Here is a 57,671-nt window from a genome sequence, read left to right as displayed (position 1 = left end):
TATCTGAAGCCGTATCAGGCGGCGACGCTGCGGCTTGGTCAGCAGCGTATAGAGTTCGTGCATTTGCTTCAGCATAGCGATTCACCGATAGGCATAGAGGTAGCTTCCGTAATGGCCGTAGCGGTTCTTGGTGGGCTTCTCGACCCCGTTCAAGATAGCGCCCTTGAGCCTGACCCCTGCACTTTCCAGGCGCCGCTTGGCTGCCTTGATCTCGGCTGGCGGGTTAGTGCCGAATCGCACCACCAGCAGGCTGGTACCGGCCAGCTTACCCACCACGGCGGCATCGGTGACGGCCAGCACCGGTGGGGTATCCAGCACCACCAAGTCGTAACGGGCGCTCATCGATTCCAGGAACACGTGAAAGCTACGCTGCATCAGCAGCTCCGAGGGGTTGGGAGGCACCGTACCGCGGGAAACATAGTGAAGCCCCTCCAAGTCGGTGTGACGAATCGCCTCGTCCGGTTCAATGCGCTGTGCCAGAAGCTCCGACAGCCCACCTTCGCTCTGTCCGCCAAACGCATGATGCAAGTGGCCGCGACGCATATCGGCATCGACCAGCAGGACCCTCTGGCCTGCCTGTGCACACACCCCGGCCAAGTTGGCAGCCACGAAACTCTTGCCCACCGCAGGACTCGCCCCGGTAATCATCAGTCGATTGTCCCCGGCTTCCAGCATGGCGAAGTAGAGGCTGGTACGCAGGCCGCGCAAGGATTCCACGGCAATTTCGGAGGGGTTCTCCATGGCCAGAAGACGACGAAAGATGTCCTGGGGTTTCTTTGCATGGCGGGGTCGGATACGCCGGGTCAGCTTGGCCTGCTCAGCAGACTCCGGTAGCGCGGCGTAGACTGGTAGCCCCAGCTCCTCGAGTTGATCCGGACTCTTGATGGCCCGGGTCATTAGCATCCGGATTACCAGGACCATCGACACCAGCAAGGCACCGACCAGCCCGCTGATTGCGGTTGTCAGGCTGACACGTGGCGAGACCAGCCCCGGCTGCAGCATGGCAGCGTCAAGGATTCGCACATTACCTACCGTCCCAGCCTTGACCAGGCGCATTTCCTGGCGCTGGTTGAGCAACTGGACATAGACCTGCTGGTTGACCTGGGTATCGCGGGTCAGACGCAGCACCTCCTGCTGCGTCTCGGGTAGGTCGCCGATCTGCGCATCCAGACGCTCCCGCTCGGCCTGCAACTGCGAGCGCTTCCTCAGCAAGGCCTGATAGTTGGGGTGAGTCGGTCGATAGCGTTCAGCCAGATCGGATTCGGCCAGCGCGAGTTCGGTGAGCTGGTTATCCACTGCCACCAGGCTGTTAAGCAGGTTCTGGGTCTCGAAGGTAAGATCCACTGAATCCCGCTGAGCTCGGTACTCGTTGAGCTGATTCTCCGCGTCGGTCAACTGCTCATTGACCTGGGGGATCTGTTCATTGAGAAAGGCGATCTGCTTCTCGGCCTCTTCCGACTGCCGCTGAACGTTCTGGGTCAAGAAGACCCCGGTCAAGGTATCCAACGACTCCTGGATCTGCTCCCTGTCCGTGCCGCTGAGCCTCAACTGGTAGACGCCGGAATCTTGCCCCCTTGGCTCGATGAGGAATCGATTCTGTAACTGCCTGATGGCAGCGAGTCGCGAGACTCGATGCAGGTAGAACTCCGCTCCTGGGTGCGCCTCGAGCTGGCTGACGAAGAGTCGATAGCCATGGACCTCGTCCTGCGCGGTCTCACCCGCAAGACCTGTCAGCACCAACTGACCATCATGTAACAGTTCGTACCCTCCCTGCTGGGTTACCCTCAATATGTGGCCTCGGCCCTCTCGCCCCGGGGGCACGTCGAAGCGGGATACCCTCAGCGACTCCTGAGACCAGACATAGGGGCTACCCAACTCATCCGATGACTCCAGCCAGCGCGTTCGCAGGAAGTCCGGCGCTAGCCCCTCATATTTCTCATGGGTGACGCCGTGGTTGATCAGGAAGTCACCGATGACAGGCAGTCGACGCGGCTCGATACGAATCGCCAGGTCGAGCCGGTCAGCGGTTTCGCCGAGGACCATCCTTGACTGCAGGATCTGCAGCTCTGCCGCCGTGGGGTTCCCGGTTTGCTCACCCACCGCCAGGGATTCCAGCAGGCCCAGCATCGCGCCACGGTTCTCGATCTGGATCAAGGCATCGGCCTGATAGATGCGAGGCTGAGAGCTGGAGTGAAAATACCCGATCAAGATCGCAACCAGAGTGACAAGTATAATCAGCCACTTATGGTCGACCAGCGTTCCCAACAGCTTTCTCAGGCTGATATCGCTATTCTCTTGAGGTGCCGGAGAAGAAGCCGGGGGGGCGGGAAAGATCGTCATTGCCATAGCCTCATCGCTCGTAAAGTGTCAGGAACCCCGGCTCTCAAATATCACCTAGGCGATCAAACGATCTGGCTGTGTCACCCGGAAGATTGACCGAAGGCAGCAGCAGGCTGATGACGTTGTTCCAGCGAGACAGCGGTGCTGCCGTCACGTAAACCACATCCTGCGGATCCAGCGGGAAGCGTGTGCCGAGCATCAACCGAGTGGCATCACTGATATCCAGTTGATAGACGGTCGCCAACGTCTCGCTGTCCGGGGCGTTCCCACGTACCACGAAGATGCCGGAAGGCTGTGCTCGATTCTCGTTGACGCCGCCGGCCCGGGCCAGGGCATCGGTCAGGGAAAGCCGCTCATTACCCACCGCAATGGCTCCGGGGCGCAGGACATGCCCCAGCACCACAATGTTCTGATTCTCAGAGGTGGGTACATGCAACAGGTCGCCATCCCGAAGCATGCGGTTCTGGGACATATCACCCTGCCGCAGCATGGCGTAGAGCGATATACGCTCTTCACGCCCTTCGCGCGAGAGAATGATGTTGTGCCAATCCGCATTGTCACCAGCCCCGCCTGCCTCGCTGATGGCATCCAATATCGTTATCGGCACGATGGTAAGTGGCTGAGTACCTGGGTTAGCCACCGCGCCACTGACGTAGACCTTCTGGGAACGGAAGGCGGCGATACCCACCTCGACCTGGGGCTCGGTGATCACATTCGAAAGGCGCTGGCCAATCAATGCTCGAATCTCGTCTAAGGTCATACCCGCCACACGGACCCGTCCCACATAGGGATAGAACATCGTGCCGTCGGGCCTTACCCGGTTGCCGGTTTCGGCGGCGGCACGCTCACTGCCTGCCGGAATGGTCAACTCCGGATGGTCATAGACGATGATGCTCAGGACGTCTCCCGGGCCGACACGATACTCGTATTCCTGCATGGCGCGCTGAAGCGTCGGGGGGACGGGCCGAGAGGCGGACTCAACGGCCTGCATATCCCTCACCAGCTCTGGCGTTATCGGCTTGATATCCACACGCGAATCGAGCGACTCATCGAGCCGGTTCTCGTTGATGTGCCCCCCGGGGGCAAAGGCACAACCGGCGGTAATCAGCAATGCAGCTACCAACACCAGGGTGGTAGTAAACCGCATTATTCTCGAGGCTGATCTGTTCCTTGCTCCCCCTTTACTGGAGACTTCCAACGAAGTTGAAGTGTCTACTATCGATATCATTTTTTTTCTCCCGTGAATTCCCTTGGCACGCTACCGCCCCGGATTTCACTGGCAGCCATCCGAAGCCCGATCGTCCATTATCTGGTTGACCCGCTCTGCCGCTCGCATAGTGCAGCAGGGCGGGTATACCTTCCGTTACATACAAAGCAGCGGAAGATACGTACAGGTTACGTTGGACTGACAAGCTCACCGGCTGATTTTTAGTTAAATGACATGCTGAAAATTGGTTGTCACAATTGACCAAACGAAGTTTGGTCAAGCCTTGCGTGTGGGATGAGGCAACTCAGCCGCAGGCACGACAAACCGACCCGCCCAATGTAAGGAACAAGGCTCCTTATGGGCGGAAAAAGAAGGGGGATTTGCTTTGATATGCGCCGAAACAGGCGCGCGGTCTCGAGGGTTATAAACGACCGACCCACTCGCGGGTGGCGCGGGCAATAAGACGATGCACCAGGAGGAAAACAGCATCGGAGCGGCGATAGGGGTCGGGAATATCCTGGCCATTGCCCTGCTCCAGCCAATGGCCCAGGCGCATGGTCTTGCCCAGTACTGATGGCCAGCGTGATGCAATCTCACGACGCTGGTCATCGCTCATGACAAGTACCAGGTCGGCTTCGGCAAGCAGGTCGGCTTCCAACTGCCGGGCGCGATGCTTGCCAACCTCGAAGCCATCGGCTTCGGCAAGCTGCCGAGCCTTAGGCTCGACTTCCTCACCGACCAGGGCTGTGATGCCAGCCGACGATACTCGGCAATGTGGAAGCTGCTGACGAAGCATCGCCTCGGCCACGGGACTGCGGCAGATGTTGCCTCGGCAGACAACCAGGATGGACTTGAACATCGATATTCGTACTCCCAATGTCGAGGTACGCCATGTCTCACCGTAACAGAGTGGAAGGGCTCGGCAACTACCACACTGTTGGAGCAGCTTCAGCTCGCGACTGGAGGCCGGAGGCCTCCGTCAGGCGCCTGCTGAGCCTTATGCGAAATCAGGTAAGTTTCAGCCGCACTTGGACCAGCCACAACCCGCATAACAGGTCGGACAGCCATCCATCATGATCAGCTCGCCGCGGCACTCGGGGCAGTGACCCACCACCGTGGGGCCGTCACCCTTCTCCTTGTCCTGAGCAAGAGCCTCGGCCTTGGCCTGCTGTTCGGCACGGGCCTCCTCCTCGAGGGTGGGCGGCTGCCAGGGGTGGCCGTGGGTCAGGCGATGGGCGTAGCGGCTGACCAGCTCCTCCACCGGCACCTGGTTGCCGTCCTGGTCAAGGAAACCGCGACGATAGAGGATCTGCTGGATCGACCAGGCAATGGCCGCCACTTCGGAGTCATGGAACATCGGCTTGCCCCAGCGGTTCATGCCGCAGCGCACCAGGCCCTTGTCCCAGGCCACCTTGCGTAGGTCGGCCACCGCCTGGGTGACGTAGCCGCCGCGGGCGGCCAGCGATAGGCTGCGCATGGTGGCGGTGATCCACTGGTGTTCGCTAGAAAGCTGGCCGGAGGGGAAGAAGAACTCAACCGGACGCTCGATGACCACCCGCCTGCCGTCGAGTACGCCTTCCACCGGCATGAAGGAGACCAGCAGGTAGACCTTCTTGCGTCCTTCGGCGCCGACGTAGGAGATTTTCTCGGATACCGCCTCCAGGGTGCCCTCGGGACGAGACGGAATGCGCACCGTGAGCGGATTCTCATCTGCCAGGGGGGCTTCCTCCACGGCTTTCTTGACGCTGTAGGAAACGATCTTTGACTTGATTTCGACGGCCATCAGCAGGCTCCTGCGGAAAAGGATTCAAAGGCGCGCAGCTTTACTCGCTCGGGGCTGCTCCGGCGACACGTCCCGGAGCGCCGGACCGACGAGGAGGCGCTGTGAATACATCCCTGTACGCTACCTACACCATCCCTGGTGCAGGACCTCCTCTTCGACGTGTCCCCGGCGCCCCTCGCTACCGGCAGCTGGAAGTACACGGGCTTACCACTTACCATAGGTGCCTTCCTTCAGCGCATCATAGAGGTTCGCCGCGTTGTGCTCTTCGCCGTCGTAGACAACCTTCTCGTCGCCTGAAAGCTCTACCGTCTCACCGTTTTCCAGCTCGAAAACATAGGTGGTGTTCTTGAGATCGTCCTCGCGCACCAGCACGCCCTGGAAGGCTTCCGGATTGAAGCGGAAGGTGGTGCAACCCTTGAGCTTGCTCCCGTAGGCGTCCAGATAAAGATCCTGGAAGTGCTCGAAGGGGAAGTCGGTGGGCACGTTGACGGTCTTGGAGATCGCCGAGTCGACCCAGGCCTGGGCCGCAGCCTGCACTGCCACGTGCTGCTTCGGTGTCACCGCGTCGGCGGTGATGAAGTAATCGGGAAGGTCGCTCTCCACCGCGTCGGCGGCGATGAAGTGACGGTAGGCGGCCAGCTCGAAGGAGCACACTTCCACCTGCTCCTTGGTTTTCTTGCCCGACTGGATGACGTTGCGGAAGTAGCGGTGCGAGAACGACGGCTCGATGCCGTTGGAGGCATTGTTGCCCAGCGACAGCGAGATGGTGCCGGTCGGCGCGATGGACGAATGGTGAGTAAAGCGCGCGCCATGCTCGGATAGCGCTGCCACCAGTTCCGGCTCCAGCTCGGCGATCTTCTGCATGTAGCGGCTATAGCGCGCGTGCAGGATGCGGCCGGGCACCTTGTCGCCCACTTCGTAACCGTCCTTGGCCAGTTCCGGGCGCTCGCGCAGCATCTTCGGCGTGATCTCGAAGTCCTCAGCGAGTATCGGTGCCATGCCCTTCTCGCGAGAGAGCTCCAGCGCCTGTTTCCAGCCCTCGAGGGCCAGGTTGCGGCTCACCTCCTCGGTGAAGGCCAGCGACTCCGCCGAACCGTAGGGAATCTTGAGCATGGTCAGGGTCGAGCCCAGGCCGAGGAAGCCCATACCGTGACGGCGCTTGGCCTCGATCTCCTTGCGCTGGCCTTCAAGCGGCAGGCCGCTGATCTCCACCACGTTGTCGAGCATGCGCGTGAAGATCGCCACCACTTTGCGGTAGCGGTCCCAGTCGAAGCGCGCCTTCTTGCCGAAGGGGTCGATGACGAAGCGGGTCAGGTTGACCGAGCCGAGCAGGCAGGCGCCCTCCGGCGGCAGGGGCTGCTCCCCGCACGGGTTGGTGGCCCGGATCTCCTCGCAGAACCAGTTGTTGTTCATGCGGTTGACCTGGTCGATCAGGATGAAGCCCGGCTCGGCGAAGTCGTAGGTCGACTTCATGATGGTGTCCCACAGCTCGCGGGCCTTGATCACCTCGACGATGCGACAGGCCACGCGGCCTTCGTCGTCGGTGGTGTAGGCGTCTTCGACCACCGGCCAGTCTCGATAGATCAGGTCCTCGGGCTTCACGTCATCCTTCTCGCCGGCGTGCAGCGGGAAGGCCAGCGGCCAGTCGGCGTCCTGCTTCACCGCCTCGATGAACTCGTCGGTGATCAGCAGTGAGAGGTTAAACTGACGCAGCCGGCCGGCCTCGCGCTTGGCCTCGATGAAGCTGCGCACATCGGGATGGCCGACATCGAAGGTGCCCATCTGGGCGCCGCGGCGGCCGCCGGCCGAGGCCACCGTGAAGCACATCTTGTCGTAGATATCCATGAACGCCAGCGGGCCGTTGGTGCCAGCACCGGCGCCGAAGACGAAAGCGCCCTTGTGGCGCAGGGTCGAGAATTCGTAGCCGATGCCGCAGCCCGCCTTGAGGGTCATGCCGGCATCCACCACGCTGCCGAGGATGTCGTGCATGGAGTCGCGAATGGTGCGCGACACGGTGCAATTGATCAGGCTCACCGCCGGCTTGTAGTTTTCGGCGCCGGCGTTGGACATGATACGTCCTGCAGGGATGGCGCCGTTTTCAAGCGCCCAGCGAAACTTCGGCAGCCAAGCGTCGGCCAGGTCCCCTTCCACCACCGCCAGGGCGCGAGCCACGCGATCCCAGGTTTCAGTCACGTCCTTGTCGACCGCCCGGCCATGGCGATCCTTAAGGCGGTACTTGGCATCCCAGATATCACGGGAGGGTACCTGTAGCGGAACCTCATTGGATGTCTTGACGGCCTTGGTGGAAGTGCTCATGTCGGCTTATCTCCGCCTATGTTGGCTGTATTCGTTAACAAGAAGAAACTCAATCGTCGCGGCGTGCCACTCGTTCCAGGCGCGCCAGCCAGTCGCCCAGGCGTCCCTGGGCCAGCCCCTCTTCGCGGCTGTCCAGTAGGTTCTTCACCATCAACCCCAACTCGGTGTCGCCCTCGATCAACAGCCGCCGCTGAAAGAACAGGGCATCGGGGTCCTCGCGGCGCGTGGCCAGGCACAGGAACTCGCGCCAGCCGCCACGAATGGTCGCTTCCCCGACCTCGCGGCTCAGCACCAGCCGCTGGTTCTCGAGGGTCAGGGTCAACAGGACACCCAGGTCTTCCACGTGCAGCGTGATGCGACGCCCCTCCAGGGCATCGAACTCACCCTCTTCCAGGGGTTCGGCAAAGGTGCGGTTGAGCACTGGCTCGATCACGTGGCGTTTGAGTGTCAGAGGCACCCGGGGGTCGATGGCTCGTATCAGGCGAGTCAGGGCGGGCGGACGCGGCAAAAACGACAGGGGCAACGGAAGCATTGCTACTCTCCAGTGGAATCGAGCCTTGGGAATCGGCTGTGGCCATGGCGGCCGACGAACCGTCCATCCTAGGCACGATGCCGCACATCTGCACTGATATGTGTCAAGCTCATGCCACTCCCCCGACCGGGGGCTTGAGTACCATATATAGCTCACACGATCCGATCAAGCACCAGATGTAGCGTATATTTTCAACGCTACCTCTTGCATTGTGCTAACTATTTGATCCCTAAACGGCGCGCGCTCAACACCGGTCTCAATGCATTTCGCCAAGGCCTGATGCAGCACATCCACCTGGAGAACAACCTGCTGTTCGAGCGCACCGCCTGAGGCTCTACTCGCTCATGAAAAACGGCGCTCCGTGGGGCGCCGTTTGCGTGGGTCCTGGCCTGGGAGGCTAGACCGTACGTGAGAAACGCCCTTCATTGGGCTTGAGGTAAGCATCGAAGGCCATGGCCACGTTGCGCATCATCAATCGGCCGGTCGGCAGTACGTCGATGTACGACTCACCGATGGCGATCAGCTCGTCCTGCTGCATTTCGGCAAGCTCGGCCAGGGCATCGGCGAAGTAGTCGCGAAAGACGATATCGTGCTTCGCCTCGATATCGGCGAAGTCAATCCGGCCATGGCACATCAAGGCATTGATCACATCACGGCGCAGCCGGTCGTCGTCATTGAGACGATAGCCGCGCATCACCGGCAGCCGGCCCTCCTCTAGACGATGCTGGTACTGGGCGATCTCCTTGACGTTCTGGCTGTAGCTGTCGCTGACCTTGCCGATGGAAGTAATGCCCAGGCCGATCATGTCGCAGTCGGCATGGGTGGAATAGCCCTGGAAGTTGCGCTGCAGGGTGCCGTTCTCTCTGGCCAGGGAGAGCTCGTCCTCGGGCAGGGCAAAGTGATCCATGCCGATATACACGTAGCCGGCCCCGGTCAGGCGGCGAATGGTCAGTTCCAGCAGCTCCATCTTGCGCTCGGGCGGCGGCATGTCCTCGGGGCGGATCAGTCGCTGGGCCTTGAACAGCTCAGGCAGATGCGCGTAGCTGTAGGCGGCGATGCGATCCGGGCGTAGCGCGATAATCTTGTCCAGAGTGGTATCGAAGCTTGCCACGGTCTGCAGCGGCAGGCCGTAGATCAGGTCGACGCTGATCGATTCGAAGCCGGCATCGCGGGCGGCCTTGACCAGCGACACCACCTGCTCCTCGCTCTGCACACGGTTGACGGCTTGCTGGACATCCGCATCGAAGTCCTGAACGCCGAAGCTCAGGCGATTGAAGCCCAGGTCATGAAGTTCATGAATCTGTTCCGGGCTCACCGTGCGCGGGTCCACCTCCAGGGAGAACTCGCGCGCTTCAACGGGTGCGAAGTGAAACGACTCGTCCAGCGTCGTCATCAGATCACCCAGTTGAGCATTGCTCAGATAGGTTGGCGTGCCGCCCCCCAAGTGCAACTGGGTCATGCGACGCGACTCGTCGAACAGCGCCCCCTGCGTCTGCACCTCTCGCTTCAGCCAGTCCAGGTATTCCGCTGCCCGGTCTGTATTGTGGGTAATGATCTTGTTGCAGGCACAGTAATAACAGAGGCTCTTGCAGAACGGGATATGCACGTAGACCGAAAGCGGTTTGGGGGAAGCGACCCGGTTGCTGCGCTCGGCTGCGGCACGATAGTCATCCTCGGCGAATGCCGCGTGGAACTGGGGCGCCGTGGGATAGGAGGTATAGCGCGGCCCGGGGCGGTCGTACTTCTCCACCAGGGGGCGATTGAACAGTAGATCGTCTTGCATGATCGAAAGCAGCCTCTTGATAAGGGGGCATGTACATGCCATTGGCTATGCCGCCAGTATGACATCGGCACTACGCGTCGTCTTCGTATGCTCGCTCGACTATTGTCCGTGATCAATTACCGGGGCGAGTCGGCACCGGTCGGCCGGCCGGCATCTGCGCCAGCCAGTAGCACAGCCGCCAAGCCACCAGCAGCCAGGCCAGGCTCCAGAGCAGGGCCGAACACCACAGAACCACTAGCCAGCCACTGCCCGCGTCGAGCGCCCACAACCTCAGAATGGCGGCAGTGGCAAACAGTCCGGCCAGCGGAACCAGGGCCCGCTCGCTCTCAGGGCGCTGCCTGGCGCGCAGTATTACGTGGCGCAGCATGATGGTGCTGGACAGCGTGCCCAGGGCACCGATGGTGAAGACGTGGAGCGCCGAACTGGCATGCGACGGCACCCACCAGGTACGCGCCAGCAGCAGCAGTCCAATACCGAGCCAGGTATACCCCAGCATCAGTACCAGCAGGTCGGGGCGCTCGCGACATAGGCCGGGCTCCCAGCGCACTATCCGCCACAGCACCAGCAGCCCGGCAGCCAGCACCAGGCCTGCCGCCAGCGGCCGCAGGGCGCCCCACAGCATGAGGAAGGGAGCCAGGCCCAGCAGGCCGATCAGCGCCGACTCTACCCGTGGCTGCACGCCGGCCCCAACCATGCGATAGCGGCTCAGCAGATAGCCATTGACGGCCGGTGAGATGATACGCCCCCCCATGAAGGTCATCAGCAATACCAGCCACAGCACGCTCTGGTGCATCAGTGGTGCCGTCGTCGGCATGTCATCCAGGTAGCGCCAGGTCAGCGTGACCACCGCCAGCAGGCAGATCAGCGCCAGTAACGGGGAGAGCACCCGGTTGCGCCACTTTTTCGCGGCAAGGAACCGAGGTACCAGCAGGCCGGCCAGCCACAGGGCAAAGAGGGCATCGGCTAAGGTCGCCAGCATACTACCCGGCCACTCGAGGATGCCCAGCCGCCCCACCAACCACAGCCCCACCAGGCCCGCCTGCTGACGTTGCGACAGCGGACCGAGCAGATAGCCGGCGATGACCGCCAGGGCGAAGCCGAACAGCAGCTCTCGAGCGTGGGCCGCGGGAGAGGCCAGCTGCGACAAGATGCCCCACCCGTGGTAAAGGGCAAACAGCGACAGCGGCACCATCAGCGCCGCGTGCAGCGCCGCCAGCGGAAAGAACCAGCGCCAGGCCGGTCTTCGGGATGGCCTTGGGTGCGGGGCCGACACTTTTTCTGCGCCGATGCCCTGGGCAAACGGCTTTACAATGAGCCTAAACATTCATATAAAATACTCGTTAAAGCAAACACTGCCAATCCAAGAGGCCGCCATGACCTCCATGCTCTCGCGATTCGCCTGGCGCGCTCTGGCCTATGGCTGTATCGGCCTGGGGACTGCCGGTCTGGTGATGCCGCTGCTGCCCACCACCCCCTTCCTGCTGGTGGCAGCCTGGGCGGCTCCCAAGGGCTCGCCGCGCCTGGCACGCTGGCTGTGGCAGCACCCGCGGATCGGCCCCACCCTGCATGCCTGGCAGGAGCAGAGAGCCGTTCCGCGTCGCACCAAGCGGCTGGCAGTGGTGCTGCTGATATTCAGCTGGCCAGTGCTGTGGTTGGGTGGTGCGCCGCCCGGGGTTCTGGCACTGACCGCGGTGATCTTCAGCGGCGTGGCCTCCTTCGTGCTGACGCGACCCGATGCCGCACCCCTCCACCAAACCCGCTTGCCGGAAGTGAATACTAGGATAAGATGAATTTAATGCACTCTACTTGACTCTTATCAAGCATCGATCAGACGGGATATTCCATGCACCTGACTCGCTATACCGATTTCGCACTGCGTGTCCTCATCTACCTCGCCGTCAAGGGCGAGGAGCGCGCCACCATCCATGAGATAGCCGTTAGTTTCGGCGTGTCGCGCAATCACCTGATGAAGGTCGTCCAGGACCTCAGTCACCGCGGCTATATCGTTACCATCCGTGGCAAGAACGGGGGCATGCTATTGAATCGCCCCCCCGAGTCCATATCGCTGGGCGGCCTGGTGCGCGATACCGAGCACGAACTCGGCCTGGTCGAGTGTTTCCGCGATGCGAACGAGTGCGTGATCACACCAGCCTGTCGCCTCACGCTGATTCTCAACGAGGCAATGGCAGCTTTCATGACCGTGCTCGATGGCTACACCCTTGCCGACATGCTTGGCCAACGCCAGCCACAGCTGGCCCAATTGATGCAGATACCAGCAAAATCGCAATAGATTTGCCTATGCTCGCTTTGGGCATAATATCGAAGTCAGTCAGGAGCTGGGCCTCGCCCCGTCTGCCTTCACCGTGATCAGTACCATTTGGAGAAAACCATGAAAAACATGACTACCGCCCTGTTGGCCGGCGCTGCCGCCTTCGCCTTCGCTGCCACAGCCCAGGCGGAGCCCGACGGTGAAGCCATCTACAACCAGGCCTGCATGGCCTGCCATATGACCGGTGCCGCCGGCGCTCCGATCAAGGGTGATGAGGCGGCCTGGGCGACGCGCCTGGAGAAGGGGGTCGAGGCACTTTACGAAAACTCCATCAATGGCATCAACGCCATGCCGCCCAGAGGTGGCTTCGCAAGCCTGAGCGACGAGGAGGTCAAGGCCGCCACTGACTTCCTACTCGAGCCGGTGCTGTAACAGCCTTCTTAAGCAGGCCGGTGTGCTCAACCCACCCGAGGAAAGGGCGCAAGACCACTCGTGGCGTTGCGCCCTGTTCCGTTTCAAGCGCTCCCTACTATTTACTTCCTCCCCTCCTTGTTTCTCTCTGCATTCTCCCTGGCGCCCTTCATGCCGCACTGCGACATTGACCACCCAATACCCCTTTAAGGGTACTCCCTCAAGACGGTTAGACGTCCGCCACAGACATGATCCACGTCAATTCGGTGCCGGCGGTCTGCTGGCATGATGACAACAAGCTATAAAGATTCATTCCAGATACCTGTTCATTGCCTTCGTCCGTCACGCGTCTAGCAACAGGTTCGCAAGAAGGATCGCAACATGCCCACCCGGCGTAGCACCCTCTCCTCCCTGGTTCTCACCTGCCTGTTCTGCATACTGATGCTGATCGGCCTGTCCGCTCAGGCCTTCGAGCTATCGCAGATGAAAGCGGGATTCCCAGATGCCACGCGCATGGCAGAGGTTGAAGGTGAGCATGCCGCCAAGGCGGTCTATGCCGGTGAGAAGTTGCTGGGCTACGCCTTCGAGACCGACGATATCGCACCAATCCCCGCCTATTCCGGCAAACCCATCAACATGCTGGTGGGGATCGACCTGGAAGCCCGCATCACGCAGACCACCATTCTCGGGCATGAGGAGCCGATCATGCTGGTCGGCATTCCCGAGCAGCGATTGGTCGACTATGCCGATGCCCACGTGCCCCATCACGTCAACGAGCGTCTGCGTGTCGGCGAAAACCTGGACGCCATCTCCGGCGCCACGGTGACCGTAATCGTCCTCACCGAGACGGTGATGCGCTCTGCCCGGCGGGTAGCGGCCGAGCAGGGCCTGATCGACGATCCGCTGGCCACCCCCCCGGCCGAAGTGCGCTACGACGTGTTCGAGCCGGCCGACTGGGAAACCCTGGTGGGCGACGGCAGCATTCGCCGCATGCATTTGACCCACGGCGAAATCGACGAAGCATTCATGGGCACGCCTGCCGAGGACTATGCCAGCGGTCAGGCGGCTGACAGCACCTTCATCGATCTTTACGTCACCTACCTCAACGCTCCCACCGCCGGCCGCAATATCCTCGGTGATATCGTTTACGAACAGCTGATGGAGCGTATGGATGAGGGCGAGCACGCCATCGGCGTGATGGCTGGCGGCGACTACTCGTTCAAGGGTTCGGGCTACGTTCGCGGCGGCATCTTCGATCGGATCGAAGCGTCCCAGGGCAATACCAACATCGCCTTCCAGGACAGTGACCACCGCCGCATCGTACGCCTGGGCATCGACGGCGCCCCTATGCTCACCGAGCGTGACATCTTCATCATTCGCGATGATGTCGAGTTCGATCCCGGCGAGCCTTGGGAACTCGGCCTGCTGGTGCGCCGCGCTACCGGCCCGCTGGATACCGAATTCGTGCGCTTCAACGCCCACTACAGCATTCCCGAAGCCTACATCGAACGCCCCGAACCCATGGTGGAAGAGGCGCTGTGGGTCCAGGTATGGCGCGACCGTACCTTCCAGATCGTGGTTCTCGGCCTGGGCCTGACCGTGCTGACCGCCATCATGCTGTTCCAGGACGTGCTGGTGCGCTATCCGCGTGTATTCGCCCCACTGCGTGTCGGTTTCCTGGTCTACACCGTGGTATTCATCGGCTGGTACTCCCTGGCCCAGATCTCGGTGGTCAACATTCTGACCTTCGTCCACTCATTGATGGGCGGCTTCAGCTGGGGGTCGTTCCTCATCGATCCGATGATGTTCATCCTCTGGTCGTTCGTGGCAGTAACGCTGCTGCTGTGGGGCCGCGGCGTGTTCTGCGGCTGGCTGTGCCCATTCGGCGCCATGCAGGAGCTGATCAACAAGGCGGCCCGCAAGCTCAAGGTGCCCCAGTTTGAAGTGCCCTTCGCCGTACATGAGCGGCTGTGGGCGATCAAGTACATCATCCTGCTGGGACTGTTCGCCGTGTCGCTGCACTCGCTGGGGCAGGCCGAACGCTACGCCGAGGTAGAGCCGTTCAAGACCGCCGTGACCATGCGATTCCAGCGCGAATGGGCCTTCCTGGCTTACGCCCTGGGTCTGCTCGCCATCTCGGCGTTCACCCACAAGGCCTACTGTCGCTACATCTGCCCGCTGGGCGCGGGACTTGCGATTCCCGCCCGCCTGCGCCTGTTCGACTGGCTCAAGCGCCATCGCGGCAGCTGCGGCACCCCCTGTCAGATCTGCGCCAAGGAGTGCGAGGTGGCCGCCATTCATCCCGACGGCCGCATCAATGCCAACGAGTGCCACTACTGCCTGGATTGCCAGGTGACCTACCACGATGACCAGCGGTGTCCACCAGTGGTCAAGCGCCGCAAGCGTTACGAGAAGGCCGTCAGGGCCTCATCGAAGAACGGCGGTGTCGACACGTTCCCGGCCGATGCTGCACAAGGCAGCCAGGCCAAACTGCAGCGCATTCCCACTCTTCAGGAGGAGTGAATCATGAGTGACAATGAGAACATCAAAGACCTCAGCCGCCGCAAGTTCCTGCGCAACAGCGCAGTAACCGGCGTCGCCGGGGCCGGCATCGCCGGCGGATTCGGTGCCGGTGCCATGATGGGCAGCCGTCCCGCCGAAGCGGCGACGAACAATGAGCATCATGTAGAGCCGGGCGAGCTGGACGAGTACTACGGCTTCTGGAGCGGCGGCCACTCCGGCGAGGTGCGCATCCTTGGCGTGCCCTCAATGCGTGAGCTGCTACGCATCCCGGTCTTCAACGTCGACAGCGCCACCGGCTGGGGACTCACCAATGAGTCCAAGCGCGTGCTGGGCGAGAACGCCCCGCTCAACGGCGACACCCACCACCCCAAGGTGAGCTACACCGACGCCCGCTATGACGGCCGCTACTGCTTCATCAACGACAAGCTGAACACTCGCGTGGCGCGCATCCGCCTGGATATCATGCGCGCCGACAAGATCGTCACCATCCCCAATGTCCAGGCCATCCACGGCCTGACCCTGCAGCGGGTGCCGAAGACCGTGGACGTCTTCGCAGTGGGCGAGATGATCGTGCCGTTGAACAACAATGGCCAGAACATGGACGACACGTCCGATTACTGGACCATGATGACCTGCCTCGACGCCGACACCATGGAGATCAAGTGGCAGGCGATCGTCGACGGCAACCTGGACAACTGCGACACCGACTATACCGGCCGCTTCGTCGCCGCTTCCTGCTACAACTCGGCCCGCGGCATGACCCTGCCGGAAATGATGGGACCGGAGCGTGACTGGACGGTCTTCTTCGACGTGCCGGCCATCGAGGCGGCCGTTGCCGCCGGTAACTACACCACCCTGGATGATTCCCAAGTGCCGGTGGTCGATGCTCGCGAGCAGGCCCATGAGGGCCGCAACCCCTTCGCCCTCTACGTGCCGACCCCGCGCAGCCCGCACGGCGTCAACACCATGCCCCCGGAAGGCAAGTACTGTGTGGTCAGCGGCAAGCTCTCCCCGACCTGTACCGTGATCGAGTGGTCTCGCGTCGGCGAGTGGTTCGACGGTGGCCTCGACGACCCGCGCGACACCGTGGTGGCCGAGCCAGAAGTGGGCCTGGGGCCGCTGCATACCACCTACGACAACCGCGGCAACGCCTACACCTCGCTGTTCCTGGACAGCCAGGTGGTGAAATGGAACGTGGAGGATGCCATTCGCTCCTACAATGGCGAGGAGGTAAACTACATTCGCGACCGTATCGACGTGCACTACAACATCGGTCACATCAAGGCATCACTCGCCTGTAGCCGCGACGTCGACGGCAAGTACCTCACCGCGCTGTGCAAGTTCTCCAAGGACCGCTTCCTGCCGGTAGGCCCGATGCACGCCGAGAACGATCAGTTGATCGATATCTCCGGCGAGCAGATGACGCTGATTCACGACGGCCCGACCTACGCCGAGCCCCACGATGCGCTGATGATCCGCGCCGACCAGCTCAACCCGTCGCAGATCTACACCAGGGACGACCCCTACTTCGCCGAAACCGTGGCCATGGCCCAGGCCGATGGCGTCACGCTGGAGACGGACAACAAGGTCATCCGTGACGGCAACAAGGTGCGAGTCTACATGACCTCCGTGGCGCCGAACTTCGGTACCACCGAGTTCCGCGTGAAGAAGGGCGACGAGGTCACCATCGTGGTCACCAACATGGATACCATCGAGGATGTCAGCCACGGTTTCGCCCTGGTCAACCACGGCATCAACTTCGAGATCCATCCGCAGCAGACCTCTTCGGTGACCTTCGTGGCCAACAAACCCGGCGTCCACTGGTACTACTGCAGCTGGTTCTGCCATGCCCTGCACATGGAGATGTCAGGCAGGATGCTGGTGGAAGCGTGATGTAACCCGGCCGGCCCTGCGGGGCCGGCCCAAGGCTCTGCCTGAAAAGTCGACGAGCGATGGTCAGGGCTAGGCCCGTTCCATACGGGCCAACGCACTTCCCACATCCCTGTGGGTCGCAAGGCAAAAATCGATGACAAATCGGCAGGAAAGCCGATTTGGGCAGCTCCGCTGCTCGAAGAGCGAGCGATAGGGATGTCGTGAGTCCAAAGACAAAGTTTACGAGCTGTAAATGAGTACTTTGAGCCGATTTTTAACGCCGTATGGCCGAGCGCAGGCACTTTTCGGACAAAGCCCAGCAATTCACGAGGTGACCGTGGTGCGACATACTCTTTTCTCTTTTCTGGGCGGCTGCGCCCTGCTGCTGACGGCGAACTTCGCCTTCGGCGAGCTGCGCATCGAACCCGGCGACGGTCCACTCCAGTCTCATATCGATGCTGCTGCGCCCGGCAGCGAGCTGACGCTCGCCGAGGGAATCCATACTGGCAGCATCCAGATCGACAAGCCCTTGACCCTGCGCGGCGAACCCGGCGCCATCCTCGACGGCGAAGGCCACGGCGACGTGATTCGCGTCACGGCCCCGGATGTACGCATCGAAGGCCTGGCCCTGCGCAACTCAGGTTTCAACCTGACCGACATGAACGCCGGCATTCACGGCGAAAGAGGCGCCCATCGCCTGCATGTCGAAGACACCACCATGGATAATGTGGCCTTCGGAATCTGGCTGTGGCATGCGGAGGCACCGGTTCTGGTCGGCAACCGCATCACTGGCAATACTGAGATTCGCTCTCAGGATCGTGGCGACGCCATCCGGCTTTACAACATCGATGGCGGCCTGATCGCCGATAACGTCGTTAGTGGCTCCCGAGACGCCATCTACGTCGATACCAGCCGCGACCTGGAATTCCGCGGCAACCGGCTGAGCGACTCCCGTTTCGGCATCCACTACATGTTCACCCACGGCAGCCGCATCATCGACAACCATACCAGCGGTACCCGGGCGGGCTATGCGCTGATGATGTCCCGGGACCTCAAGGTGCTGAACAACCGCTCCGAGAACGACAACAATTACGGCATCCTGATGAATTACGTCAACTACAGCACCATCGCCGGCAACCACCTCAGCGGCATCACCGCCTGGCAGGGTACTGGCGGCAATGAACATGGCGTGACATTGGGGGCCGAAGGCAAGGCGCTGTTCATCTACAACTCCCAGGCCAACGAGATCCACAACAATCGCGTGGCCGACAGCGAACTGGGTATTCATCTCACAGCCGGCTCCGAGAACAATCGCCTCTACCACAATGCCTTCATCAATAACCGCCAGCAGGTGATGTACGTCTCCACCCGCACCCAGGAGTGGTCGGTGGACGGCAAGGGCAACTACTGGAGCGACTACCTGGGGTGGGACCTCGCCGGTGATGGTATCGGTGACACCGCCTACGAACCCAACGACGCCGTGGACCGCCTGCTGTGGCGCTACCCCAGCGCACGACTGCTGATGCACAGCCCCGCAGTGGTGGCGCTGCGCTGGGTGCAACGGCAGTTCCCGATCTTCCGAGCCCAGGGCGTACGCGACAGTGCCCCCCTGATGCGCGAACCCCAAATAGGAGGCATCCGCCCATGAATCCGGTGATCGAATGCCACGGACTCACCCTGAAAAATGGCGACCTGACTCGCCTCGATGCCCTGAACCTGACCGTCAAGGAGGGCGAGGTGCTGGCCCTGCTCGGCCATAACGGCGCCGGCAAGACCACCACCATGAAGCTGATCCTGGGGCTGCTCTCGCCCAGCGCCGGTTCGCTCTCGGTGCTCGGCGGCGCCCCCGATGGCCCCCACGCCGAGACGCTGCGTCGTCGACTGGGCTACCTGCCCGAGAACGTCAGCTTCTATGAGCAGCTCAGCGGCCGCGAGGTACTGACCTACTTCGCCCGCCTCAAGCGAGTCGACAGGCGTCAGGTGGATACGCTGCTCGAACGTGTCGGCCTCATCGAGGCCGCCGGACGGCGCGTCAAGACCTACTCCAAGGGCATGCGCCAGCGCCTCGGCCTGGCCCAGGCCCTGCTCGGCGACCCTCGGTTGCTGCTGCTCGACGAGCCGACCACCGGGCTCGATCCCGCCGCTACCCGCGACTTCTACGAGACGGTAAGGGAGCTGCGCGAGCGAGGCTGCACGGTACTGCTCTCATCCCACGTGCTGCCCGGGGTGGAACCCTATATCGATCGCGCCCTGATCCTCGGCGCCGGTCGCCAGCTGGCACTGGGAAGCCTTGAGGAGCTGCGTGCCGAAGCCGCACTGCCGCTGACGGTTCGTGCCCGCGGCAGCTGGCCCGGTACCGACTGGTCGAACGGCTGGGACGAGACCCAGGTGACGGCTCGCCATCTCAATGGCCACGCCCTGGAGTTCGACGTTCATCCGTCGGCCAAGATGGCGGTTCTTAGGCGCCTGGCAGACGCGCCGGGGGTCGAAGATATCGACGTCATGCCACCGACCCTGGAACATCTCTACGCGCATTTTTCGGCGCCAGCAGTGTCATCATCATCGATCCATGCATCACGAGGTGCGTCATGAACACGGCCCTGATCGTCGCACGTAAAGAGTTCCAGGATGGCCTGCGCAACCGCTGGGTGCTGGCCATTGCCTTGATCCTTGCCGCCCTGGCGGTGGGCATCGCCTGGTTCGGCGCCGCCGCCAGCGGTGGCATGGGCTTCACCTCGCTTGCCACCACCGTGGTCAGCCTGTCGACCCTGGCGGTGTTCCTGATTCCGCTGATCGCCCTGCTGCTGGCCTATGACGCGGTAGTAGGCGAGCAGGAAGCAGGCACCCTGCTGCTGCTGCTCACCTACCCGCTGAGTCGCACGTCGCTACTGATTGGCAAGTTCCTCGGCCACGGCCTGATCCTGGGTGCCGCCACGGCGCTCGGCTTCGGCATTGCCGGGGTGGTGATCGCCTTGGGCGCCGAGGGCGTAGATATCGCCGAGCTCACCGCCAGCATGGGGCTGCTGATTCTCAGCAGCGTGCTGCTGGGCTGGGTCTTCATCGCCTTCGCCTACCTGATCAGCGTCTGGGTGACCGAGAAGGCACGCGCCGCCGGTCTGGCACTGGGCGTCTGGTTCCTGTTCGTGCTGGTGTTCGACCTGGGGCTGCTGGCGCTGCTGGTCAGCGTGCAGGGCGGCGGCGACTGGCTGCCCTGGCTGCTGCTGCTCAACCCCACCGACGGGTTCCGCCTGATCAACATGGTCGGCTTCGACACCTCCCAGGCCTATACCGGCGTTACCGCCATCGCCCAGGATAGTGCCTTCCACCTCGGCTGGCTGGTCCTGGTGCTGCTTGGCTGGATCATGGCGCCGCTGGGCCTTGCCATCCTGCGCTTCCGCCACCACTCGGCCTGAAGGGCCTACCGGAGATGCCCCGATGATTCGCGCCACCCACACCGTTCGCTCGCTAGCCTTCGCTTTCATCCTGGCCCTGCTGGCAGGCTGCGGCAGTGACGAGGAGAGACCGCTGGCCCCGGCCCAGCCGATCACCGACGGCGACAGCTGTCACGTCTGCGGCATGCTGATCAGCGATCTTCCCGGCCCCAAGGGGCAGGTCTACCTGAACCGGGACGAGGCGGTGCGCAAGTTCTGCTCCACCACCGACATGTTCGCCTTCCTGCTGCAACCGGAGAACGAGACCCAGCTTAGCCACGCCTGGGTCCACGATGTCGCGGTCACCCCTTGGGCAAGCCCCGCCGATGACGCCTTCATCCTGGCCAGCGAGGCCTGGTATGTGGTGGAGCATGAGCGCCGCGGCGCCATGGGTCACACGCTCGCCTCGTTTCGCGAGCAACACCACGCCGATGCCTTCAAGGAAACCCATGGCGGTCGCGTTCTCGCCTTCAAGGACATCGACCTCGAGCTGCTGGCCGAACTGGGCCGGAGGGATGCCGATATGCACAATGGCATGAGCCACGGCGGCGGTGCACAGAGCAACGGTATGCAGGGACATTAAAGAAAACCGCCTGTCCACAGCCTGGGGCTATGCTGTAGTCGATAGCATGACTATTCGGCTAGAGGGTTCGGATGATGGTCGGCGTAAACAGAAGTTTCGTCGAGGGTATGAAATCACTACGTACCGGAAAGAAGGGACACCTGATGGCCAGCATGACCCGGGGCCTGAGCGATCAGGACATTGCCGATCTGGCAGCCTATTTTCGGTTCTACGCAGACTGGCGTGAAGAAGCCGCAGGCCTCCCGGCGGGGTTGCCAGTGCCGGCGACCATCGCCAACGCCGTGGCCTCCGCCAAGGCGCCTGACGGCGCCAGTCGCGATGCGGAGCAGCGCTCCAACAATGATTCTCTCCACCAACNTGCCAGTGCCGGCGACCATCGCCAACGCCGTGGCCTCCGCCAAGGCGCCTGACGGCGCCAGTCGCGATGCGGAGCAGCGCTCCAACAATGATTCTCTCCACCAACGCGAACCGCACCGCTGCAGGAGGAAGCTTCAGCTCACGACTGGAGGCCGCAGGCCTCCCGGCGGGGTTGCCAGTGCCGGCGACCATCGCCAACGCCGTGGCCTCCGCCAAGGCGCCTGACGGCGCCAGTCGCGATGCGGAGTCGGGGCGCCGAACCGAGCGCTCCAACCAGGAGCGCCTGCGTCGCTATCACCGAGGCGTCCTTCCACACTGCAGTCTGTGCAGAGCAGATTCACACCAAAGTGTGAAGAAACTACTTTTCCAGCCTCGGCCCCTGAGCCGGCACCCGCATAGGGTCGGCTCGTTAGGTTCGGGGTGCTACCATCGGAGGTTGTCGCCCCCAGGAACCCGGTCATGATCCCGATCACTCGCTCAGCCTTGTGCCACGCTCCCATATGGCTGCTACTTGCCAGCTTGCTTGCAGCTCCACTGGCCCACGCCACCAACTACAATATCAGCGACATCCAAGCGCATGGCCAATGGCACTCCCTGGCCCTGTCGCTCGGAGAGGAACGACACTTCCGTGCTCTGGAACAGCACAGCTACAGCGATTCCATTATCAGCCTCAACTACACGCCTGGAGTCTGCGACCTCCCCTGGCTCGAAGTCCGCGTCGAACTCGACGAGCATCAGGCCGAAAGTCGGGTCGCCAACCTGGTGCCCGGCGACCTGCGGGTCGACCACGAGACTATCCACAACGGCATGGCGGAGTTCGTCACCCAGCGAGGTGACAGTGGATTTTATGTCAATTTTTATCTCGACGAGCAGGCGCTGCTGGTCGAGGAGATGCGCGAGGGTGAGACGCTTCGGCTACGTCTCGATCGCGGCGAGGAGGACTACTGGTTCATGAGTTTCGACCTGAACGGTGCCGATGCGGCCATCGGCCGTGCCGAGCGGCTGTGCGAGGCGGCCAGCTGATGGCGACACTGCTGTTTCGCTTTACCCATGTTTCCGAAGAGGAAGCGTGGGAAGTCCGCCAGCTGCTCGCAGAGCAGGGCTTCGACACCTACGAGACCCACGCCGGCTTCTGGCGGCTGGGCGTCGATGCCATCTGGCTGCGCGATGCCTCTCAGTTGGAAGCGGCGCAGGAGGTGCTCGCCCGCTATCAGGCCGAGCGGCAAGAGCGAGTGCAGCAGGAGCATGCGGACCAGGTCGAGCATGGCCAGGCGCCCACCCTTTGGCAACGCCTGCGCCAGCATCCCCTGCAGATGCTGCTGGTGGGCCTGGCCGTCATTGCCATACTGGCGCTGACGCTAGTGCCCTTTCTCGGACTTATCGAGGCCTGACACCAGCATCCGTGACGCAATAACGAAGACAGCCGCTCTTGAGGGCGGCTGTCATGGGTAGTGCTCCTATCAGCGAATGCTCTGCTCAGAAAATGCTCATCTCAGCGAAACATCTGGGTATCGAGGTATTCCACCGACAGGTAGTCCTCGAAGGACCAGAGCCGCACGAAGCGGCCTCTTTCACTCGCCTCGTTACCATCACCTCCCCAGACGGTAAGGCTATTGGGCTCTTCCGGCATACCATCCTTCAACTGCTCGAACCACCATTCGGCCATCTCCTCTTCCCAGGGCTTGCCGTAGCGCGCTTCGAGCTCTGCCTTTACGCTGGCGTAGTCCTCCACACGGGGGTGGAAGGCCACCACCAGTGCGAGCTGGTCTCGCCCCGCCGGAAAGACAAAGCGCAGGTCGGTTACCGGCTCACCCTCGGCAGCGAGCTCACCGTCGATGATGAGATCGTTATCCTCGGTCTCCTGAACCGCAACGTTGACGACCTGATCCTGCTCCAGATGCTCCAGCACCGCTTCGGATGACATCCCGAAGTCGGCACTGCGATAGCCGTTGGGACTCTCGGATGCTACCGCGCTATCGGCCATTGCACCACCGGCCGTCGCCAATGCCAGTGAGGCCAGCAGTCCGCCGAACAGTGCGGCGGGTCGAGTGATTGTCGGCATGCGAACTCCTATGTTTTCAGTGCCCTGTTTACAGTGTCCATGGGCGCCACATACTTGTCGATGAAGACCTATTCGGCCTCGATGACATGGATCACGCCACGCATGTCACGATTCTCGTGGGGCTGGCAGAAATACTCGAAGGTGCCGGTTTCGTCGAAGGTGCGCTCCCAGCTCTCGTCGGGAAACAGCCGCGGCGAGCCCATATCCTCATCGGGGAAGTAGACATCATGGCTCGTGCGACGCTCTGCGCTGACCCAGCGCACCGTCGTTCCCACCGTCACCTCGAGCTCGGCAGGGTGGTAGCCGTAGTCGAGCATTTCCACTTCGACGACATTCTCGCCGGCCTGGGCCACCCCGCTCAGCAGCAGGATGGTCAGGGCGGTGGCGCCAAGTGTCAGAAGGTGTGCGCGCATTATCGCGTGATCCTTGTGGCATTGAGTTCCACCATATCCTCTTCGAAGTCGCCGGGAAGCTCGGCGTCAAAGGCCAGGCCGAACTGCCAGGAGACGTGGTGGAAGCGAGACGCGGCATGGTCGTCGTGTAGTGCCACATTGAAATTGTACTTTCCATCGGTGGAGAGTGGCTTGTCGCCTTCCACGCCGGTGCGCAAGGCCCGGGTCAGGTAGGCCGTCCACACGCCGTCCTCCTCTGCTGCGGTCATGACCACCGCATCGCTCTGGGAGAGATGACGCTGCTCGAGGATATAGCCGCTCTCGGTCACCTCGTCACCGCTCTTGAAGCGCGCCAGGTCGAGATACACGCCACCGCCCAGAAGTTCCTCGATTTCGGCCTCTTCCTTGAGCTTGTCCCACCCCCCGCGGGCAGCACCACGACGACCGCGAATCTCGATCTCGGTACGACTCTCGGACAGGTATTTGGTCACACCGTTCATCATGTCGAGACGCTCGGCCAGCTCGCTCTCGGCCATTGCTTCCGCTTCCGGTGCATCAGGCATGTAGGTTGAATCGTGGTGGCAGCTCGCCCAGCAGCCGCCGCGGTCGGCCATGTCGACACGATCGTCAGCAAAGCTCAAGGCGAGCTTGATGGCGTTGTCCGGGTCCATCATGCCGCCATCGACGAAGGGCAGCGGCGCGTGCTCGCCGGCCTCCCACTGGAAGCGCATGAACAGGTAGTCATCATCGAAGGAGGCCTGTACGGTCATCGGGATATGGCCGCGCTTGTCACCCAGGTCATAGGTCTCGAACTTCTCGGCGTTGACCGCCATCTGTCCTATCTGCTCTTCTTCACCCTGATGACACCAGATGCAGCGGTCACCGAAGCTGAAGGCGCGGCCGCCGCCGTGCTCGCTGCCGTCCTGGACCCATTCGATGGAGGCCTGGCCAGGCAGGAACAGCGTCATGTCCAGTGCCGGCACGTCACCCCAGTCGAGGCTAGAGGCGATGTCGCCCTCGGCCACCATGGCCTCGCCAAGCTCTTCGGTTTCCAGCGGCATTTCGGGTTCGCCGCGTTCAGCAAGGCCGGTAGCAGGCTCGTCGTGGTCGAAGCGGGCCAGCCAAACCTCGGACTCATCCCAATCCTCGGGCAGCTCATGGGCGATGCCCTGGTGACACTCGATGCAGGTCTGCCCCTGCTCGAACCCACGGGCGTGCTCGCGGGCGGCACGTGGCGCCTGCTCCTCGAGATCCATGGCCGACCAGTCATGACAGTTGCGGCACTCGCGGGAGTCGGTACGCAACATGGAGCGCCAGACATTCTCGGCCAGGTGCAGCCGCTTATCCTCGAATTTCTCCTTGGTATTGATGGTCCCCAGCATCCAGTGCCACACCTCGCGGCTGGCCTCGATCTTGCGGATCATCTTCGGCCCCCAGGCATCGGGCACGTGACAGTCCGAGCAGGTCGCCCCTACCCCGGTGGCATTCTGGAAGTGTGGCCGCTCCTCGTACTCCTCATAGACCCAGCTCATCTCGTGGCAGGCCGTGCTGCAGAACTTCATGCTGTTGGTGGCTTCCATCACCGTATTGAAGCCACCCCAGAACAGGATGCCGGCAACGAAAAAAATCATGGCGGCACCAAGCGATGCCCCCATGATGGTGATCTTGCGCCAGTTGCGAAGACGCTCCCCTTTCATGTCAGTCTCCCGAAATTGTCATGACACGGTTCTTGCTAGGAGCCTGTCGGGTTTGACCGATCGTCACGAGAGATTTGGATTTCGAGACAAGTTTATCGATCTGATGAGGCGAATAGCCCGCTATTTAACGAATCAGATCGAATGAAATTGGCCGAAATACCGGATCTCGCAGTAGATCAGTGTTAAGTCCGACAGGCTCCTAGAGTTAGCCTGCCTTGCCGCCTGGTTGAGGTGGTGTTGTCCGGCCCCTTGCTCAGACGCTCCCCCCTGTATGGGATAAGAAACGGCTGAAGAAGGAGCCGGGACGTCATGGGACGCCCCGGCGGGTTCAGCAAGTGATCAGCCGATGTGCTTCTTGCGGTTGTAGACGTTGAACTTGCCGGTCGGCGTGTTCAGGTTCTCGATGACTGCCTTCACTTCCAGCGTCTTGTCGTCATAGACCACGATGGCGCCATCATCCTGGTGACCGCGGCCGCGGGCCCAGATGGAGACCCACACCTCGGTACCGGTCTGGTCGTACTCCATGTGCACGGCAACGGCGTCATGTTCGGCCGGACGGTCGGCAACATGGATCGGAGTCAGCTCGCGGGTCTCCTTGTCCATGACCATGACCCACTGGTTGACGTCGGCCTCCGGGTGCATGGCCTGGTCGATCCAGACATTGCCGGAGTCAGGGTGGCTACGCACGAAGAGCCCCGGACCATCGGTCTCGACGCTGCCGCAGATTTCCCACGCCTGGTCCGGATGTCCCTCGGGATCGTTGCCCCAGAAGGTCATGCGGCCTTCACCCAGGTGGGTGGTGCCAGCAACCGGGCCACACTCGGAGTCGATCCAGTTGGCACCTGGTCCCGGGTGGGGGATCTGACCGGTGTTGAGCATGCCCACGCGTTTGCGGGTCTCGGTGTCGACGAACACCATCAGGTTGCTGAAGTTCGCCGCGATCTGGAAGTAGCGACCGGTAGGATCGAAGAAGCCGTCATGCAGGAACTCGGCAGACTCGATCATGTCGATGCGCAGATTCTCCAGGTCGCTGTAGTCGACCTGCCAGACCTGACCGGTTTCCTTGACGTTGACCAGCCAGGTGGGTGCATTGGGCGTGTTGTAGAGTGCCGCAACGCGCGCCTCGTGGACGTAGTTGCCTTCGGTATCATAGCCGCGGGTGGAAACCACCTTGAGCGGCTCCATGGTCTCGGCGTCGGCAATCACGAAGTGCGGTGGCCAGTAGCCACCCCCAATGACGTACTTGTCCTGCCACTCACCGTAGTGAGAGACGGCCACGTCACGGGCGTCGATGCCGATGAACACCTCGGCGGTCACCTGGGGCGGATCCATCCACAGATCGATCTTGGACAGGCGACCGTCACGGCCCTGGACGTACCAGAAGCGACCATCGGAGCTCTCCTTGGCCACATGCACGGCGTAGCCGGTCTCGGCCTCGGTGACGAGTTCCTTGGTGTCGCCGTCGATGATGCCCATGGCGCCACGGTCACGCAGGATGGTGACCATGAAGTTTTCCCAGTTACGATCGTGCTGGGGCTCGCTGGGCCACTCCTCCTGGGGCACCAGGATCTTCCAGGTATCGCGGATATCGGAAAGCGACATTTCCGGCGGCTCTTCCGGCGTCTGCTGGATGTACTTGGAGATCAGGGTGATCTCATCTTCATCCAGGATGCCGTCGAAGTTGTTCATGCCCCCTTCGGTGCCCAGTGTGATGATGCTCTCCAGACGACGCTGGCCCAGCTCGATGGTGTCTTCGGGCAGCAGGCCCGGGCCAGTGGCGCCGCCACGCAGGGTGCCATGACAGCCGGCGCAGCGCTGGAAGTAGATGGCGCCAGCCCTGTCCAACTCTTCTGCTGACATTTCCGGAGCCGCGGCATGGGCGGTGCCCATCATGGCGGCCAGCGGGAAGCTGAGGGCGAAAATCCCCTTGCTCAATGCTCTCTTGTGCATAACGTGCCTCGCTTGGTTTCCCCTTCGGGTAGTACCTGGCGGGTGCCCCAGCCTGACCCCTTTGTTAGGTCCAGTCGGTCATGACCATCAGCCACCCCCCACCTGAACCCAGTAGAGCAGCTTTCAGCCCCTGCTCACTTGACCATTATCAATAGATGCATCCTGGAGTTGACTTGTGTCACAAGTGACGCCAAGAAATTTGCCGAAACGCCGCCGGCCCGAAAAAAACGTGCCGATGGAAAGCGATGTTCGGGGTTGAATTCGGCACTCATTGTCAGTTCTGAGCCGCGAAAGAAGCGGAGGCGTTGAGGCCTCCATTCAGCCCAGGAGGCGCTGCTGCGACCGGGTCACAAGCGTCTGCGAAACGGCGCAGAGCCGCGACATCGTCTATCTGCACGCAGTTGCGCTCGCAGGTGACCCCGACTTCCCTGAGGCGTGCCATGGCACGGGAAAAGCTCTCGGGCTTCATACCCAGGCGACCGGCAATCAGCATCTTGTCACAGGGTAGACAGACGGTGGCCTGATCGGTATCACAGGGACAGAGCGAGACGATAAAGGACGCCAGGCGCTGATAGGTGGGCTGGTTGGTCAGCTGGTCAAGCTGGCGAACCAGATAGCGCAGCAAACCCGACAGGTTGGCCAGCAGGTTAAGTGCCAGGCCGTGGTTCTGCTCCAGGGTGGTGAGAAAGTGATCGGCAGTGAATACCAGCAGCCGGGCATCCTCGGCCACCGCGGCATGAACCGGGAAGCCCAGCCGATCGAACATCGCCGCCTCGGCAAAGGACTCGCCACGGGTGAATAGCCCCACCATGCACTCGTTGCCATCGGGGCTCTCACGGAATAGCTTGACCCAGCCATCCAGCACCACATAGAAGCGATTCGCCGGCTCGCCTTCGCTGAACAGTAGCGTACCGCGTCGATAGCTGCGCTCCACGGCACCGCAGGTCAGCAGCGCCAGGGTCTCGTCTCCCAGACCTCGGAACAGGGGCACCTGCCGAACGGCCTGCAGTGCCTCATGGCTCAATGTCGGCCTCATGACCACCTCCTCGAATATGGCTTCACGTTCATCCCTCCGCCGCGGACAGGGCCACCTGGGAGAGGTTGCCGCGGATGATCTCTGCCTCCGGTGACTCGCCCGGCAACACTCCGAGCAGATGCTCCCAGTGTCGTCGTGCGGCCTCGAGATCGGCGATCTCTAAGGCCAGGGAACCCGCCATCCACAGCCCCTGCGGGTGGTCGGGGTCGATCGCCAGCGCCTGTTCGATCCGTGCGCGGGGCTCCCCCTCCAGGCTGCCCTGCCGCTCTGCCAGCACATCCGCATAGCGAGTCAACAGGTTCGGGTCACGGTCGCCGCCGTGAATCATCGCCTCACGGAAGGCGCGCTCAGCAGCCGCCAGGTCATCCAGGAACACCAGTGTTCTGCCCAGCAGGATCCAGTCTTCAAGATCATCGGGGTTCTGCGCCAGTCGTCCCTGCAGCTGTCGGGAAAGCTGCTCGAACTGGCGTTGCATTCCTTCCTCGCTGATCGGCGGGGGCTCCGGCATGCTGGCCATCTCGCCCGGCGGGAGCTGGGTAGCAAAGACCTCATCGGCATAGCCCACGCCCAGGTAGATACCTACGGCCACGAACGGCACCAGGGCGACGCTGGCGAAGGCGGCAATGCCGGCCATACGGCGCGGCACGCGGCCTTCACTGGAGGCATCGCAATGCGCTGCATCCGGCTCGACGCCGCCGCTGTCGAGCAGTTCTCGCTCGAGATCCGCCAGCGCCGTGTCGTACTGCGCTTGAGTCAGGGTGCCTGCCGCCATGTCCTGATCGAGCTCACTGACCCGATCGCGATGGACCTTGAGGTTGATCGCTCGCCTAGAGTGGCCCATCTCCTGGCGCGGCTCCCGCAGCAGCGGATAGACCACAAAGGCAAGAGCCATCACGCACAGCACCATGGCAAAAAGTAGAAAAATTCCGTTCATCATCGCCTCCGGGGTCACTCGCCGCTGCGGATTCGCTGCAGCGTCGTGCGCTCCTGTTCGGTAAATTCCGGGCGCAGCGCCATGCGCTTGCGCCCCACTATCATTCGCCACCAGACGATGCACCCGACCAGCAACAGCAGAAAGGGGCTGGCCCACAACAGGGCGGTGTTGGCCTGCAGGGGCGGCCGATAGCGCACGTAATCGCCGTAGCGCTGCACCATGAAGTCGACGATGGCGCCGGCGTCGTGGCCGGCGAGGGTCATCTCATAGACCCGACGGCGCATGTCGGCGGCAAGCTCGGCGTTGGACTCGTGGATGGTCTCGCTCTGGCACACCGTGCAGCGCAACTCGCGTACCAGGGTGTCGTACTGACGCTTCTGGGCCTCGCTCTCGAATTCGATCGGCTGGCCGATGGCCAGCGCCATCGCAAGGCCCGCCGGCAGCAGCCAGGCAACCAGCCACAGCGCCACACACATCAGGGAGCTGATCAGATGTCGCTTCATGACGTTGCCACACTCCTTGCCTCGTTCCTGCGCTGTTCATCACGCAGCTTCTCGGCTCTTAGTTTTTCCACCAGCGGCAGTACCTCGTCGAGCAGCAGCTGGCGGTTGAGCGGCCCGATGCGCTTGTAGCGGATGATGCCTTCGGCATCGAGCACATAGGTTTCCGGTGTGGCATAAACTCCCCAGTCGATACCCGCGTCACCGCTGGGATCGTAGGCGATAGTCCGGTAGGGGTTGTCGCTGACGCTCAAGTAGCGCAACGCTGCATCTCGCTCGTCCCGGTAGTTGAAGGCGTGGATCGGGATGCCCCCGCCGGCCAGCTCCATGAGCAGCGGCTTCTCTGCGCGACAGGTGCTGCACCAGGTGGCCCAGACATTGACCAGCGCCACCTCGCCGATGAAATCCTGCTCGGACAGCATCCGGCTGGAGTCTTCCAGCGCTTCGAGTTCGAAGGCCGGCGCAGGCTTGCCGACCAGCGGCGAAGGCAGGTCGCGGGAGTTCATGCCCAGGCCGATGAACAGCAGACCAAGCAGCGCCGACATGGCGATCAGAGGAATCAAGAGGCGCAGACTCATCAGGTGGTCACCTCCCGAGAGGGGCCAGTGCCCTGGCCTCCGGCGCGGCGCCGGGTATCAATGGCACGATTGCGTGCCAGCCGGTAGCGCCGGTCGCTGGCCGCCAGCAGCCCGCCCAGGGAGAGCAGAATAGCGCCGGACCACATCCAGAACATGTAGGGCTTGTAGTAGAGACGGAAGCTCCAGGCATCGTCCACCAGGCGCTCCCCAAGGGAGACATAGACATCGCGGGTTGGGGCTCGATCGAGCGACGCCTGGTTCATGGGATTGGCGGGCTGGGTGTCGTAGTAGCGGCGCTGGGGTAGCAGGGTCGCCACGGAGCGGCCTCCATGTGTCACCTCGACAACCGCCTGGTCGGCATCCCAGTTGGGGCCGCGCACCGTTTCCATGCGCAACAGGGTGAAGTCGAAGCCGGCCGCCGACGTGGTCTGGCCCGGCTCCATGCGCACGTCGCGCTCGACCTCATAGGTATTGACCATGGCGATGGCCACAACGATCAGTGCCAGCCCCACGTGAGCCAGGTGCATGCCCATGAAGCTGGGACGCATGACCTTGCGCAGCCGCACGGAGAGCGGCTGACGGCCGGTCCCCAGCCGCTTGTGAATATCCAGCAGCGCGGTAAGAAAGATCCAGCTGGCGAGCATCAGCGACAGCGCGGTCAGCGGATGCCAGGCGCCCATGGTAAGCGGCCAGAGCCCGCCGGCGATGACGCTGACCAGCAGTGCCCAGCGCAGCTGGCGAAAGGTGTCGCTGGGGTTGGCCTGCTTCCACATCACCGCGGGGCCGAGGCCGATCAGGAACAGCAGCGGCAGCATCAGCGGGGCGAAGACGGTATCGAAGTACGGAGGACCCACCGATATCTTGCCCAGGCCGAAAGCATCCAGCGCCAGCGGGTAGAGGGTGCCGATAAACACCGCGGCGCAGGCCACTGCCAACAGCACGTTGTTGGCCATCATCAACGACTCGCGGGAATACCAGGCAAAGGAGCCGCCCAGCCCCACCTTGGGTACCCGCCAGGCGTAGACGGTCAGCGATCCGAGCAGGGTGATGGTGAGCATGCCCAGAATGAACACGCCGCGCTCCGGGTCGGTGGCAAAGGCGTGGACCGAGGTGATCACGCCCGAGCGCACAATGAAGGCACCCAGCACGGTCAGGGCAAAGGTGAGGATCGCTAGCATCAGCGTCCAGACCTTGAAGCCGCCGCGTTTCTCCGTCACCGCCAGCGAGTGGATCAGGGCGGTGGCGGTCAGCCAGGGCAGGAAGGAGGCATTCTCGACCGGATCCCAGAACCACCAGCCGCCCCAGCCCAGCTCGTAGTAGGCCCACCATGAGCCGATGGCAATCCCCAGGGTGAGAAAGACCCAGGCCACCGTGGTCCAGGGGCGCGACCAGCGTGCCCAGGCGGCATCGAGGCGACCGCCGAGCAGGGCCGCCATGGCGAAGGCGAAGACCACTGCCGTACCCACATAGCCCATGTACAGCAGCGGCGGATGCAGGATCATTCCCGGGTCCTGCAGCAGTGGATTCATGCCGCGCCCATCCATGGGTCCCGGGACGACGCGCTCGAAGGGGTTGGAGGTGAACACGGTGAAGGCAAGGAAGCCAATCGAGACCATGCCCATCACGGCCAGCACCCGCGCCAGCATTTCCCGGGGCAGCGACTGACTGAAGATCGCCACGGCGACACCCCAGGCAGCCAACAGCCAGACCCACAGCAGCAGCGACCCCTCATGGCCACCCCAGACGGCAGTAACCTTGTAGATCGTCGGCTGGCTGAGGCTCGAGTGGCTGGCCACATAGCGCACCGAGAAGTCGCTGACCACGAAGGCCCAGACCAGCACCGCCAGGGAGAGCGACAGGAAGACGAACTGACCGGTGGCCAGGAAGCGTCCCGTGCGCATCAGGCGGGCATTGTCGAAGTACGTGCCCAGCAGGGGCAGTACGCTCTGGACTACCGCCAGGCATAGCGCCAGTATCAGTGCAAAGTTTCCGAGTTCCGCCACCATGGATTGGCTACCTCCTGCCTATCCCCGGCTCGCAGAGGATCACCCTGCCAACCGGTCACTATCTGGATATTGTTGGGCGAGGCATCACGGCTTGAAACTCAACTGCACAAGGCGCCTCGACCTGCATATCCGAATGGTCCGGCGATCGGCGCATAAAAGCCATACTGGATGCTTCTTTACTCCGGTCAGTTGTGACCCACGTCAAACAATCCACCGTGGCGGGATGTCGCGCCACGGCCTCACGCATCGAAAGCCTGACATCGGGGCGTAAGCTAGGCACACTCACAACATCCATTCGTGCTGCAAACAGGAGTCCCCCGTGCTGAAACGAACTCTGTTGACCCTTCTTGTCGCCGGCACCCTTCCGCTGGCCGCCCAGGCCGATGCGACCGACGCCGATGTCATCCTGCATACCAACCACGGCGAAATCGCCATTGAGCTATTCCAGGAAGAGGCACCCGAAAGCGTCAACAATTTCCTGACCTACCTGCAGGACGGCCACTACGACGGCACCGTCTTTCATCGTGTGATTGACGGCTTCATGATCCAGGGCGGCGGCTTCGACGAGGACTTTCGCCAGAAGTCAACCCGGGATCCGATAACCAACGAGGCCGACAACGGCCTGAAGAATGAGCGCGGCACCCTGGCCATGGCGCGTACCGGTGCCCCGCATTCGGCCACCGCCCAGTTCTTCATCAATGTGGCCGACAACGCCTTTCTCGATCACCGGGATACCCACTCCGCTCAGGCCTGGGGCTATGCGGTTTTTGGCCAGGTAGTCGACGGCATGGACGTGGTAGACGCCATTCGTGCGCTGCCCACCACCAGCCGTGGGCCGTTTCAGGACGTTCCCACCGAGCCGGTGATCATCGAGCGCGCCGAGCTGCGTTAACCCGCACCTGAAACGACGACGCCCCACCACCTTGCGGTGGCGGGGCGTCGCTGTGTGTCAGTGCTGCAAGCCTAGGTCAGAACCTTTAACACCCACCTACGCAGGCCATGCAGCAGCACTACGGCGGTAGCTGCACCGAGGGTGTTGGCCAGGATATCCCACCAGTCCCCACCGCTGCGGCCGGGTACCGGTATCTGCAGGTATTCAATAAAGATGCCGTAGAGCACCACCGTGGCAAAGGCCCAGGGAAGACGTATACCGGCCAGTGCCACCAGCCCCGCCAGACCGCCGTAGCCGACAAAATGGTTGAACTTGTCCCAGGGCAGGTTGGAGGGCATCTCGCTACCCGGGGTCAGGCTGCCGACGGCGATGACCACAGCCGCCAGAATAGCCAGCACCGCCCACAGGCGGTGCCGGTCATGCCAGGTTTGCAGCGTGCTTCTGTCAAGCATTCTGGCACTGGATGGTGCGGTGATACTGCGGACTCAGGTCGTTCAGAGCCTCCATGAAAGCAGTGACATTGTCCGGATCGGTGAACTGGCTGATACCGTGGCCCAGGTTGAAGATATGCCCCGGGCCCGCGCCGTAGCTGTCGAGGATCCGCCCAACCTCGGCGCGAATCGCTGCCGGGCGGGCGAACAGCACGTTGGGGTCCAGGTTGCCTTGCAGCGCCACCTTGTGGCCGACCCGGGCGCGGGCGTCGGAAAGCTCCGTGGTCCAGTCGACACCCAGGGCATCAGGCCCGGCAAGGGCAATGTCCTCGAGCCACTGGCCACCGTTCTTGGTGAACAGGATCACCGGCACGCGCCGGCCCTCGTGCTCGCGGATCAGGCCAGCGACGATCTGCTCCATATATCGCAGCGAGAACTCCAGGTAGGCCGGCGTGGAGAGCACGCCACCCCAGGTATCGAAGATCTGCACCGCCTGGGCACCGGCACGAATCTGGGCGTTCAGATAGTCGGTGACCGAGTGCGCCAGGGTATCGAGAAGCTGATGCATGGCGTCGGGGTTGTCGTAGAGCATGGTCTTCACATGGCGGAAGTCCTTGCTCGAGCTGCCCTCGACCATGTAAGTGGCCAGCGTCCAGGGGCTGCCGGAGAAGCCGATCAGCGGCACGCGACCGTTCAACTCGCGGCGGATGGTCGAAACGGCCCGCATCACGTAGTCCAGATCGCGCTCGGCATCCGGCATTTTCAGTGCTTGCACGTCGGCCGCAGTGCGTACCGGCTTGCGGAATTTCGGCCCCTCGCCGGTCTCGAAGTAGAGCCCCAGTCCCATGGCATCGGGGATGGTGAGGATATCCGAAAACAGGATGGCGGCATCCAGCGGATAGCGCTCCAGCGGCTGCAGCGTCACCTCACATGCCAGGTCCTGGTTGCGACACAGGTCCATGAAGTCACCGGCCACAGCGCGCGTAGCGCGATATTCCGGCAGGTAGCGGCCGGCCTGGCGCATCATCCAAACCGGCGTGCGATCCACCGGCTGGCGCGCCAGGGCGCGCAGAAAACGATCATTCTTGAGTTCCATGCAGGCAGTCATCCACAGGAAATGTCGGGCTATTGTAGCGCATGATTTTACGCAAGGCTTGACCGAGGCCAAGGTAAAGAGTGAACGCGATTCGGCGAGCGGCACAATCGTGAGCCCCGGCGGCGTTCCTGCTAGAATGCTGGATTCACTTCCGGCATCGCCGTGGTCTTTCACCGAGGTACCCCGTGACGATTCGATTCATCGCCGCCTCCCGGCTACCCACACCCTGGGCCACCTTCACCATGCACGGCTTCGAGGACGACGCCACCGGCAAGGATCACATCGCCTTGACGCTGGGTAACGTGGCCGATGGCAAGCCTGTGCTGGGCCGGGTTCACTCCGAATGCCTGACCGGGGACGCCCTGTTCTCGATGCGCTGCGACTGCGGCTACCAGCTACAGGAAGCACTCAAGCGCATCGCCGACGAGGGACGCGGCGTGCTCTTCTACCTGCGCCAGGAGGGGCGCGGCATCGGCCTGCTCAACAAGATTCGCGCCTACCGCCTGCAGGACCAGGGTGCCGATACTGTCGAGGCCAACGAACAGCTGGGCTTTGGTGCCGACATGCGCCGCTACGATATCTGCGTGCCGATGCTCGACCATCTGGGCATCCAGGGCCTGCGGCTGATGACCAACAACCCGCGCAAGGTCGATGCCCTGACCAAGGCCGGTGTCACCATCACGGAACGAGTACCCCTTACCACTGGTCTCAATCCTCATAACGAACACTATCTTTCAACGAAGGCCGGCAAGCTTGGCCACATGATGGCATTGGGCGACTTCACCCAGGCCAGCGATGTGGATATCGAACGCAAGCCCTGAGCCGCAGGCGGCATCGGGCACCGACAGAGACTAGCACATGCCGCAACCCGCGCCTTCCTCCATGCCGCGAACGATGCCCTTCTCCGTGCCACTGGGAAAGCATCGCCACAGCGCCATCGAAGAGCTGATTAACAGCATCAGCCACGGCATCGGCGCGGTGCTGAGCCTGGCCGGTGCGGTCCTGTTGATCGTTCTAGCCAGCGTGGCCGCCCACGTCGACCCCTGGAAGATCGTTGGCGTCAGCCTGTACGGGATCACCCTGGTACTGCTCTATACCGCCTCGACCCTCTATCACGGCGTCAGGCATCCTCGGCTCAAGCAGATGTTCCAGCAACTAGATCACTGTGCCATCTACCTGCTGATCGCCGGCACCTATACGCCCTTCCTGCTGGTCAATATGCGCGGCCCCACGGGCTGGACGCTGTTCGCCATCGTCTGGGGCCTGGCGCTGGCCGGCATTGCCTTCAAACTCGCCTGGCCTCACCGCTTCGCCGTACTGCGGGTGGCGATTTACCTGATCATGGGCTGGCTGATCGTCTTCGCCAGCGGCGAGATGTCGGCCAGCTTGTCTACCAGTGGCATCGCCCTGCTGGCTGCCGGCGGCATCACCTACACCCTCGGCGTGATCTTTTTCGCCATCCGTGCGATTCCCTACAATCACGCCATCTGGCACGTGTTCGTGCTAGGCGGCAGTACCTGTCACTACTTCGCCGTATACGCCACGGTGCTGCCTTTCGGGGCTTAGGCTCTCTCTAACGCCATTTGCAGGCCTCTTTCCAAGCTCGCTCTATCAGCACCATCCCTACTGCCGGACTGGCGACCTTGTGGCTTGGGAAAGTAAACACCGGGACATAGCGCTTCATGAATGAGGCCTCTTTCGTGTAAAACATTGGGAAAAGCACGACTTACTATAAAAAAGGACATACATGAAGCCCCGGCTCAGTCTGGTTGGTCGCTATTCGTTTCTGTCGCTGACGCTGATGATCGGCTCGGTGGCGGTGCTGAGCGCGCTCTATGCGACAGTCGCAGATTCGGTCACGGAGCGCCTGGCCGGTGAGCGGTTGGAAGCACAGATAGCAGGCACGGCCAACCGTCTGACCAACTTCATCGAGAATCGGATCTATCAACTCGAGACCCTTTCGACCCACCCCTCCATGCCGCTCTACCTGCTCTACAGCGATGCTGTGCCAGAAGGCCTTCAGGAGCTCGTACGCGTGGAAGCCGACGCACCCGACCTCTATGGCATCCTCTTCTTCGACGCCAGCGACAGACTGTCCGAGGTCATCCCCGGCCAGGCGGCATCCGGACAGCCCTACTGGGGACGCAATAACTGGTCAACCCTTGATCTGCCGTCCGTTTATTTGGGCACCAGCGAAATCATCGGCCCGAGCCTGACCTCGGGCTCCGGCCCCGGCTGGCTGCTCATCCGTCAGCCGCTGAGAGATATCGCCGGCCAGAGCACCGTCGGTGCGGTAGCGCTTCATGTACGCCTGGCTTCTCTGACCGAGCTGATGCGTACCGAAAGCCTGGCTGGCGTACTTCGGCCTTTCCTGAGAACCCCCGCCGGCGATCTGCTGGACCCAACGGGAAACCTCCAGAGCAACGAGCCGGAGGGGCTGCGAACCGGCCCGGAAGTGCTGCCCGGCTGGCGCATTGACTATCTGGTTTCCGCCGGAGACATTCTCAGCCCGCTTCGCAACGCACAGTTCGGCCTGTATGCGCTTGCCGGCGTGATGGCACTCGGCATCGTCGCCCTATTCTGGGCGCTGGCCAGAAGCCTGCGCCGACGGGTGAGCCGACTGGTTGCAGGGGCTGAAGCCTTTGCCTCCGGCAACCTGCACTTCCGCCTGCTGACCCCCAAAAACGACAAGGACGAAATCGATGTGGTCGCCCATGCATTCAACGCCATGGCCGACCGATTGCAGGAGATGATCGAGCGAACCATACAGGCAGAGAAGATGGCAGTTCTGGGTGAATTCGCCACCGGCGTGGCCCATGAAGTGCGCAATCCACTGGCAACGATCAAACTGACAGTACAGGCCCTGGAAAAAGGTGAATTGGAGAGCCGGCGGCGCAATCTGCTGATTTCCGTGGAGGAGGAGATCGATCGCCTCAATCGAGTCGTCGGCGACCTGCTGGATTACGGCCGACCTGTCGCCGGTGAGCCACAGGCCGTGGCGGTCGGCCAGGTATTCAGGCACGCTTCCATCTTGACCTCCGGCCTTGCCGACAGGCGGGGCGTTACCGTCAAGGTCAGTAGTGAACCGTTCCTCGCCGTCTATGTCAGCCCGGACCAGGTGATCCAGTGCCTGGTCAACCTGGTCGCCAATGCCATCCAGGCCTGTGAACCAGGCTGCCATGTGCAACTGAAGGCTTTTTCCAGCGGTGACAGCTTGACGATAGAGATCATCGACGATGGCTGCGGCATGGATCAGCCAATACTGGCCCAGGTGATGGAGCCGTTCTTCACCACCCGTCAGGAAGGCACAGGGCTTGGCTTGAGCATTACCCGCCAACTGATAGAACTGAATGGTGGCAAGCTGGAGATCCATAGCACACCGGGAAAAGGCACAACTGTATCCATGAAACTTCCCCAGGCACCGGTGGAAGCCATAGCACTCCAGGATTCAGCACAGCAGGATTCGTAGCACCGCTACAACAACAAGAGCAACTAGCAGAACAACGCCATGCACACAGATATCCTGATCGTCGATGATGAAAAGAGCTTCGTCCGTTCGCTGACTTTCGCTCTGGAAGAAGCTGGGTTCACTACCCGCAGCGCCCATTCCGGCGAAGCGGCCCTGATCGCTCTGGCGGAGACCCAGCCAGGGTTGATGCTGCTGGATCTGCGACTGCCGAAGATGAGCGGCATGGAGGTACTTGATACCGCCGCCCGCCTTTACCCGGCACTACCGGTGGTGATGGTTTCGGCCCATGGCGACACTAGAGCCGCCGTCCAGGCAGTCAAGGCCGGCGCGACCGACTATCTCACCAAGCCCTTTGCCCTGGACGAGCTGCTGCATCTCGTCGACGCCATTACCGAGCGCACTCAGATGCGTGACGAGCTGGCCTACCACCGTAGCCGGGGCGCCTCCTCGTCGGGGCTGGTGGGCAGCAGCGATGCCATGGAGCAGCTCTGGCAGACCATCCAGCGTATTGCCGGCAGCAGTGCCGGCCGCATACTGCTGCAGGGCGAGTCCGGCACCGGCAAGGCCGTGGTGGCCAGGGCCATCCATGACCAGAGCCCGCGCAGCGACAACGCCTTTGTGGAGATCAACTGTGCCGCCCTGCCGGAACAATTGATCGAGGCGGAGCTGTTCGGTGCAGAGAAGGGGGCCTACACCGGCGCGCATCAGAAGCGATCTGGCCTGGTGGCACTGGCCCATGGTGGCACGCTGTTTCTGGACGAGATCGGCGAATTGCCCCTTTCGCTCCAGGCCAAGTTCCTGCATTTCCTCGAGAACGGCGACTATCGACCGGTGGGCGGTTCTGCCAGCTATACCGCTGATGCCCGTGTCATTGCTGCGACCAACCGCTCACTGGAAGCCGAGGTCCGCAACGGGCATTTTCGGGAAGATTTGTTCTTTCGCCTCAATGTCATTGAACTCTCCATCCCCCCGCTACGCGAACGAGGCGCGGATATCGAAGAATTGCTGAATGTCTTCATCGACGCCCAGTCCAGGGAGGAAGGTTGCCGGCCCATTACCGTGCCCGAGGAGACGCTCGACTTGCTGATCGCCTATAACTGGCCGGGTAATGTGCGGGAGCTGCGCAACCTCGTAGAGCGCCTGACCATTCTGTATCCCGGTCAGCGGATTCGCCCCGGCCAGCTACCCACCGAGTTCCATCAAGGCCCGGCAGCGAGCGATCAAGCTGAAGATCCTTCTCTGGGCGAACGTCTACAAAATACCGAACGGCAACTGGTACTCGATGCGCTCGACAAGACCCGTGGCCACAAGGGTCAGGCCGCCGAGCAGCTGGGACTATCGCGCCATGCCTTCAAGCGCCGTTTGCAGCGCCTGGGGCTGGCCTAGCTGAAGGCTATCGACTGACCGAAGGCTCTCGACTAGCCGAAGACCCTCGCCTAGCGGAAGCGCCTTGCCGAGCGGTAACCGCTCCCTTTCTCGCGCCGATGAGCGTTATCCGCTCACCGTTCGTACCGCTTTGACCCAGAGAGCCCGGACATGGGGCTATCTGGGCATGGCACGCTTCTTGCCTATGTTATAGACCAGCAGGTTTATAACAACAATCAGCGACCACACGCCGGACTCAACCGGTCCAGGAGGCAATCTTGCCGGGACTGATGACCCGCCTGCGCCCCGCACAGGGCTCTCGCGTTTTCGCCACCACCCTGACCCTTGCCATATACGGCCTGCCGGCCGCGCATGGCACAGAGGCCCTCTACGAGACAACCTCGGTAGGCCGGGTGGAAATGGGTGCGGACGCCGCAGAGGCTGACGCCACCGTCGCCTGCCTGTATCCGATGACCGGGCGCTCAGCCAGCTATGGGCGGGACAGTATTGTCGCGATTCGCATGGCCCTCGATGAGCTGGCCACCGATCCCGCGGCGCCCCGCCTGCGCGTGATCGTCGATGATTCCCGCTCCAAGGCTTCCTTCGCCGTGCGCATGGCCGAAGACTTCATCGAGCAGGATAACGCCAACATTCTCTGCGGCATGGTCAGCTCCGGTGTCGGCATGGCCGTCAGCCGACTGGCAAGACAGCGCAGAACCATCCTTATCGGTACCGACCATGCCTCCTCGCGCGCGGCGCTGGAGGAGGGTCATCGCTACTACTTCAGGGTCTCCAGCGACACCTGGCACTCCCAGGCCGCCGGTGCGAAATACCTGCAGGAACTCCAGCAACAGGAAGGCTGGAGCAAGGTCGCCTTCCTCGGCCCCGACTACGAATATGGTCGAGTCGCCTGGCGCGACCTGCAGGAGGCCTTCGACCTCTACGACGTCGACTACCAGGTCACCGGCAGCTACTGGCCGAAACTCTACGAGCCGGATTACTCCCTGTATATCCAGTCGCTGCTCGAGGCGCCGCCGGACGTGCTGGTGGTCGCGCTGTGGGGCGGGGATTTCACCGCCTTCATCGACCAGGCCCGCACGACCCGCCTGTTCAGCCAGATGCGGGTGGCCAACTTCGATACCGGCGGCGACTACGAGACCCTGGTTGCCCTCGGCGACACACCGCCAGAAGGCCTGATTCTCTCCGCTCGCCACCACGTCAACTGGCCCCCGACGGAGCTGAACCGCCAGTTCGTGGAGCGGTTCCACGAACGCTCCGGCCGCTACCCCAACTATTCGGCCCAGGGGGCCTGGGCCGGCATCCTCACCGTTGCCAAGGCCATCACCCTGGCCGGCGACGTGACCGACACCGAGGCCATGATTGAGACGCTTGAAGGCCTGGAAATCCAGCTGCCCAAGGATCCGGAAGGCTACGTCTCCTACATCGACGCCGAGACCCACCAGATCATCCAGGCCCAGGCCATCGGCACACCGGTGCCCAGCCAGGATTATCCCCCCGCTCAGGTGGTTCTGGGAAACTGGAAAGTCTACGACGCCGAGTCCCTGAAACCTTCGCCGGCTCTCGTCGAGAGACGACGTGGCACACCCGGTGGTGGCTAGATTCTCCACCGTTTCCACCACGCACCACCAGCACCTCGCAAGACAACGACGCACCACAGAGCACAACAACAACCAAGGAGTACAACCATGAAGCACGCCACTCAACCCGGAAGCTGGAAGCGCACCCTGCTCAGCACCACTACCGCCGCGGCTATCGCCTCGGCGGGGATGATGGGTATCAGCGCGACAGTCCAGGCAGAAGAGACCTTCAAGGTCGGCCTGGTCACCTTTCTCTCCGGAGGCGCCTCGGGACCCTTTGGTGTTCCCGCCGCCCAGGCGGCGGAAACCGTGATCAAGGCGATCAATGCCGGGGAACTTCCTCCTCCCTACGACACCCCGGGCATCAACGGCTTGCAACTGGAATCCGTGGTCGTCGACGAAGCCGGCGGCCCCACCCAGCAGGTCGAGGAGTACCGCAACCTGGTGCAGCGCCAGAACGTGAATGCGGTGATCGGCTATATCTCCAGCGGTGACTGCCTGGCCGTCGGCCCCGTAGCCGAAGAGCTGCAGACCTTCACCATCGCCTTCGACTGCGGCACCCCGCGCATGTTCGAGGAGCTCGACAACCCCACCTACTTCTTCCGCACCGGCCTTGATGCCGTGGCTGACAACGTGGGTGCAGCGCGCTATCTGCAGGACCTTCACCCCGACGTCACCCGTGTCGCCGGCATCCAGCAGAATTACGCTTGGGGGCAGGACTCCTGGCTCGACTTCACGCTTTCCATGGAGCAATTGATGCCGGACGCCGAGATGGTCAACAACCAGACGCCACAGCTCTTCTCGGGCAGCTACGGCAGCGAGATTTCCGCCCTGCAGACCCGCCGGCCCGAGATCGTCCATTCCAGCATGTGGGGCGGCGACATGGAGTCCTTCGTCTCCCAGGCCAATTCTCGTGGCCTGCTGGGCCAGGCAACCGCCATCCTGACCACAGGTGAGTCCGGCCTGCATCGGTTCCAGGGACAGGCCCCCAACGGCACCATCCTCGGCGGACGTGGTCCCTTCGGCGCCTTCATGCCGGAAAACGCCCTGAGTAAATGGTTCAACGAAGCCTACGAAGCCGAGCACGGCACCAAGCCCAGCTACCCCACCTCGAAAATGGCCCAGGCCATCCTTGCCCTGAAATTTGCCGCCGACAATTCCGGTGCCGAAGGGGTGCCCACCAGCGAGCAGCTTGCGAGCACCCTGAAAGGGGCCGAGTTCGAATCCGTCAGCGGTACCGTGCGCATGGCCCTGGCCGGTGGCCACCAAGCCATGCAGGACATGCTCTACGGTGAGTACCACTACACCCCCGGTGAAGGTGCCGAACTGCGCAACGTGCGCTCCTACCGTGGCGAATGTGTCTCCGCACCTGATGGCCAGAACGCCCAGGAGTGGATCGAGGCCGGCTTCCCCGGCGCCCAGTGCGACTGACACTCTCCCCTGCCGGCAACCTTCGGGTTGCCGGCCACAGGGAGTCACTGCTCCACACTTGATGCGTCTGCGTCTTGTGCCGCCACTCTCTGAGTGGGCGGGCGCATGACGCCGGGCGCCAGCAGTGGTTCCTAACCGATAACAGGAGCACGCGAGATGTTAACGGTCTGGGCAATACTGATCGATGGTTTCATCTATGCCTCATGGCTGTTTCTGGTGGCGGCAGGCCTGACCGTCATCTACGGCGTCATGAGGATTCTGAACATGGCCCACGGCAGCCTCTATGCCCTGGGCGCCTACGCAGCGGCTTCGGCCCTCGGCTGGTATTACGCCGGTGGCGGCAGCCAGCTATGGATGGCCTTCGCCATTCTGGCCAGCTGCGCCCTGCTCATCGGCGCCATCAGCGGGCTGTTGATCGAGCGGGGTATCCTGCGACTGATGTACGGCCGCGACGAGATACTCATGCTTATCGTCACCTTCGCGATCCTGCTGATACTTGAAGATGTGATGAAACTGCTGTGGGGCACGACCCCCTATTTCGCCTGGCAGCCCTACGCTGCCATGGGGCGAGTGGAGATCGACGTCCTGACGGTCTCCGGCTACGACATCATGGTGCTGTGTCTGTCCGCCATCATAGGGTTTGGCCTGTGGTTCTGGCTGGAACGTACCAACACCGGCAAGATCCTGCGTTCGATCATCCATGACCGGGAAGTCTCTGAAGCCATGGGCGTCAACGTACGCCGCATGTTCACCATTACCTTCATTATCGGCGCCACCCTAGGCGCGGTCGCCGGTGGCATCACCGCACCGATCATCTCCGTGGTGCCGGGTATCGGTATCGAGGTCATCGTGCTGGCCTTCGCAGTGGTGGTCACCGGTGGACTGGGCAGCATCACCGGTGCGGCAGCGGGCGCCATCATCGTCGGCCTGGCACGGGCCACCTCGATACACACCATGCCCCAGTTCGAACTGTTCATCATCTACGCCGTCATGGCCGGGGTGCTGATCTTTCGCCCCAACGGCCTGTTCGGCCAGGCAATCGCGAGGAAAATCTGATGAGTCTCCAGAAATCCGAAGCCCTGATGATTGCCGCCGCCGTGGCCATTGGTTTGAGCGGCTTGATGAGCCCGAATTGGCTGATCTTCACCACGACGCTGGCGGTCGCCAAGGCGCTGGTGGTACTCGGGGTGGTCATGCTGATGCGCTCCGGACTGGTCTCTTTCGGCCAGGGGTTGTTCTTCTGTATCGGCGGCTATGCGGTAGGCATGGGCGGTCGCTTCTGGGGCATTCAAGATGCCCTGCTGCTGATTCTCCTGGGCGTACTGGCTTCGACCGCGCTGGCGATGATTCTCGGTCTGCTGCTGACCCGATACCGGGAGATATTCTTCGCCATGCTGACCATGGCGTTTTCGATGATCCTGTTTGGCGTACTGGTCAAGAGCCACAACCTGGGCAGTACCGACGGCTTCAGCGTGGTGGAGTGGTCCGTGCTTGGCTGGGTCCCGCAGTCCGGCATGGGAGTGTTCTGGCTTGCGCTGGCCCTCGGCCTGTTGGTCGCACTCTTTCTCAATCGCTTTTTCCAGTCCAGCATCGGCCTGGCCTGCGAGGCCATCCGCGAGAACGAGGTGCGTGTCGAATACATGGGCATCTCACGCCGTCAGGTGCTCTACATCAACTACGTATTGGCCGCGGCGATCGGTGCGATAGGCGGTTCTCTGACGGCACTGGCGGCCGGCCATGTCGATCCCGAAATGGCCTACTGGACGATTTCGGGTGAATTTGTCTTCATCGCGCTGCTAGGCGGTACCGGACATGTAGCAGCGGCCTTCATCGCCGCCATGCTCTTCGCCCTGGTGCGTACCTATGCTGTGGAGTTCATGCCCCACACCTGGCAAATGATCCTGGGCATCGTGCTACTGCTGATCATACTGTTCCTGCCCAAGGGGATCTGGAGCCTGTTCACCCGCCGGAGGAGGACCGCCCCATGACCGAGATTCTCAAGACACAAGGACTGTCCCGCTACTTCGGCGCGGTGACCGCCGCAGAAGATATCAACGTGACCATCACCCAGGGCGAAATCGTCGGCGTCATCGGCGCCAACGGCGCCGGCAAGACCACCTTCATCAACATGGTCACCGGCTACCTGCCGCCCTCGGAAGGCAGCATTTTCTTCAATGGCCGGCCGATCAAGGGCCTGGGGCCGCGCAAGTTGATGCGCGAAGGCCTGGCACGCTCCTTCCAGATACCCCAGCTGTTTCTCGAACTCCCCGTGATCGACAACCTGGCCATCGCGCTGTCGGCTGCCCAGAACGACCACCTGCAGATGCTACGACCGGTTCGCACCGCAAAGCGGCTCGCCGCAGCGGACGACATCCTCGAGCAGATGGGCATCACCCAGTATCGCGATGAGATGGTCACCGCCATGCCTCAAGGGGCCCGCAAGTTGCTCGACATCGCCATTGCCATGCTCGGCAACCCCAAGATGCTGCTGCTGGATGAGCCCACCAGCGGGGTCAGTATGGAAGAGAAATATGCGCTGATGGATACGGTGATGGAAATCGTCAAGCGGCGCAGCCTGACGGTGCTCTTCGTCGAGCACGACATGGAGATCGTACAGAAGTACGTCACCCGGGTGATGGCCTTTGCCAGCGGCGTTGTGATCAAGGATGGTCCGGTCGAGGAGGTACTGGCCGACGAACAGGTACAGACGCTCGTCACCGGAAAGCGGCGCCACACGAGCACGGCAACCGAACAGGGGGACGTCTGACATGAGCCTGGAAATCGCCAACCTCAATGTGTCGATCGATCGCATCGCCATTCTGCGAGATATCAACCTGACTATCCCCACCGGACAGATGGCCGGCCTGATCGGTCACAACGGCGCCGGCAAAACGACCCTAATCCGCGCCATCATGGGCCTGTTGCCGGCAACGTCCGGCTCCATCCGCTTCAAGGATGAGGAACTGACGCAACTGTCCTCCCACCGGCGCGCCAAGCTGCAGGTCAGCTACATGCCCGAAGACCGCCGACTCATCCCCGAGCTGACAGTGACCGAAAACATGCTGATGCCGGCATGGGCCAATCACATCCGCGATGGAGAAGAGCGGCTGAAATGGGTCTATTCGCTGTTGCCGGAAATCGCCGACTTCGGTGAACGCAAGGCACTGCAACTCTCAGGTGGCCAGCAAAAGCTGGTGGCCCTGGGTCGAGCGCTGATACCCGGCCGTGAACTTATCCTGCTCGATGAGCCCTTTGAAGGCGTGGCGCCGGTATTGGCACAACGGCTTACCTCTGTCATCGGCGACTTGCGCGGCGAAGGCCTGACGGTGCTGATCGCGGAGTCCGACGACAGCCATTCCGCGGGTCTGGTCGACCAGACCTGGCGCATCGAGCGAGGTGCCGTTGCCTTTGGGCGCAAGGCGTCCACCGCCCCTGCTAGCCACCAGCACTCAGTCTGAGAACACCCAAAACAACCCCAGAAACAACACCAGCCTGAGAACAACAAGGAGTCAGTCATGAAAATACGTGCTGCGGTACTACAGGCCACCGGCGCCAAACGTCCCTATCAAGGTAACCAGCCGTTGGTGATCGAAGAGCTTGAACTGGACCCGCCCGGCGACAACGAGGTTCTGGTGCAGATCAAGGCCGCCGGCCTGTGTCATTCCGATCTTTCGGTCATTGACGGCAACCGACCACGCCCCGTGCCCATGGTGCTGGGCCACGAGGCCGCTGGGGTCGTCAAGGCCGTGGGTAACGGGGTACACGACCTGCAGGTCGGCGATCACGTGGTGACCGTCTTCGTGCCCAGCTGCGGTCACTGCTCGCCCTGCGCCGAAGGGCGCCCCGCCCTTTGCGAGCCGGCGGCAAAGACCAACAATGCCGGGACCCTGGCCAGCGGCGAGCGCCGCCTGCACCGGGCGGACGGTACTGATGTCCATCACCATATCGGTGTCTCCGCCTTTGCCGACCACGCAGTGCTGTCCCGCCACTCCCTGGTCAAGGTCGACAACGACCTGCCGCTGCACCACGCCGCGCTGTTCGGCTGTGCGGTGCTGACCGGGGTCGGTGCGGCGATCAACTCGGCCGATATCAAGGCCGGCCATACAGTCGCCGTCGTCGGCCTCGGGGGCGTCGGGCTCAATAGCGTGCTTGGCGCGCTGGTGGCGGGCGCCTCCGAAGTCATTGCCATCGATATGGATGACGACAAGCTGGCGCTGGCCAGGGAACTGGGCGCCACACATGCCTTCAACAGCGGCGAAGCGGGCTGCGTCGACAAGATCAAGGCGTTGACCAACGGTGGCGTCGACTGTGCCATCGAGATGGCCGGCTCCGAGAAAGCCCTCGAGTTCGCCTATCAGGTCACGCGCCGGGGCGGCATTACGGTGACCGGCGGCCTGCCACACCCCGACAAGAAGGTTGCCATTCAGCAAGTCAGCCTGGTGGCGGAAGAGCGCACCCTGAAGGGCAGCTATGTCGGCAGCTGCGTGCCGGTCCGCGATGTCGCCCGCTACATTGCCCTGTTCCGCCAGGGCAGACTCCCTGTGGATAAGTTACTTAGCGACACCCTGACCCTGGACCAGATCAACGACGGTTTCGAGAAGCTGGCGGCAGGCAAGGCGGTACGGCAGATCATACTGTTCGATTGATCCACTGCTGACTATCCAGGGATACTTGAGCGCAAAGATGCTCAAGGCGGAAGTAAGGAAGCGAAGATCCAGCCCGGCCGCAAGGCCGGGTTTTTCGTATCCCTCCACTGGATCAATTCGGAGCCCCACCTGTTCCTACGCACTGTGTCAAGGCAGCAAGCCACCACATAGAAGAAATGCACTGTTGTAGGTAGCTATAAGCTCGCTACATCGGTGTTGCCGGCTCTAACTAATCGCCCATCCTCTTTCCTGCCACATCTTCTCATGCTGTGCTAGTGCATGGCACACCTACGCTCAAACAAGGTCACGCGGAATTTCCTGATCCCAGCTCTTGGAAAAAACCCGGCTATCGCCCTCAAAGGCATCTATCGTGGCCCGCAGCCGGAAATTTTCTGCATTGGACGTCATCAACGTGCGTGTGACGCTCCGTACTTCCCAGTCGCCGCGTCGAAAACTGCGTTCCCATTCGGTCCAGCCACTCAGGCTATTGTAGTTGCCGTAGGCATAGGAATACCGCTCGATAACCCGTGACGAGAGCTCAAGATCAATATCATCGAGACGAAAGGTACCTTGGTCATTAATGACTTCGAGTGTGGTCTGATCATTGGCAAGATCGCGTATTACCCGCCAGGCTTCTTGACTCGGCTGTATCAGGGTCACCGCCAGCGGGGGGGCTGCTTCCGGCGGGCCGAAGGCTGGCAGCGCGGCTTCTTCCTGGGGCTGGGGTTTGCGACAAGGCAGGATCAGCCGACTGCGGGCAGGATGTATGGTGAGCTTGACGGGCACTGGCGACGGCCAGGCCAGTGGCCAATAGCTGGTCGAGAGCGAGAGCCGTATGGCATTGCCCACGGGAAATTTCTGCGCGATGTGTTTCAGCGCTACACGCACCTGATAACGCTTACCGGGCTCCAGGTACTCGGGAAATTCGTCACTGTCACGGTGAGTCAGGTTGAGCAGACCGTAGGAAATCCGGGTCGCCTTGTCATCTTCTGCAATATCGCTGAGCCGTAGCGCCACCATCGCCACCGGCTGATCGGCTTCGATATCGAGTTCGACAACAGGCTGCCCGCAAATCTCGATGTCCAGTTCGAGGCGCGCCGTCTGGAAGATCAGCGAACCGCCATCCTCGTCACGTTGATCATGAGGCAGGTCGGGCGGCGCATTGTAGGAGCACCACTTGCCGGCATACAGCCCTACCGACAGCGTCGAACGAACGGAAAGAGGAACATCGTCGCCCGATACGCAAGCCGCGGGACTCTTCGGGGAAGGCAGCAGGTCATGACCGCTGGTGAAACGGAAGTGCTTCGGTTCGATCCGCGGCGATGGCCAGCTCGGTTCGGCAACCCAGCGCCCCGGTCGTACCTCGTAGCGGGCCGACGGCGGAACCGATTCCTGCATCCATACGCGCAGCATCGGCTCGTCCATGATGCCCGTTTCCTTGCCCTTCAACCAATAGTCCCACCAGCGTAGCGATTCCTGCAAAAAACCGATGGCCGGGCCCGGAACACCATGATAGGGATACATGTGCGCCCAAGGGCCAACCAGGCCCTTGCGTGGCACGTCAAGCCCCGCGAGCAACCGAAACACGGCGTTGCAATATCCGTCTGCCCAGCCGCTGATGGCATAGACGGGGCAGCGAATGCGTGAGAAGTCCTCGCAAACCGAGCCATGCTTCCAGTAGTCGTCGCGACGCTGATGCTGGAGCCAGGTAGCCAGCCAGAGCCCACTATGCTCAAGGCGCTCGAGCCACATGTCCCGCCAACGCTCACCAACCAACAGCGGGTCGGGTGGGCAGGTATTGCCATCGAACATGGTCGAGGCCCACGACAGGTTGTCGCCAAGCAGGCAGCCACCCATGTGGTGGACATCATCGGCGTACCGATCGTCGGTCGAGCACAGCGTGATGACGGCTTTCAGCTCGGGCGGCTGCAGTGCCGCAATTTGCAGGCCGTTGAACCCGCCCCAGGAAATGCCGATCATGCCAACATCACCGGTACACCAGGTTTGCTGACCCAGCCAGTGCAGGATTTCGACGCCATCATCCAGTTCCTGCTGCAGGTACTCGTCGGTCAGCACGCCGTCCGATTCGCCGCTGCCGCGGAGGTCTACACGAACTCCGGCGTAGCCGTGGCCGGCCCAGTAAGCGTGCGTCTGAGCGTCACGCATCGCCGTCAGGTCGCGCTTGCGATAAGGCAGGTACTCGAGGATTGCCGGTACCGGATCGCTCTCGGCATCCACCGGGCGCCAGATGCGTATGCCCAGCCGGCAGCCATCGGCCAGCGTGATCCAACCTTCCTCCTCCTGCACGTCGCGGGGAAAATCGCTGACGATATGCATGACCCTGCTCCCATTTTCGTAACTGGATGTCTTACGATTCATGCCCGCGACGAGAACACGTCAGCCGACGATATCCTCGAACGCGAAGTGTAGCTGCTCGGCAAGACGTGCATAGTTCTCTTCCAGTGCGAGATCGTCGTCTGCACCCATCCACACGTAAGCCAGGGCGTAGCTGTAGCTGTCTTGCTCGGGTAGGGATGACAAGCGCATACCGATCTCGACCTGTACCGTGATCATGGTGCCAGGAAAGGCTTGCTGCAGCGTCTCGATCTCCTCGGCACTCGGTACCTGGCTGACGGTGGCATCGACGAAGAATACCCGATAGAAGAATTTCGCTGCGACCTTGAATGCCCCTTTGCGATAAGGCATGTCTGGCAACTGCCCCAGAGCCAGGTCCACCGTCACTTGCTGATGGCTGATCCCATCGACCTTTTCGAACAGATCGCAATGCGATTGTGCAATGCGGGTATTGATCTCCAGCAGCCAGATGCGATCTTGCACTTCGTCCCAGAAGTATTCGATGTTGAAGGCAGCGTTGTCATAGCCGATATGGGCCATGACTTGACGAGTAAGCTCCTGCATCTTTTCCTGAATGGAAGAAGGCAGGCGGGACGGATAACGATAATAGAAAAAGCTCAGGACTTGCGGATAGCGAATCGAATCGACAATGCCATAAGGAACAGCGTCACCTTGGAAAACGTATCCCTCGACCGTACATTGCCACCCGCCGATGATCTCTTCCGCCATGCAGTAGCCACCATCGACCGAGCGTACCTTGTCAGGCAGGTTTGCGTGCTCCAGCACGTAATTGAAAGGCTCTGAAATCGTCCCGATGCCTTCACATAACCGCGCGACGGCATGGGCGAAGTCCTCGGGGCTTTCGATGCGAAATCCCAGGCGCGAGCCTGAGGATTTGATGGGTTTGACGAAGAAGGGAAAATACAGTCCCGCCTGCCCAATTTGCTGCAATGCCTGGGCGTCGAAGGGGTCAAATGCGGTAAAGCGAGGAATATAATTGGCAATCACCTCATGCTGAACGAGCCGACTCCAGTACTTGTGCTCGCATTTGAGCAAACTTTCTAGACTGGTAGAACGCGTACCAAGCCGCTCGCAGAGCAGTGGCAGCATGGTCGAGACGGGAAAATCCATGTAGCCAACGATGGCATCGATAGGCTCTCTAAATTCTTTCAGCTGGGTTTCGGCTCTGGACAGCATGTCTTCGATAGGAAAAATTTCCGTATCATAGACTTCCGCTGGCTCGATCACGCCATGAAACCGGTAATTCTCAGCTCCACGTAAATGCTCGAGCCGTTTAAGATTGTGTTCATCCAGCCCGACAACAAAAATATTCCGATCGCTCATGATCGCCTCCTGGCGCAAGCTCGGCTGTCACAATCCTCGCAGCCGCGATCCAACGGGTAGCAGGCAGGGTATGGCGCTTTCCGTCCTGACGATCGGCCAGGCATGGGAAAGGCCGTTTATCGAAGCATAGCGCTTTATCGTTGCTGCGCTTGGCCAATACGCAAGTGAGCAGGAACTCCACTGCTCCAAAGGAGGGATTTAGTCAGGCCAAGGGTCCATTATTAATCTGGCTAGGGCGGTTTCCAGCTGTTATAAGTGAAGACTCGGGTTAAAGAATCACGCGATACGACATTGCCGGTATCGGTAACGTTTCAGCGTTGCTCAAAAGCGTCGCTCGGCGGCGAATGGAATATGACTTCACACTACCCCACCGCCAATGGCCACATCGTGGCCATTGGCGGTGCCGAGGACAAGACCTCCGAACTCGCCATCCTTCGACGAGTTTTCGAGCTCGCCCCCGAAGACAGTGACGAAGTCGCCATCATCTCCACGGCCAGTAGCATTCCTGAACAGCTCTTGCCCTGCTACGAAGCGGCTTTCTCTCGCTTGGGCGCAAGCCAGGTCCATGCGTTGGACATCCAGGATCGCCAACAAGCCGCCGATGCCGACAATGTCCGGCTTATTCAACGAAGCGGCGTGATTTTCTTTACCGGGGGAGATCAGCTTCGCCTGACCAATGTTTTTGGCGGCTCAGCCACACTTCGAGCCATCCGCGAACGCTTGAAGGCCGGCGCCGTCGTGGCAGGGACCAGTGCCGGCGCCGCAGCCATGCCAGGCACCATGATCTACAACGGTGCGGCGGCAGACGCCTTGCGCAAGGGGGCGGTCAACATGAGTTTCGGCCTGGGCTTCGTTCGCGGGATGATCATCGACAGCCACTTTCTCGAGCGGGGGCGATTCACGCGCCTAATGGAGGTGGGTGCCAGCAACCCGGAGCAGCTGGGTGTCGGCATTGGTGAGGATGCTGCTGTCATCGTTCATCCGAATCGCATCCTGGAAGCCATCGGGCCGGGGCACGTCATCATCATCGACAGCCGAGATCTGGCGAGCTCCAATATCGCGGAACTGGCGATGGGTGAGCCGGTCGCCGTCGAGAACATGATCCTGCATGCCATGGTCAGTGGCCATGGGTACGATATTGATGCACGACGCTATCTCGTCGCCGAGGAACTCAGCACCATCCTGGCAGGGAGCCATGGGAATGAACATACTTGATCATCGGGCGCTGCGCGGCCCGAATTACTACAGCCGCTATCCGGCAATCTTCATGCGTCTGGACATCGGTGAGCTCGAGGAGCGGCCGAGCGATACCGTTCCTGGCATCGCAGAGCGCATCACCGAACTCCTGCCGACCCTATACGAACATCGCTGTTCGGTCGGGAGGGCCGGCGGTTTTCTGGAACGACTCGAGCGGGGCACCTGGGCTGGCCATGTGGTAGAGCATGTCGCGATCGAACTGCAGAATCTGATCGGCTTTTCGGTGGGCTACGGAAAGACGGTCGATTCCTACGAAACCGGTATCTATAACGTCGTCTATCGCTACCGGGACGAGGCCTGCGGATTGGCGGCCGGCGTGGAAGCCGTCGATATCGTCGCCCGGCTCTTCAATGGCGACGAGATAGATATCCCAACCGTGGTATCTCGCCTCAAGCAGGTGCGCGACGCGCATATGCTGGGGCCATCCACGGCATCGATCGTGGATGCCGCCAAGCGCCGAGGGATTCCCTGTGCTCGCCTTGACGAGAACAGCAGCTATGTCCAATTGGGCCACGGCTGCCGTCAGCAACGGATCCAGGCAACGGTGACCTGCCGCACGAGCCTGATCAGCCACGGCATCGCCGATGACAAGCACTGGACCAAGCAAGTGCTCGGCGAGGCCGGCATTCCCGTACCGCGTGGCCACATTTGCCATTCGATCGATGAGGCGCTCGAGGCCGCTCTCGATATCGGCTATCCCGTTGTCGTAAAACCGCTGATCGGCAATCACGGCCGCGGTGTCAGCACGGACATCACCGACGAACCGGCGTTGCGGGAGGCGTTCACCATTGCCTTTCGCCACAACTCGACGGTCATGGTCGAGAGCTTCGTCAAGGGAGAGGATCACAGGTTGCTAGTGGTCAATGGCAAGCTTGTCGCCGCCGCCAGACGGCGCCCGGCACATGTGGTTGGCGATGGTGAGGCGACGCTGCAGACGCTGATCGACAGGGAGAACCGGGACCCGCGTCGCGGTATCGGTCATGAAAACCTGCTGACCCAGATTCAGCTGGACGAGCATTCCCATCGGCTGATAGCGCAGCATAATCTGACCTTGGAAAGTGTCATCACGAAAGGCGAAGTCATCTATCTGAAATCCACGGCGAACCTGAGCACGGGGGGCACCGCGACGGACGTCACCGATGATGTCCACCCTGATGTGAAGTACACGGCAGAACGCATCGCCCGCCTGATTGGATTGGATATCATCGGCATCGACCTGCTCGCCGAGACGCTGACCATACCCCTGGATGAACAGTCAGCCGCTGTGGTCGAAGTCAACGCTGGCCCGGGGTTTCGCATGCATATTTCACCGACCCATGGTACGGGCCGGGATGTCGGTCAGCACGTCATCGAGATGCTTTTTCCCGATAGCGAGGACACCGGGCGAATACCCATCGTTGCGGTGACCGGAACCAATGGAAAAACCACAACGGTACGTTTGATCTCACACTTGCTCCGCCAGGCGGGACGCAGTGTCGGCACGGCCTGCACTGGCGCCATCGAGATCGACAACCATACCATCATGCGAGGGGATTACAGCGGGCCACAGGCGGCCGCAACCGTACTCCGCGAGCCCACCGTCGAGTATGCCGTGCTGGAAGTCGCGCGAGGCGGCATCATGCGTCGCGGGCTGGGCTTCGATGAGTGTCAGGTCGGGGTGCTGCTGAACATCGAGAGCGATCACCTGGGGGAGAACGACGTCCATACCCTGGATGAGCTGGCACGCTGCAAGGCCGTGGTGATCGACGCGGTCCGCCAGGAAGGGACGGCCGTGCTCAATGCCGATGATCCGCGTGTGCTGGCGAGCAGGGAATGGGCCAGAGGTGACGTGATCTACTTTTCCCTGAATTCCGACTCAGAGCCTGTCCGTCAGCATGTGCAGGACCATGGAGTTTTCTTTACGGTTCATGACGAGTGCATCGTGATGCGCCAAGGAAATGTCGAAGCCTCCATTATTTCGGTGGTGGATACCCCGATTACCTTCGAGGGCCATGCCCGTTTCAATGTTGCCAATGCCCTGGCCGCCAGCGCAGCGGCCTATGCCCTGGGGCTGACCATTGCCGATATCCAATTGGGCCTGCAGACGTTCCACCCGACCCCGGGGCAGAATCCGGGACGCACCAATTTTATCGACGCCGGGGACATAAAAGTGCTGATCGACTACGGCCATAACGTGCCGGCGCTTAAAGCCCTGAGCGAACTCGTGAGCCGAATCCCCGCGCAGCGGCGCATCAGCGTGGCCAGCGCCCCGGGTAACCGTCGTGACGAGGATCTGTATGACCTGGGAGCCCAGCTTGCCAGCATGCATGACATCGTCTTGCTCTGTGAAACCGCCCCCCGAGGTCGCCCTGACGGTGAAACCGTCAGCCTGCTGCGCGCTGGGGCGGAATCAAAACCCGGCACCTGCCGAGTCGAGGTGTTCAAGAAAGAACGTCACGCCGTCGACAGAGCGTTCGATGAGGCCAGGGAGGGCGACCTGTTGGTACTGTTGATCGATGATATCAATGGCGCCACCGAGCGCCTGCGGGGGCGGCGATTTCTGCCGGATACCCCGGACGCTACCTCAGGCGGTCAGCCATGATGCTCTCGAGCGAGCAGCACACCCCGCTCATGACGCTCTTGCGGGTCAGCACTATTGTTGCGCCCGAACGTCTTGAGACGACCGATATCCTCATGGCGGGAGGAAAAATCATCGCCCTGGGTAATGACCTCGACACTCCCAAAGGCTGGCCTATTCGGGTGGTGGAAGCCCATGACCTTACCGCCGTTCCCGCCTTTATCGACCAGCATGTGCATGTCACCGGAGGCGGGGGCGAAGGCGGTTGCGGTACCCGCTGCCCGGAAATTTCGGCCCGGGAAATCGCGTCGATGGGAATTGGCACGGTGGTGGGTGTGCTTGGCACCGACAGCATCAGCCGCTCCCCGGCAGATATGCTGGCCAAGGTACGTGGGCTTGGAGCCGAAGGTATATCGGCCTTCATGTATACCGGTGCCTATCGCGTCCCGCCTCCCACGCTGACCGGCGACATTCAGCGCGACCTGGCGTGGATTCCTGAAGTCATCGGCCTAGGGGAAGTCGCCATCTCGGATCATCGATCAAGCCAGCCACGCCAGGATGAAATCGAACGGATCGTCAGCGATACTCGCGTTGGCGCCATGCTGGCCGGCAAGCGGGGTATCTGCCATTTCCATATCGGTGACGGAAAGCGGGGACTGGAGCCGCTGCGCCGATTGCTAGCCGAGACCGAGATTCCTGCCGACCAAGTCATCCCCACCCATGTGAACCGCCACCCTGCCTTGCTCGAGGAAGCCGCGGACTATGCGTTAACGTTCAAGGCGAGTGTCGATGTCACCGCCTTTGAAGATGCCGGAGACGGCCTTTCCGCCTTTGATGCGGTGTCTCGGTTACTGGAGCTCGGCGTGCCCCCGGAGCGCATCACCATGAGCTCCGACTGCAATGGCAGCTTGCCGGAATTCGATGCCAACGGGACATACCTGGGAATGAAGGTGGCCAGGAACACGACACTGATTGCGGATTGGCAACGCCTCGTTCGTGAAGGTGTGCTGCCGCTCGAAGCCGCTTTGGGCCTGATTTCCACGAACGTGGCCCGGGTACTCGGTTTACACGCCAGAAAGGGACGTATCGCTATCGGCTTCGACGCCGATGTGACGCTACTCGACAGCGAACTTCAGCCGCAGCAGACGTTCGTGGCGGGGAAATGTGTTTATGACGTAAGCAACACAGAATAGCTCGCGACCGCGATGCTGCCATGCCATCACATAAGAGAAATACGCTGTGGGAGACAGCTTTAGCTCCGGTCCGACGCTTCGGCGATCGCGGTGTTGCCCTCCCTGGCTAATCACTCGCTAACCTTCCCGCTGCACCTTCTCGCGCCTCGCGACCTCCGCCGCAGTTGGCGGGTCCATGGCAAAATCTCCCGTTTTCACCGCGCCCTCGCGTATATACTTCGCGATCACAATGCCGTTGGGCGACACTCGACTGGCCGCAAGCTCGAACGCTGCTGGCTCCACCCCATCATCGAACAGCTTCTTGCCCTTCCCTAAGACGATGGGGAACGTGAACGTAGTGATTTCATCGACGAGGTCGTTCTTCAGCAGCGTATGGATCAGCTCGGTGCTACCTTGGGTGACTAGCGCCGGCCCCTCTTCCTGCTTCATCCTGGCGACATCAGACGCCGCGTCACTGAGGGCCACCGATCCCTTCCAGGTAAAATCCAGGCCCTTTCGGGTTGCAACGTACTTCTTGATCGAATTGAAGGTTCTGGCGATGAAATCATCAGGCCCTTCCTCCGCATACGGCCAGTGCGCCGCGAAGATCTCATCCCGGCTTATTCATGAGACCGGCCTGAAAACGAAGACGACGGATGGTATTCTCTTGAGAAATCAGAACGTTCCGGCAAGAACCTGATTCCAGAGGACCATCCGCCATGGGTGAAAGCGTATCTCCCTGGATCCCGTCCTGCAACGGGTCCATCCGCGTTGAGCTTGATGGCCAGCGCACCACCAGCGACAGTGGCGCTCTGCTGCTGCGTGAAGCCCTCGACAACAGCGGCGTGATCGAGGCGCTGGAGGACAATCTGGTCGACCGGCGCCACCCGCTGCGTATCCGTCATTCGCTGGCCAGCCAGCTGCGCACCCTGGTGCTGCAGCGCGCCATGGGCTGGATCGACCTCAGCGATACCGACACGCTGCGCCGTGACCCGCTCTGGCAGTTGGCTTGCAGCGATGCTCGCGGGATGACGCCACTGGCCCAGGATCGGCCGTCTCAAGCCACGCTGTCGCGGCTGCTGACGTGCCTCGGGCGCAACGACAACATCGATGCCATGCACGAAGGCCTGCTGCGGCTGGTGGTCTGGCGTCTGACCTCGCTGAAGAATGGCGAATGCCCCGAGCAGCTGACGCTGGATATCGACGGCCTGCCGATCGAGGTCCACGGCCACCAGGGCGGCTCGGCGTTTCATGGTCTTTACGGTGCACGGATCTACTCGCCGCTGGTCGCCTCGCTGGCAGAAACCGGCGACATGGTCGGCGGCCTGCTGCGCGAAGGTAACGCCGGCCCGGCCGAGCATGCCGATACCTGGATCGGTAGTTGTCAAGGAATCTGTCGCCTCTGAGGTCATTCAGGCCGCCTGTTTTTCTGGTTCAGCGACGGTGATCTGGAGCTCCCGTTCCGGGTTGAGTGACACGGTGCCGATAGGCGTCCA

49 protein-coding genes and 1 pseudogene (1 of these 50 running past the window's edge) are annotated in these 57,671 nt (G+C 61.8%); 27 read left to right on the top strand and 23 right to left on the bottom strand.

Translation table 11 applies throughout. The features are described from left to right. The 9 genes from DU490_RS03160 to DU490_RS03115 all read right to left on the bottom strand — a co-directional run. On the bottom strand, positions 1 to 75 hold the start of the coding sequence (locus DU490_RS03160) for an ABC transporter ATP-binding protein (protein ID WP_114572889.1). 1,728 nt of this gene lie to the left of the window's left edge; only the first 75 of its 1,803 coding nucleotides appear in the window; its start codon is at positions 73 to 75; the stop codon falls past the left edge of the window. A 6-nt stretch (positions 76 to 81) separates the two neighbouring features. Beyond that, complete coding sequence (locus DU490_RS03155; RefSeq protein WP_181869938.1) at positions 82 to 2,340, bottom strand: polysaccharide biosynthesis tyrosine autokinase; 2,259 nt, start codon at positions 2,338 to 2,340, stop codon at positions 82 to 84. Between the two features lie 43 nt (positions 2,341 to 2,383). Next, complete coding sequence (locus DU490_RS03150) at positions 2,384 to 3,487, bottom strand: polysaccharide export protein (RefSeq protein WP_114572887.1); 1,104 nt, start codon at positions 3,485 to 3,487, stop codon at positions 2,384 to 2,386. Between the two features lie 481 nt (positions 3,488 to 3,968). Further along, positions 3,969 to 4,406, bottom strand: coding sequence for a low molecular weight protein-tyrosine-phosphatase (locus tag DU490_RS03145; protein WP_114572886.1), 438 nt, complete (start codon positions 4,404 to 4,406; stop codon positions 3,969 to 3,971). 159 nt (positions 4,407 to 4,565) lie between these two features. Then, complete coding sequence (locus DU490_RS03140; protein WP_114572885.1) at positions 4,566 to 5,330, bottom strand: ribonucleoside-diphosphate reductase; 765 nt, start codon at positions 5,328 to 5,330, stop codon at positions 4,566 to 4,568. Between the two features lie 204 nt (positions 5,331 to 5,534). Continuing rightward, positions 5,535 to 7,646: an adenosylcobalamin-dependent ribonucleoside-diphosphate reductase gene (locus DU490_RS03135; RefSeq protein WP_114572884.1), complete on the bottom strand. Its 2,112-nt coding sequence runs from the start codon at positions 7,644 to 7,646 to the stop codon at positions 5,535 to 5,537. A 49-nt stretch (positions 7,647 to 7,695) separates the two neighbouring features. Continuing rightward, a complete protein-coding gene (locus tag DU490_RS03130) occupies positions 7,696 to 8,178 on the bottom strand; it encodes an SCP2 domain-containing protein (RefSeq protein ID WP_114572883.1) in 483 nt (160 codons plus the stop codon). 397 nt (positions 8,179 to 8,575) lie between these two features. Then, positions 8,576 to 9,961, bottom strand: a complete 1,386-nt coding sequence (hemN, locus tag DU490_RS03120) for an oxygen-independent coproporphyrinogen III oxidase (RefSeq protein WP_114572882.1) — start codon at positions 9,959 to 9,961, stop codon at positions 8,576 to 8,578. A 112-nt stretch (positions 9,962 to 10,073) separates the two neighbouring features. Beyond that, the gene (locus tag DU490_RS03115) at positions 10,074 to 11,285 is read right to left on the bottom strand and encodes an NnrS family protein (protein ID WP_114572881.1); all 1,212 of its coding nucleotides are present in this window, start codon (positions 11,283 to 11,285) and stop codon (positions 10,074 to 10,076) included. A gap of 49 nt (positions 11,286 to 11,334) precedes the next feature. Between DU490_RS03115 and DU490_RS03110 the strand changes: the two genes are divergently transcribed. From DU490_RS03110 to DU490_RS03055, 11 genes are all read left to right on the top strand, one after another. Beyond that, positions 11,335 to 11,751 (top strand): YbaN family protein, encoded by a 417-nt coding sequence (locus DU490_RS03110; protein WP_114572880.1) that lies wholly within the window; start codon positions 11,335 to 11,337, stop codon positions 11,749 to 11,751. A gap of 53 nt (positions 11,752 to 11,804) precedes the next feature. Further along, positions 11,805 to 12,251 (top strand): Rrf2 family transcriptional regulator, encoded by a 447-nt coding sequence (locus DU490_RS03105; RefSeq protein WP_114572879.1) that lies wholly within the window; start codon positions 11,805 to 11,807, stop codon positions 12,249 to 12,251. Positions 12,252 to 12,350: 99 nt separating this feature from the next. Then, positions 12,351 to 12,662 carry a cytochrome c5 family protein gene (locus DU490_RS03100; protein ID WP_114572878.1) on the top strand — a complete coding sequence of 104 codons (312 nt, stop codon included), beginning with the start codon at positions 12,351 to 12,353 and terminating at the stop codon, positions 12,660 to 12,662. A 360-nt stretch (positions 12,663 to 13,022) separates the two neighbouring features. Then, a complete protein-coding gene (gene nosR / locus DU490_RS03095; protein ID WP_114572877.1) occupies positions 13,023 to 15,164 on the top strand; it encodes a transcriptional regulator NosR in 2,142 nt (713 codons plus the stop codon). Positions 15,165 to 15,167: 3 nt separating this feature from the next. Then, entirely contained in the window at positions 15,168 to 17,057 is a 1,890-nt protein-coding gene (gene nosZ / locus DU490_RS03090) for a TAT-dependent nitrous-oxide reductase (RefSeq protein ID WP_114572876.1), read from the top strand. A gap of 319 nt (positions 17,058 to 17,376) precedes the next feature. After that, positions 17,377 to 18,684 (top strand): nitrous oxide reductase family maturation protein NosD, encoded by a 1,308-nt coding sequence (locus DU490_RS03085; RefSeq protein ID WP_258801199.1) that lies wholly within the window; start codon positions 17,377 to 17,379, stop codon positions 18,682 to 18,684. Then, positions 18,681 to 19,628 (top strand): ABC transporter ATP-binding protein, encoded by a 948-nt coding sequence (locus DU490_RS03080; RefSeq protein ID WP_114572874.1) that lies wholly within the window; start codon positions 18,681 to 18,683, stop codon positions 19,626 to 19,628. The genes DU490_RS03085 and DU490_RS03080 overlap by 4 nt, the downstream gene beginning before the upstream one ends. After that, positions 19,625 to 20,449 carry an ABC transporter permease gene (locus DU490_RS03075; protein ID WP_114572873.1) on the top strand — a complete coding sequence of 275 codons (825 nt, stop codon included), beginning with the start codon at positions 19,625 to 19,627 and terminating at the stop codon, positions 20,447 to 20,449. Before DU490_RS03080 ends, DU490_RS03075 begins: the two co-directional genes overlap by 4 nt. A 22-nt stretch (positions 20,450 to 20,471) precedes the next feature. Further along, positions 20,472 to 21,050, top strand: a complete 579-nt coding sequence (locus tag DU490_RS03070) for a nitrous oxide reductase accessory protein NosL (protein ID WP_114572872.1) — start codon at positions 20,472 to 20,474, stop codon at positions 21,048 to 21,050. A gap of 816 nt (positions 21,051 to 21,866) precedes the next feature. Next, a complete protein-coding gene (locus DU490_RS03060) occupies positions 21,867 to 22,430 on the top strand; it encodes a hypothetical protein (RefSeq protein ID WP_114572870.1) in 564 nt (187 codons plus the stop codon). Beyond that, positions 22,430 to 22,798 (top strand): DUF6164 family protein, encoded by a 369-nt coding sequence (locus DU490_RS03055; RefSeq protein WP_114572983.1) that lies wholly within the window; start codon positions 22,430 to 22,432, stop codon positions 22,796 to 22,798. Before DU490_RS03060 ends, DU490_RS03055 begins: the two co-directional genes overlap by 1 nt. Before the next feature lie 101 nt (positions 22,799 to 22,899). On the opposite strand, the gene DU490_RS03050 is transcribed toward DU490_RS03055, so the two are convergent. From DU490_RS03050 to DU490_RS03010, 9 genes are all read right to left on the bottom strand, one after another. Further along, positions 22,900 to 23,469, bottom strand: a complete 570-nt coding sequence (locus tag DU490_RS03050) for a hypothetical protein (RefSeq protein ID WP_114572869.1) — start codon at positions 23,467 to 23,469, stop codon at positions 22,900 to 22,902. Between the two features lie 68 nt (positions 23,470 to 23,537). Continuing rightward, positions 23,538 to 23,882, bottom strand: a complete 345-nt coding sequence (locus tag DU490_RS03045) for a plastocyanin/azurin family copper-binding protein (RefSeq protein ID WP_114572868.1) — start codon at positions 23,880 to 23,882, stop codon at positions 23,538 to 23,540. Beyond that, positions 23,882 to 25,558: a NapC/NirT family cytochrome c gene (locus DU490_RS03040; RefSeq protein ID WP_258801197.1), complete on the bottom strand. Its 1,677-nt coding sequence runs from the start codon at positions 25,556 to 25,558 to the stop codon at positions 23,882 to 23,884. Before DU490_RS03040 ends, DU490_RS03045 begins: the two co-directional genes overlap by 1 nt. Positions 25,559 to 25,897: 339 nt before the next feature. Further along, the gene (locus tag DU490_RS03035; RefSeq protein WP_114572867.1) at positions 25,898 to 27,508 is read right to left on the bottom strand and encodes a cytochrome D1 domain-containing protein; all 1,611 of its coding nucleotides are present in this window, start codon (positions 27,506 to 27,508) and stop codon (positions 25,898 to 25,900) included. Between the two features lie 274 nt (positions 27,509 to 27,782). After that, positions 27,783 to 28,544: a Crp/Fnr family transcriptional regulator gene (locus DU490_RS03030; protein ID WP_114572866.1), complete on the bottom strand. Its 762-nt coding sequence runs from the start codon at positions 28,542 to 28,544 to the stop codon at positions 27,783 to 27,785. A gap of 28 nt (positions 28,545 to 28,572) precedes the next feature. Continuing rightward, positions 28,573 to 29,478 carry a c-type cytochrome biogenesis protein CcmI gene (ccmI, locus tag DU490_RS03025; protein ID WP_181869937.1) on the bottom strand — a complete coding sequence of 302 codons (906 nt, stop codon included), beginning with the start codon at positions 29,476 to 29,478 and terminating at the stop codon, positions 28,573 to 28,575. A 14-nt stretch (positions 29,479 to 29,492) separates the two neighbouring features. After that, positions 29,493 to 29,981: a cytochrome c-type biogenesis protein gene (locus DU490_RS03020; RefSeq protein WP_114572864.1), complete on the bottom strand. Its 489-nt coding sequence runs from the start codon at positions 29,979 to 29,981 to the stop codon at positions 29,493 to 29,495. Continuing rightward, a complete protein-coding gene (locus DU490_RS03015; RefSeq protein WP_114572863.1) occupies positions 29,978 to 30,556 on the bottom strand; it encodes a DsbE family thiol:disulfide interchange protein in 579 nt (192 codons plus the stop codon). The genes DU490_RS03020 and DU490_RS03015 overlap by 4 nt, the downstream gene beginning before the upstream one ends. Beyond that, the gene (locus DU490_RS03010; protein ID WP_114572862.1) at positions 30,556 to 32,562 is read right to left on the bottom strand and encodes a heme lyase CcmF/NrfE family subunit; all 2,007 of its coding nucleotides are present in this window, start codon (positions 32,560 to 32,562) and stop codon (positions 30,556 to 30,558) included. The genes DU490_RS03015 and DU490_RS03010 overlap by 1 nt, the downstream gene beginning before the upstream one ends. Before the next feature lie 319 nt (positions 32,563 to 32,881). On the opposite strand from DU490_RS03010, the gene DU490_RS03005 reads away from it, so the two are divergent. Then, positions 32,882 to 33,454 (top strand): peptidylprolyl isomerase, encoded by a 573-nt coding sequence (locus DU490_RS03005; RefSeq protein ID WP_181869936.1) that lies wholly within the window; start codon positions 32,882 to 32,884, stop codon positions 33,452 to 33,454. Between the two features lie 71 nt (positions 33,455 to 33,525). Here DU490_RS03005 and DU490_RS03000 read toward each other — a convergent pair whose 3' ends face one another. Together DU490_RS03000 and hemE are read right to left on the bottom strand one after the other, a co-directional pair. Further along, a complete protein-coding gene (locus DU490_RS03000; protein WP_114572861.1) occupies positions 33,526 to 33,906 on the bottom strand; it encodes a VanZ family protein in 381 nt (126 codons plus the stop codon). Continuing rightward, entirely contained in the window at positions 33,899 to 34,981 is a 1,083-nt protein-coding gene (gene hemE, locus DU490_RS02995) for a uroporphyrinogen decarboxylase (RefSeq protein WP_114572860.1), read from the bottom strand. Before hemE ends, DU490_RS03000 begins: the two co-directional genes overlap by 8 nt. A gap of 185 nt (positions 34,982 to 35,166) precedes the next feature. Here hemE and ribA point away from each other — a divergent pair, with 185 nt between their 5' ends. From ribA to DU490_RS02940, 11 genes are all read left to right on the top strand, one after another. After that, positions 35,167 to 35,802, top strand: coding sequence for a GTP cyclohydrolase II (gene ribA, locus DU490_RS02990; protein WP_114572859.1), 636 nt, complete (start codon positions 35,167 to 35,169; stop codon positions 35,800 to 35,802). A gap of 73 nt (positions 35,803 to 35,875) precedes the next feature. After that, positions 35,876 to 36,547, top strand: coding sequence for a PAQR family membrane homeostasis protein TrhA (gene trhA / locus DU490_RS02985; protein WP_114572980.1), 672 nt, complete (start codon positions 35,876 to 35,878; stop codon positions 36,545 to 36,547). Positions 36,548 to 36,728: 181 nt separating this feature from the next. After that, entirely contained in the window at positions 36,729 to 38,450 is a 1,722-nt protein-coding gene (locus tag DU490_RS02980; protein WP_114572858.1) for a PAS domain-containing sensor histidine kinase, read from the top strand. Between the two features lie 39 nt (positions 38,451 to 38,489). Further along, positions 38,490 to 39,836, top strand: a complete 1,347-nt coding sequence (locus tag DU490_RS02975; protein ID WP_114572857.1) for a sigma-54 dependent transcriptional regulator — start codon at positions 38,490 to 38,492, stop codon at positions 39,834 to 39,836. 257 nt (positions 39,837 to 40,093) lie between these two features. Then, positions 40,094 to 41,434 (top strand): ABC transporter substrate-binding protein, encoded by a 1,341-nt coding sequence (locus DU490_RS02970; protein ID WP_220270441.1) that lies wholly within the window; start codon positions 40,094 to 40,096, stop codon positions 41,432 to 41,434. Between the two features lie 87 nt (positions 41,435 to 41,521). After that, the gene (locus tag DU490_RS02965; protein ID WP_114572856.1) at positions 41,522 to 42,844 is read left to right on the top strand and encodes an ABC transporter substrate-binding protein; all 1,323 of its coding nucleotides are present in this window, start codon (positions 41,522 to 41,524) and stop codon (positions 42,842 to 42,844) included. A gap of 156 nt (positions 42,845 to 43,000) precedes the next feature. Next, a complete protein-coding gene (locus DU490_RS02960) occupies positions 43,001 to 43,900 on the top strand; it encodes a branched-chain amino acid ABC transporter permease (protein WP_114572855.1) in 900 nt (299 codons plus the stop codon). Next, entirely contained in the window at positions 43,900 to 44,832 is a 933-nt protein-coding gene (locus DU490_RS02955; protein ID WP_114572854.1) for a branched-chain amino acid ABC transporter permease, read from the top strand. The genes DU490_RS02960 and DU490_RS02955 overlap by 1 nt, the downstream gene beginning before the upstream one ends. Continuing rightward, complete coding sequence (locus DU490_RS02950) at positions 44,829 to 45,611, top strand: ABC transporter ATP-binding protein (RefSeq protein ID WP_114572853.1); 783 nt, start codon at positions 44,829 to 44,831, stop codon at positions 45,609 to 45,611. The genes DU490_RS02955 and DU490_RS02950 overlap by 4 nt, the downstream gene beginning before the upstream one ends. A 1-nt stretch (position 45,612) precedes the next feature. After that, a complete protein-coding gene (locus tag DU490_RS02945; RefSeq protein WP_114572852.1) occupies positions 45,613 to 46,302 on the top strand; it encodes an ATP-binding cassette domain-containing protein in 690 nt (229 codons plus the stop codon). Between the two features lie 57 nt (positions 46,303 to 46,359). Beyond that, on the top strand, positions 46,360 to 47,490 hold the full coding sequence (locus DU490_RS02940) for a zinc-dependent alcohol dehydrogenase family protein (RefSeq protein ID WP_114572851.1): 1,131 nt from the start codon (positions 46,360 to 46,362) through the stop codon (positions 47,488 to 47,490). Between the two features lie 294 nt (positions 47,491 to 47,784). Here DU490_RS02940 and DU490_RS02935 read toward each other — a convergent pair whose 3' ends face one another. After that, entirely contained in the window at positions 47,785 to 49,827 is a 2,043-nt protein-coding gene (locus tag DU490_RS02935) for a CocE/NonD family hydrolase (RefSeq protein WP_114572850.1), read from the bottom strand. Positions 49,828 to 49,887: 60 nt separating this feature from the next. Beyond that, the gene (locus tag DU490_RS02930) at positions 49,888 to 51,189 is read right to left on the bottom strand and encodes an acetyl-CoA carboxylase biotin carboxylase subunit family protein (protein ID WP_114572849.1); all 1,302 of its coding nucleotides are present in this window, start codon (positions 51,187 to 51,189) and stop codon (positions 49,888 to 49,890) included. Between the two features lie 351 nt (positions 51,190 to 51,540). On the opposite strand from DU490_RS02930, the gene DU490_RS02925 reads away from it, so the two are divergent. The 3 genes from DU490_RS02925 to iadA are packed head-to-tail and all read left to right on the top strand — an operon-like array spanning position 51,541 to position 56,196. Then, on the top strand, positions 51,541 to 52,404 hold the full coding sequence (locus DU490_RS02925; RefSeq protein WP_114572848.1) for a cyanophycinase: 864 nt from the start codon (positions 51,541 to 51,543) through the stop codon (positions 52,402 to 52,404). Then, the gene (cphA, locus tag DU490_RS02920; RefSeq protein WP_114572847.1) at positions 52,391 to 55,027 is read left to right on the top strand and encodes a cyanophycin synthetase; all 2,637 of its coding nucleotides are present in this window, start codon (positions 52,391 to 52,393) and stop codon (positions 55,025 to 55,027) included. The genes DU490_RS02925 and cphA overlap by 14 nt, the downstream gene beginning before the upstream one ends. After that, positions 55,024 to 56,196 (top strand): beta-aspartyl-peptidase, encoded by a 1,173-nt coding sequence (gene iadA / locus DU490_RS02915; protein WP_114572846.1) that lies wholly within the window; start codon positions 55,024 to 55,026, stop codon positions 56,194 to 56,196. The genes cphA and iadA overlap by 4 nt, the downstream gene beginning before the upstream one ends. A gap of 117 nt (positions 56,197 to 56,313) precedes the next feature. On the opposite strand, the gene DU490_RS02910 is transcribed toward iadA, so the two are convergent. Further along, positions 56,314 to 56,685 carry a dihydrofolate reductase family protein gene (locus DU490_RS02910; protein WP_258801232.1) on the bottom strand — a complete coding sequence of 124 codons (372 nt, stop codon included), beginning with the start codon at positions 56,683 to 56,685 and terminating at the stop codon, positions 56,314 to 56,316. Positions 56,686 to 56,894: 209 nt separating this feature from the next. On the opposite strand from DU490_RS02910, the pseudogene DU490_RS02905 reads away from it, so the two are divergent. Continuing rightward, a pseudogene (locus DU490_RS02905) lies at positions 56,895 to 57,551 on the top strand (transposase); the annotation flags it as partial. Between the last annotated feature and the right edge of the window lie 120 nt (positions 57,552 to 57,671).

Origin of the sequence: Halomonas sp. DQ26W (assembly GCF_003339685.1) — a bacterium.
GTDB lineage: Bacteria > Pseudomonadota > Gammaproteobacteria > Pseudomonadales > Halomonadaceae > Halomonas.
The sequence above is the reverse complement of the archived record's forward strand: the minus strand, read 5'-3'. Positions and strand labels throughout refer to the sequence as shown.

Excerpts from the sequence above, each read along its gene's own strand:
- DU490_RS03155 (WP_181869938.1), bottom strand. The coding sequence starts at position 2,340 with ATGACGATCTTTCCCGCCCCCCCGGCTTCTTCTCCGGCACCTCAAGAG.
- DU490_RS03150 (WP_114572887.1), bottom strand. The coding sequence starts at position 3,487 with ATGCGGTTTACTACCACCCTGGTGTTGGTAGCTGCATTGCTGATTACC.
- DU490_RS03145 (WP_114572886.1), bottom strand. The coding sequence starts at position 4,406 with ATGTTCAAGTCCATCCTGGTTGTCTGCCGAGGCAACATCTGCCGCAGT.
- DU490_RS03140 (WP_114572885.1), bottom strand. The coding sequence starts at position 5,330 with ATGGCCGTCGAAATCAAGTCAAAGATCGTTTCCTACAGCGTCAAGAAA.
- DU490_RS03135 (WP_114572884.1), bottom strand. The coding sequence starts at position 7,646 with ATGAGCACTTCCACCAAGGCCGTCAAGACATCCAATGAGGTTCCGCTA.
- DU490_RS03130 (WP_114572883.1), bottom strand. The coding sequence starts at position 8,178 with ATGCTTCCGTTGCCCCTGTCGTTTTTGCCGCGTCCGCCCGCCCTGACT.
- hemN (WP_114572882.1), bottom strand. The coding sequence starts at position 9,961 with ATGCAAGACGATCTACTGTTCAATCGCCCCCTGGTGGAGAAGTACGAC.
- DU490_RS03115 (WP_114572881.1), bottom strand. The coding sequence starts at position 11,285 with ATGTTTAGGCTCATTGTAAAGCCGTTTGCCCAGGGCATCGGCGCAGAA.
- DU490_RS03110 (WP_114572880.1), top strand. The coding sequence starts at position 11,335 with ATGACCTCCATGCTCTCGCGATTCGCCTGGCGCGCTCTGGCCTATGGC.
- DU490_RS03105 (WP_114572879.1), top strand. The coding sequence starts at position 11,805 with ATGCACCTGACTCGCTATACCGATTTCGCACTGCGTGTCCTCATCTAC.
- DU490_RS03100 (WP_114572878.1), top strand. The coding sequence starts at position 12,351 with ATGAAAAACATGACTACCGCCCTGTTGGCCGGCGCTGCCGCCTTCGCC.
- nosR (WP_114572877.1), top strand. The coding sequence starts at position 13,023 with ATGCCCACCCGGCGTAGCACCCTCTCCTCCCTGGTTCTCACCTGCCTG.
- nosZ (WP_114572876.1), top strand. The coding sequence starts at position 15,168 with ATGAGTGACAATGAGAACATCAAAGACCTCAGCCGCCGCAAGTTCCTG.
- DU490_RS03080 (WP_114572874.1), top strand. The coding sequence starts at position 18,681 with ATGAATCCGGTGATCGAATGCCACGGACTCACCCTGAAAAATGGCGAC.
- DU490_RS03075 (WP_114572873.1), top strand. The coding sequence starts at position 19,625 with ATGAACACGGCCCTGATCGTCGCACGTAAAGAGTTCCAGGATGGCCTG.
- DU490_RS03070 (WP_114572872.1), top strand. The coding sequence starts at position 20,472 with ATGATTCGCGCCACCCACACCGTTCGCTCGCTAGCCTTCGCTTTCATC.
- DU490_RS03060 (WP_114572870.1), top strand. The coding sequence starts at position 21,867 with ATGATCCCGATCACTCGCTCAGCCTTGTGCCACGCTCCCATATGGCTG.
- DU490_RS03055 (WP_114572983.1), top strand. The coding sequence starts at position 22,430 with ATGGCGACACTGCTGTTTCGCTTTACCCATGTTTCCGAAGAGGAAGCG.
- DU490_RS03050 (WP_114572869.1), bottom strand. The coding sequence starts at position 23,469 with ATGCCGACAATCACTCGACCCGCCGCACTGTTCGGCGGACTGCTGGCC.
- DU490_RS03045 (WP_114572868.1), bottom strand. The coding sequence starts at position 23,882 with ATGCGCGCACACCTTCTGACACTTGGCGCCACCGCCCTGACCATCCTG.
- DU490_RS03040 (WP_258801197.1), bottom strand. The coding sequence starts at position 25,558 with ATGAAAGGGGAGCGTCTTCGCAACTGGCGCAAGATCACCATCATGGGG.
- DU490_RS03035 (WP_114572867.1), bottom strand. The coding sequence starts at position 27,508 with ATGCACAAGAGAGCATTGAGCAAGGGGATTTTCGCCCTCAGCTTCCCG.
- DU490_RS03030 (WP_114572866.1), bottom strand. The coding sequence starts at position 28,544 with ATGAGGCCGACATTGAGCCATGAGGCACTGCAGGCCGTTCGGCAGGTG.
- ccmI (WP_181869937.1), bottom strand. The coding sequence starts at position 29,478 with ATGAACGGAATTTTTCTACTTTTTGCCATGGTGCTGTGCGTGATGGCT.
- DU490_RS03020 (WP_114572864.1), bottom strand. The coding sequence starts at position 29,981 with ATGAAGCGACATCTGATCAGCTCCCTGATGTGTGTGGCGCTGTGGCTG.
- DU490_RS03015 (WP_114572863.1), bottom strand. The coding sequence starts at position 30,556 with ATGAGTCTGCGCCTCTTGATTCCTCTGATCGCCATGTCGGCGCTGCTT.
- DU490_RS03010 (WP_114572862.1), bottom strand. The coding sequence starts at position 32,562 with ATGGTGGCGGAACTCGGAAACTTTGCACTGATACTGGCGCTATGCCTG.
- DU490_RS03000 (WP_114572861.1), bottom strand. The coding sequence starts at position 33,906 with ATGCTTGACAGAAGCACGCTGCAAACCTGGCATGACCGGCACCGCCTG.
- hemE (WP_114572860.1), bottom strand. The coding sequence starts at position 34,981 with ATGGAACTCAAGAATGATCGTTTTCTGCGCGCCCTGGCGCGCCAGCCG.
- trhA (WP_114572980.1), top strand. The coding sequence starts at position 35,876 with ATGCCCTTCTCCGTGCCACTGGGAAAGCATCGCCACAGCGCCATCGAA.
- DU490_RS02980 (WP_114572858.1), top strand. The coding sequence starts at position 36,729 with ATGAAGCCCCGGCTCAGTCTGGTTGGTCGCTATTCGTTTCTGTCGCTG.
- DU490_RS02975 (WP_114572857.1), top strand. The coding sequence starts at position 38,490 with ATGCACACAGATATCCTGATCGTCGATGATGAAAAGAGCTTCGTCCGT.
- DU490_RS02965 (WP_114572856.1), top strand. The coding sequence starts at position 41,522 with ATGAAGCACGCCACTCAACCCGGAAGCTGGAAGCGCACCCTGCTCAGC.
- DU490_RS02960 (WP_114572855.1), top strand. The coding sequence starts at position 43,001 with ATGTTAACGGTCTGGGCAATACTGATCGATGGTTTCATCTATGCCTCA.
- DU490_RS02955 (WP_114572854.1), top strand. The coding sequence starts at position 43,900 with ATGAGTCTCCAGAAATCCGAAGCCCTGATGATTGCCGCCGCCGTGGCC.
- DU490_RS02950 (WP_114572853.1), top strand. The coding sequence starts at position 44,829 with ATGACCGAGATTCTCAAGACACAAGGACTGTCCCGCTACTTCGGCGCG.
- DU490_RS02945 (WP_114572852.1), top strand. The coding sequence starts at position 45,613 with ATGAGCCTGGAAATCGCCAACCTCAATGTGTCGATCGATCGCATCGCC.
- DU490_RS02940 (WP_114572851.1), top strand. The coding sequence starts at position 46,360 with ATGAAAATACGTGCTGCGGTACTACAGGCCACCGGCGCCAAACGTCCC.
- DU490_RS02935 (WP_114572850.1), bottom strand. The coding sequence starts at position 49,827 with ATGCATATCGTCAGCGATTTTCCCCGCGACGTGCAGGAGGAGGAAGGT.
- DU490_RS02930 (WP_114572849.1), bottom strand. The coding sequence starts at position 51,189 with ATGAGCGATCGGAATATTTTTGTTGTCGGGCTGGATGAACACAATCTT.
- DU490_RS02925 (WP_114572848.1), top strand. The coding sequence starts at position 51,541 with ATGACTTCACACTACCCCACCGCCAATGGCCACATCGTGGCCATTGGC.
- cphA (WP_114572847.1), top strand. The coding sequence starts at position 52,391 with ATGAACATACTTGATCATCGGGCGCTGCGCGGCCCGAATTACTACAGC.
- iadA (WP_114572846.1), top strand. The coding sequence starts at position 55,024 with ATGATGCTCTCGAGCGAGCAGCACACCCCGCTCATGACGCTCTTGCGG.